At 59.1% G+C, this 57671-nt stretch carries 56 protein-coding genes, 5 tRNA genes and 1 riboswitch (1 of these 62 cut by a window edge); of the genes, 55 read left to right on the top strand and 6 right to left on the bottom strand.

What is annotated here, in order from left to right:
* The 34 genes from QZ383_RS00885 to QZ383_RS00720 all read left to right on the top strand — a co-directional run.
* Positions 1-246, top strand: partial view of a DUF177 domain-containing protein gene (locus tag QZ383_RS00885; RefSeq protein WP_291442259.1) — the final stretch only. 324 nt of this gene lie to the left of the window's left edge; only the last 246 of its 570 coding nucleotides appear in the window; the start codon falls outside the window, past its left edge; its stop codon occupies positions 244-246.
* A gap of 107 nt (positions 247-353) precedes the next feature.
* Positions 354-536 carry a 50S ribosomal protein L32 gene (gene rpmF, locus QZ383_RS00880; RefSeq protein WP_022658456.1) on the top strand — a complete coding sequence of 61 codons (183 nt, stop codon included), beginning with the start codon at positions 354-356 and terminating at the stop codon, positions 534-536.
* Entirely contained in the window at positions 536-1570 is a 1035-nt protein-coding gene (plsX, locus tag QZ383_RS00875; protein WP_022658455.1) for a phosphate acyltransferase PlsX, read from the top strand. Before rpmF ends, plsX begins: the two co-directional genes overlap by 1 nt.
* Before the next feature lie 15 nt (positions 1571-1585).
* Positions 1586-2572 carry a beta-ketoacyl-ACP synthase III gene (locus QZ383_RS00870; protein ID WP_291442257.1) on the top strand — a complete coding sequence of 329 codons (987 nt, stop codon included), beginning with the start codon at positions 1586-1588 and terminating at the stop codon, positions 2570-2572.
* A 165-nt stretch (positions 2573-2737) separates the two neighbouring features.
* On the top strand, positions 2738-3502 hold the full coding sequence (gene fabG, locus QZ383_RS00865; RefSeq protein WP_291442255.1) for a 3-oxoacyl-[acyl-carrier-protein] reductase: 765 nt from the start codon (positions 2738-2740) through the stop codon (positions 3500-3502).
* Between the two features lie 69 nt (positions 3503-3571).
* Positions 3572-3805 carry an acyl carrier protein gene (acpP, locus tag QZ383_RS00860; RefSeq protein WP_022658452.1) on the top strand — a complete coding sequence of 78 codons (234 nt, stop codon included), beginning with the start codon at positions 3572-3574 and terminating at the stop codon, positions 3803-3805.
* Between the two features lie 61 nt (positions 3806-3866).
* Entirely contained in the window at positions 3867-5114 is a 1248-nt protein-coding gene (gene fabF / locus QZ383_RS00855; RefSeq protein ID WP_291442252.1) for a beta-ketoacyl-ACP synthase II, read from the top strand.
* 92 nt (positions 5115-5206) lie between these two features.
* Positions 5207-6445: a serine hydroxymethyltransferase gene (gene glyA / locus QZ383_RS00850; RefSeq protein ID WP_291442250.1), complete on the top strand. Its 1239-nt coding sequence runs from the start codon at positions 5207-5209 to the stop codon at positions 6443-6445.
* Positions 6446-6770: 325 nt separating this feature from the next.
* Positions 6771-7262, top strand: a complete 492-nt coding sequence (locus QZ383_RS00845; protein WP_291442248.1) for a cytidine/deoxycytidylate deaminase family protein — start codon at positions 6771-6773, stop codon at positions 7260-7262.
* On the top strand, positions 7255-8397 hold the full coding sequence (gene ribD / locus QZ383_RS00840) for a bifunctional diaminohydroxyphosphoribosylaminopyrimidine deaminase/5-amino-6-(5-phosphoribosylamino)uracil reductase RibD (RefSeq protein ID WP_291442246.1): 1143 nt from the start codon (positions 7255-7257) through the stop codon (positions 8395-8397). Before QZ383_RS00845 ends, ribD begins: the two co-directional genes overlap by 8 nt.
* Before the next feature lie 9 nt (positions 8398-8406).
* Positions 8407-9087 (top strand): riboflavin synthase, encoded by a 681-nt coding sequence (locus QZ383_RS00835; RefSeq protein WP_291442244.1) that lies wholly within the window; start codon positions 8407-8409, stop codon positions 9085-9087.
* Positions 9088-9161: 74 nt separating this feature from the next.
* Positions 9162-9632 (top strand): 6,7-dimethyl-8-ribityllumazine synthase, encoded by a 471-nt coding sequence (ribE, locus tag QZ383_RS00830; RefSeq protein ID WP_022658445.1) that lies wholly within the window; start codon positions 9162-9164, stop codon positions 9630-9632.
* A gap of 3 nt (positions 9633-9635) precedes the next feature.
* The gene (gene nusB, locus QZ383_RS00825) at positions 9636-10133 is read left to right on the top strand and encodes a transcription antitermination factor NusB (protein ID WP_291442242.1); all 498 of its coding nucleotides are present in this window, start codon (positions 9636-9638) and stop codon (positions 10131-10133) included.
* Positions 10134-10147: 14 nt separating this feature from the next.
* Positions 10148-12670 (top strand): leucine--tRNA ligase, encoded by a 2523-nt coding sequence (gene leuS, locus QZ383_RS00820; RefSeq protein WP_291442241.1) that lies wholly within the window; start codon positions 10148-10150, stop codon positions 12668-12670.
* A gap of 234 nt (positions 12671-12904) precedes the next feature.
* Positions 12905-13948: a DNA polymerase III subunit delta gene (locus QZ383_RS00815; RefSeq protein ID WP_291442239.1), complete on the top strand. Its 1044-nt coding sequence runs from the start codon at positions 12905-12907 to the stop codon at positions 13946-13948.
* Positions 13949-14134: 186 nt separating this feature from the next.
* Complete coding sequence (gene radC / locus QZ383_RS00810; RefSeq protein ID WP_291442238.1) at positions 14135-14827, top strand: DNA repair protein RadC; 693 nt, start codon at positions 14135-14137, stop codon at positions 14825-14827.
* A gap of 119 nt (positions 14828-14946) precedes the next feature.
* Positions 14947-17454, top strand: a complete 2508-nt coding sequence (lon, locus tag QZ383_RS00805; protein ID WP_291442916.1) for an endopeptidase La — start codon at positions 14947-14949, stop codon at positions 17452-17454.
* Positions 17455-17459: 5 nt separating this feature from the next.
* Entirely contained in the window at positions 17460-18326 is an 867-nt protein-coding gene (prmC, locus tag QZ383_RS00800) for a peptide chain release factor N(5)-glutamine methyltransferase (protein ID WP_291442236.1), read from the top strand.
* Positions 18327-18461: 135 nt separating this feature from the next.
* Positions 18462-18537: transfer RNA gene (locus QZ383_RS00795), tRNA-Thr, on the top strand.
* 108 nt (positions 18538-18645) lie between these two features.
* Positions 18646-18731: transfer RNA gene (locus QZ383_RS00790), tRNA-Tyr, on the top strand.
* Between the two features lie 64 nt (positions 18732-18795).
* Positions 18796-18871 (top strand) — tRNA-Gly (locus tag QZ383_RS00785).
* A gap of 158 nt (positions 18872-19029) precedes the next feature.
* Positions 19030-20223, top strand: coding sequence for an elongation factor Tu (tuf, locus tag QZ383_RS00780; protein WP_291442235.1), 1194 nt, complete (start codon positions 19030-19032; stop codon positions 20221-20223).
* A 3-nt stretch (positions 20224-20226) separates the two neighbouring features.
* Entirely contained in the window at positions 20227-20376 is a 150-nt protein-coding gene (gene rpmG / locus QZ383_RS00775; RefSeq protein ID WP_008684737.1) for a 50S ribosomal protein L33, read from the top strand.
* 44 nt (positions 20377-20420) lie between these two features.
* Positions 20421-20497: transfer RNA gene (locus tag QZ383_RS00770), tRNA-Trp, on the top strand.
* Between the two features lie 22 nt (positions 20498-20519).
* Positions 20520-20759: a preprotein translocase subunit SecE gene (gene secE / locus QZ383_RS00765; RefSeq protein ID WP_022658436.1), complete on the top strand. Its 240-nt coding sequence runs from the start codon at positions 20520-20522 to the stop codon at positions 20757-20759.
* 8 nt (positions 20760-20767) lie between these two features.
* The gene (gene nusG / locus QZ383_RS00760; protein ID WP_022658435.1) at positions 20768-21340 is read left to right on the top strand and encodes a transcription termination/antitermination protein NusG; all 573 of its coding nucleotides are present in this window, start codon (positions 20768-20770) and stop codon (positions 21338-21340) included.
* A 65-nt stretch (positions 21341-21405) separates the two neighbouring features.
* Complete coding sequence (gene rplK / locus QZ383_RS00755) at positions 21406-21828, top strand: 50S ribosomal protein L11 (protein WP_022658434.1); 423 nt, start codon at positions 21406-21408, stop codon at positions 21826-21828.
* Positions 21829-21998: 170 nt separating this feature from the next.
* Positions 21999-22706 (top strand): 50S ribosomal protein L1, encoded by a 708-nt coding sequence (gene rplA, locus QZ383_RS00750; RefSeq protein WP_291442232.1) that lies wholly within the window; start codon positions 21999-22001, stop codon positions 22704-22706.
* A 168-nt stretch (positions 22707-22874) separates the two neighbouring features.
* A complete protein-coding gene (gene rplJ / locus QZ383_RS00745) occupies positions 22875-23399 on the top strand; it encodes a 50S ribosomal protein L10 (RefSeq protein WP_291442230.1) in 525 nt (174 codons plus the stop codon).
* Positions 23400-23450: 51 nt separating this feature from the next.
* Entirely contained in the window at positions 23451-23831 is a 381-nt protein-coding gene (gene rplL / locus QZ383_RS00740) for a 50S ribosomal protein L7/L12 (protein WP_192111373.1), read from the top strand.
* A 441-nt stretch (positions 23832-24272) separates the two neighbouring features.
* Complete coding sequence (locus QZ383_RS00735; protein WP_291442226.1) at positions 24273-24680, top strand: hypothetical protein; 408 nt, start codon at positions 24273-24275, stop codon at positions 24678-24680.
* A 384-nt stretch (positions 24681-25064) separates the two neighbouring features.
* A complete protein-coding gene (locus tag QZ383_RS00730; protein ID WP_291442224.1) occupies positions 25065-25928 on the top strand; it encodes a c-type cytochrome in 864 nt (287 codons plus the stop codon).
* A 3-nt stretch (positions 25929-25931) separates the two neighbouring features.
* Positions 25932-27284: a cytochrome ubiquinol oxidase subunit I gene (locus tag QZ383_RS00725; RefSeq protein WP_291442222.1), complete on the top strand. Its 1353-nt coding sequence runs from the start codon at positions 25932-25934 to the stop codon at positions 27282-27284.
* A gap of 2 nt (positions 27285-27286) precedes the next feature.
* Complete coding sequence (locus tag QZ383_RS00720; protein WP_291442220.1) at positions 27287-28846, top strand: cytochrome c; 1560 nt, start codon at positions 27287-27289, stop codon at positions 28844-28846.
* A gap of 333 nt (positions 28847-29179) precedes the next feature.
* Here the strand turns inward: QZ383_RS00720 and QZ383_RS00715 are convergent, their stop codons facing one another.
* Positions 29180-30466: a glycoside hydrolase family 3 protein gene (locus tag QZ383_RS00715; protein WP_291442217.1), complete on the bottom strand. Its 1287-nt coding sequence runs from the start codon at positions 30464-30466 to the stop codon at positions 29180-29182.
* Positions 30467-30477: 11 nt separating this feature from the next.
* Positions 30478-31059 (bottom strand): formylmethanofuran dehydrogenase subunit E family protein, encoded by a 582-nt coding sequence (locus tag QZ383_RS00710; RefSeq protein ID WP_365860626.1) that lies wholly within the window; start codon positions 31057-31059, stop codon positions 30478-30480.
* 244 nt (positions 31060-31303) lie between these two features.
* On the opposite strand from QZ383_RS00710, the gene QZ383_RS00705 reads away from it, so the two are divergent.
* From QZ383_RS00705 to QZ383_RS00685, 5 genes are all read left to right on the top strand, one after another.
* A complete protein-coding gene (locus QZ383_RS00705; RefSeq protein WP_291442215.1) occupies positions 31304-31861 on the top strand; it encodes a cysteine hydrolase family protein in 558 nt (185 codons plus the stop codon).
* Between the two features lie 98 nt (positions 31862-31959).
* Positions 31960-33591 carry a bifunctional metallophosphatase/5'-nucleotidase gene (locus QZ383_RS00700; RefSeq protein WP_291442213.1) on the top strand — a complete coding sequence of 544 codons (1632 nt, stop codon included), beginning with the start codon at positions 31960-31962 and terminating at the stop codon, positions 33589-33591.
* Between the two features lie 131 nt (positions 33592-33722).
* Positions 33723-34664: a symporter gene (locus QZ383_RS00695; protein WP_291442212.1), complete on the top strand. Its 942-nt coding sequence runs from the start codon at positions 33723-33725 to the stop codon at positions 34662-34664.
* Between the two features lie 65 nt (positions 34665-34729).
* Positions 34730-34788, top strand: a riboswitch (Fluoride riboswitch).
* Positions 34789-34940: 152 nt separating this feature from the next.
* On the top strand, positions 34941-35330 hold the full coding sequence (crcB, locus tag QZ383_RS00690; RefSeq protein WP_291442211.1) for a fluoride efflux transporter CrcB: 390 nt from the start codon (positions 34941-34943) through the stop codon (positions 35328-35330).
* Between the two features lie 9 nt (positions 35331-35339).
* Positions 35340-35672 carry a DUF190 domain-containing protein gene (locus QZ383_RS00685; RefSeq protein WP_022658420.1) on the top strand — a complete coding sequence of 111 codons (333 nt, stop codon included), beginning with the start codon at positions 35340-35342 and terminating at the stop codon, positions 35670-35672.
* A 97-nt stretch (positions 35673-35769) separates the two neighbouring features.
* Here QZ383_RS00685 and QZ383_RS00680 read toward each other — a convergent pair whose 3' ends face one another.
* Positions 35770-37041, bottom strand: a complete 1272-nt coding sequence (locus QZ383_RS00680; RefSeq protein WP_291442209.1) for a competence/damage-inducible protein A — start codon at positions 37039-37041, stop codon at positions 35770-35772.
* Between the two features lie 233 nt (positions 37042-37274).
* On the opposite strand from QZ383_RS00680, the gene QZ383_RS00675 reads away from it, so the two are divergent.
* Both QZ383_RS00675 and QZ383_RS00670 read left to right on the top strand, forming a co-directional pair.
* Positions 37275-38558 (top strand): O-acetylhomoserine aminocarboxypropyltransferase/cysteine synthase family protein, encoded by a 1284-nt coding sequence (locus QZ383_RS00675; RefSeq protein WP_291442207.1) that lies wholly within the window; start codon positions 37275-37277, stop codon positions 38556-38558.
* 238 nt (positions 38559-38796) lie between these two features.
* A complete protein-coding gene (locus tag QZ383_RS00670) occupies positions 38797-39252 on the top strand; it encodes a hypothetical protein (RefSeq protein ID WP_291442204.1) in 456 nt (151 codons plus the stop codon).
* A gap of 99 nt (positions 39253-39351) precedes the next feature.
* On the opposite strand, the gene QZ383_RS00665 is transcribed toward QZ383_RS00670, so the two are convergent.
* On the bottom strand, positions 39352-40329 hold the full coding sequence (locus tag QZ383_RS00665; protein ID WP_291442202.1) for a glycosyltransferase: 978 nt from the start codon (positions 40327-40329) through the stop codon (positions 39352-39354).
* Between the two features lie 49 nt (positions 40330-40378).
* Positions 40379-41077 carry a glutamine amidotransferase gene (locus QZ383_RS00660; protein ID WP_291442200.1) on the bottom strand — a complete coding sequence of 233 codons (699 nt, stop codon included), beginning with the start codon at positions 41075-41077 and terminating at the stop codon, positions 40379-40381.
* A 471-nt stretch (positions 41078-41548) separates the two neighbouring features.
* Here QZ383_RS00660 and QZ383_RS00655 point away from each other — a divergent pair, with 471 nt between their 5' ends.
* The 8 genes from QZ383_RS00655 (at position 41549) to der (ending at position 49754) form a co-directional block, all read left to right on the top strand.
* On the top strand, positions 41549-42319 hold the full coding sequence (locus QZ383_RS00655) for a DUF4198 domain-containing protein (protein WP_291442197.1): 771 nt from the start codon (positions 41549-41551) through the stop codon (positions 42317-42319).
* A gap of 127 nt (positions 42320-42446) precedes the next feature.
* Positions 42447-43058 (top strand): cobalt transporter CbiM, encoded by a 612-nt coding sequence (cbiM, locus tag QZ383_RS00650; protein ID WP_291442195.1) that lies wholly within the window; start codon positions 42447-42449, stop codon positions 43056-43058.
* 17 nt (positions 43059-43075) lie between these two features.
* Positions 43076-43780, top strand: coding sequence for a cobalamin biosynthesis protein CbiL (locus QZ383_RS00645; RefSeq protein WP_291442194.1), 705 nt, complete (start codon positions 43076-43078; stop codon positions 43778-43780).
* Between the two features lie 9 nt (positions 43781-43789).
* Positions 43790-44551 (top strand): cobalt ECF transporter T component CbiQ, encoded by a 762-nt coding sequence (cbiQ, locus tag QZ383_RS00640; RefSeq protein ID WP_291442192.1) that lies wholly within the window; start codon positions 43790-43792, stop codon positions 44549-44551.
* The gene (locus QZ383_RS00635) at positions 44544-45287 is read left to right on the top strand and encodes an ABC transporter ATP-binding protein (RefSeq protein ID WP_291442190.1); all 744 of its coding nucleotides are present in this window, start codon (positions 44544-44546) and stop codon (positions 45285-45287) included. The genes cbiQ and QZ383_RS00635 overlap by 8 nt, the downstream gene beginning before the upstream one ends.
* 298 nt (positions 45288-45585) lie before the next feature.
* On the top strand, positions 45586-46950 hold the full coding sequence (locus tag QZ383_RS00630) for a diguanylate cyclase (RefSeq protein WP_291442188.1): 1365 nt from the start codon (positions 45586-45588) through the stop codon (positions 46948-46950).
* Between the two features lie 74 nt (positions 46951-47024).
* Complete coding sequence (locus QZ383_RS00625; protein ID WP_291442186.1) at positions 47025-48200, top strand: RluA family pseudouridine synthase; 1176 nt, start codon at positions 47025-47027, stop codon at positions 48198-48200.
* Between the two features lie 186 nt (positions 48201-48386).
* Positions 48387-49754, top strand: a complete 1368-nt coding sequence (gene der / locus QZ383_RS00620) for a ribosome biogenesis GTPase Der (protein ID WP_291442184.1) — start codon at positions 48387-48389, stop codon at positions 49752-49754.
* Between the two features lie 126 nt (positions 49755-49880).
* Here der and QZ383_RS00615 read toward each other — a convergent pair.
* Positions 49881-49974, bottom strand: a tRNA-Sec gene (locus tag QZ383_RS00615).
* 371 nt (positions 49975-50345) lie between these two features.
* Between QZ383_RS00615 and ftsH the strand changes: the two genes are divergently transcribed.
* From ftsH to glmM, 6 genes are all read left to right on the top strand, one after another.
* The gene (ftsH, locus tag QZ383_RS00610) at positions 50346-52334 is read left to right on the top strand and encodes an ATP-dependent zinc metalloprotease FtsH (RefSeq protein ID WP_291442915.1); all 1989 of its coding nucleotides are present in this window, start codon (positions 50346-50348) and stop codon (positions 52332-52334) included.
* Complete coding sequence (folP, locus tag QZ383_RS00605; RefSeq protein ID WP_291442182.1) at positions 52324-53202, top strand: dihydropteroate synthase; 879 nt, start codon at positions 52324-52326, stop codon at positions 53200-53202. Before ftsH ends, folP begins: the two co-directional genes overlap by 11 nt.
* A gap of 35 nt (positions 53203-53237) precedes the next feature.
* Positions 53238-54581: a diguanylate cyclase gene (locus QZ383_RS00600; protein ID WP_291442180.1), complete on the top strand. Its 1344-nt coding sequence runs from the start codon at positions 53238-53240 to the stop codon at positions 54579-54581.
* 44 nt (positions 54582-54625) lie between these two features.
* Entirely contained in the window at positions 54626-55360 is a 735-nt protein-coding gene (gene cdaA / locus QZ383_RS00595; RefSeq protein WP_291442178.1) for a diadenylate cyclase CdaA, read from the top strand.
* Positions 55347-56279 (top strand): CdaR family protein, encoded by a 933-nt coding sequence (locus QZ383_RS00590; RefSeq protein WP_291442176.1) that lies wholly within the window; start codon positions 55347-55349, stop codon positions 56277-56279. Before cdaA ends, QZ383_RS00590 begins: the two co-directional genes overlap by 14 nt.
* Before the next feature lie 155 nt (positions 56280-56434).
* Positions 56435-57671, top strand: a 1237-nt coding sequence (gene glmM, locus QZ383_RS00585; protein ID WP_291442174.1) for a phosphoglucosamine mutase, incomplete at its 3' end; no start/stop codon positions are given.

Here is a 57671-nt window from a genome sequence, read left to right as displayed (position 1 = left end):
GATATGGATGGCGTGACCGAAGGCCGCATCGTGTTTGAACGCAACGCCCCCATGTTGGATCTTGCCGCCATCTGCTGGGAAGAATTCATGCTGGCATTGCCCTCGACACCCCTTTGCCGCAATAACTGCAAAGGCCTGTGCGCCGGATGCGGGGTTAATCTTAATGAAGGCATGTGCGCCTGCACGGAAGAAGAAGGCGACCCCCGCATGGCGGCATTGCGCGGCCTCACTCTGCACAAAAACTAGACAATCACAATTTTTTTTACTAATCTGCTGTGTCTTGCGGGCGGGCATGTGCGCCAAGCCGCCCAAACCCGCACAAACATTCCGCAAGACAGGAAAAGGAGACTACCATGGCCGTTCAGCAAAACAAGAAATCCCGTTCCCGCAAGGGCATGCGCCGCTCCCATGATCGTGTGGCCGTGCCTGCCGTTATCTACTGCTCCTGCGGCGAACCCACCGTTCCGCACAGCGTGTGCCCCAACTGCGGTACCTACAAAGGCCGCCAGGTGATCGCCAAAAGCGAAAACGAATAATGAACGAGCGCCCCATCATTGCCGTGGACGCCATGGGCGGGGACTTTGGCCCCTCTGTGGTTGTGCCGGGAGCTATAGAAGCTGCGAGGCTTTATGATCTGCATGTCCAGCTTGTGGGCGACACCCCCAAGCTGGAGGCCGAGCTCGAAAAGCTCGATCTTGCCAACGTGCATTTCGACATAGTTCAGGCCGATGATGTGGTGCATATGAACGAAAAGCCTTCGGACATTCTGCGCCGCAAGAAAAACGCGTCCATCCAGGTGGCCTGCCGTCAGGTCAAGGATGGCGCGGCGGATGCTGTTGTCAGCGCCGGGCATTCCGGCGCTACGGTGGCTTGCGGCATGTTCATCATGGGGCGTTTGCCCGGGGTGGAGCGTCCTGCTCTTGCCACCTTGCTGCCCACGGAAAAAAATCCCGTGGTCGTGCTGGATGTGGGAGCAAATGTGGATTGCCGCCCCTACCATCTGTTCCAGTTTGGCCTCATGGGCGACGCGTTTGCCCGTGACCTGCTGGGCTATGCCTCCCCGCGTGTGAGCATTCTCAGCATTGGCGAAGAAGAGGGTAAGGGCAACAGTCAGGTCAAGGAAGCCTACGACCTGCTTAAAATGGCCCAGAACCTCAACTTTGCGGGCAATGCCGAAGGGCGCGACATTTTTATTGGCAATATCGACGTGGTTGTCTGCGATGGTTTTGTCGGTAACGTTGTCGTTAAAATGAGCGAAGGGCTGGCTACCTCTCTGGTGCGTATGCTCAAGAAGGTGTTTACGTCCGGCGTTTTGCCCGCCATTGGCGGCATGCTGGCCAAGGGTGCTTTCAAGCGCTTTGCCCGCACCATTGACTATGCAGAATACGGCGGCGCCCCCTTGCTGGGTCTTCAGGGCCTGGCCATTGTCTGCCACGGGCGTTCCAGCGCCAAGGCCATGACAAACGCCATCAAAATGAGCGGAACCTTTGTGCGCAAGGGAACCAACAGTCGCCTCGGTGAAACCATTCTTGCCAACGAGGAACTCACACGTTTCTCCCGCGCTATATAACCATACGGTATTTCTATGAATCCACTTTGTCATCTGCTCGCCTTGAGCGCCTATGTGCCGGATACGGTGCTGACCAATAGCGATCTCGCCAAGGTGGTGGACACCAATGACGAATGGATTATTTCCCGCACCGGCATCAAACAGCGCCACAGGCTGGACGATGCGGAAAACGCCTCGGATCTCGGCCTCAAGGCCGCCCGCAAGGCCCTTGCCGAAGCCGGAATGGACGCAGGAGAGCTCACCCACATCGTTGGCGCAACCTGCACCCCTGACGTGCTCTCGCCCTCTGTGGCCTGCATCATTGCCGGGCAGCTCGGCGCGGGCAAGGTCATGGCTTTTGATATCAGCGCGGCCTGCTCGGGCTTTCTCTACGGCCTTTCCATCTGCCGTGCCCTGCTGGCGCAGGATCCTGACGCCAAAATTCTTTTTGTCTGCACAGAGGCGCTTACCCGCCGAGTAAACTGGGCAGACCGTTCCACATGCGTGCTCTTTGGCGATGCGGCCACGGCTTGCATTGTAAGCAGCGCTTCCAACAACGCCATGTCTTGCGTTGAAGACGTGGTTTGCCACAGCGATGGCGTGCAGCGCGACCTTATTGTGGTCGGCGGTGGCACCCGTTGCCAGTACGGCCTTGGCGAACCTGTTGGTGAAGACTTTTTCATCACCATGCAGGGCCGCGAAACATACAAGCATGCCGTGCGCAACATGGTGCACGTGTGCGAGGAAGTGCTCGCGCGCAACGGCCTTTCAGGCGCAGATGTGGACCTGCTGGTGCCGCATCAGGCAAACATGCGCATCATTGAAGCTGTGGGCAGCCGCCTTGAATTGACGGGCGATCGCGTGTTCACCAATGTGGAAAAATACGGCAACACATCTTCTGCCTCCATTCCCCTGGCACTGAGCGAAGCTCGTGCCCAAGGCCGCATCCGCCCTGGCAGCCGCGTTCTTATGACGGCTTTTGGCGCTGGCCTTACCTGGGGCGCCGCATTGTTACGCTTTTAAGGCAATGCGTCTGCGGGATTGCCCCGCAGCACAGCGCCATGTATACTGAATTTCAGTCAGGCCAGGCCGTAAGCCGGGCAGCGCCGCTGCCAAAATAACGCAAAAAGGCGATCCCCGGAATACGGTCTCCTTTTTTTACAGGACTCAGACAAAGGCGATATAAGCATGAGCACAGCGCAATCCTCCCCTGCAGCCGGACTGCCGACAGCCCTGGTTACCGGCGGTTCGCGCGGCATTGGTCGGGCCATTGCCCAAACCCTTGCCCGTGACGGCTTTCAGGTATTTCTCACCTACGTCAGCAAACCCGAAGAAGCGGAAAAAGTCGCAGCCGACATCTGCGCAGCTGGCGGCAAGGCCAAGGCCTTTGCCCTTGATGTCAGCAACAGCGAATCCGTGGCCGACTTTTTCGCTACCCAGATCAAAGACAAGGTTGATCTTGCGGTGCTGGTCAATAATGCCGGCATCACCAAGGACTGCGTGCTTATACGCATGAAGGACGAAGACTTCGACCGAGTTATCGCCGTCAACCTTCGCGGCGCGTTCGTCTGCACGCGCGAAGCCGCAAAAATCATGAGCAAGTCCCGCAAGGGGCGTATCGTTAATATTTCTTCCGTGGTGGGGCAGATGGGCAACGCTGGGCAGGCCAACTACGCTTCGGCCAAAGCCGCCCTGCTGGGGCTTACCAAGTCCTGCGCCAAAGAACTGGCCGCCCGCCAGATTACGGTCAACGCCGTAACGCCGGGCTTTATCGAAACGGACATGACCGCGACACTCAACGCCGACGTGCGGGCGAGCTACACAGACAGCATCCCGCTCAGACGCATGGGCAGCGCCGAGGATGTGGCAGAGGCCGTGGCTTTTCTTGCTTCGGACAAAGCGGCCTACATCACCGGGCAGGTGCTGGGAGTGAACGGTGGCATGTACTGCTAGGCATTTACTACGGAAGACTCCCGGCCAGGGCCGGGGTTAAGCAGACCACTAATTTATCTGGAGGATACCATGTCTGACGTTACTGAAAAAGTTACAAAAATCATCATTGACCAGCTCGGCGTGACCGCTGAAGAAGTGAAGCCCGCTGCTTCCTTTGTGGAAGACCTCGGTGCCGACTCCCTTGACCTGACCGAACTGATCATGGCCATGGAAGAAGAATTCGACATCGAAATCGCCGACGACGACGCCCAGAAGATCCTGAAAGTTCAGGATGCCATCAGCTACATCGAAAACAAGCAGTAACAGCGCTTGTTATAGTATATGCAGCGCGGGGGGGTCTGCCCCCCGCCTCAAAGGAGCATGCATGACCCGTCCCCGCGTAGTAATCACCGGCATAGGCGGCGTTACGCCCCTCGCCAATGATATTGAGAGCACCTGGAAAAAACTGCTCGCAGGCGAGTCGGGCATCGCGCCCATCACGCTTTTTGACGCCTCCGCCTACGATTCCCGCATTGCCGGTGAAGTAAAAAACTTTGTCGCCGAAGACTATATGCCCATGAAGCAGGCTCGGCGCATGGATCGCTTCACCCAGTTTGCAGTGGCCTCTGCCAAGATGCTGCTTGAAGACTCCAAGTACGAAATCACCGATGCCAACGCCTACGATACGGGCGTGATCCTCGGTATCGGCCTGGGCGGTCTGCACACCATCGAAACATACCACGCCAAGCTGCTGGAATCCGGCCCCCACAAAATTTCGCCCTTCATGATCCCCATGCTGATTTCCAACATGGGGCCGGGACAGATTTCCATCTTCACCGGCGCCAAGGGCTCGAACATCGTCACCACCACGGCCTGCGCCTCTGCCATTCACGCTCTTGGCACCGCCTACAGCGAAATGGTTCTGGGCCGCGCGACCGCAGTTATCTCTGGCGGTGTTGAAGCTACGGTTACGCCTCTTGGCGTGGCCGGGTTTACGGCTCTCAAGGCCCTTTCCACGCAGTTCAACGATGAGCCTTCCCGCGCATCCCGCCCCTTTGACGCCAATCGCGATGGTTTTGTCATCGGCGAAGGCGCAGGACTGCTGCTGCTGGAAACGCTGGAATCAGCGCAGGCGCGCGGCGCCAAAATTTATGCGGAAATGGTGGGCTACGGCGCGTCTGGCGATGCCTACCACATGACCGCCCCCCGCGACGACGGCGAAGGCATGGCCCGCGCCATGCAAAATGCCCTGCGCGAAGCTGGCATTGACGCTTCGGCCATTGGTCACATCAATGCCCACGCCACGTCCACCATGCTGAACGACAGCACGGAAACCAAGGCCATCAAGACCGTTTTTGGCGCGCATGCCAAGAAGGTCAAGATTTCGGCCACCAAATCCATGACCGGGCACCTGCTCGGCGCGGCTGGCGGCATTGAATCCGTCTTCACGGCCCTCGCCCTGCATGACGAAATGCTGCCCGGCACCATTAACCTTGATAACCCCGATCCCGCATGTGATCTCGATTACATGGCCGACGGCTCCAAGCACATCGCCTGCGAATACGCCATGTGCAACTCCTTCGGCTTTGGCGGCACCAACGCCAGCGTGATCTTCAAGAAGTGGCAACAGTAGCCGACAGTTTTTACTCGGCCTCTGCCCTCCCCGTTTGATAATCATCTGCCCGCCGTTGTGGCGGGCAGAACATTTCAAAAGGATGCGACGTCATGGACGAAATCCTGCTGCAAGACCCGGAACTGGCGCGAGCCATCACGCTTGAATCCGACCGTCAGATGAGCAAACTTGAGCTCATCGCTTCTGAAAACTTTGTTTCCCGCGCCGTGCGCGAAGCGCAAGGCAGCGTACTTACCCACAAGTACGCCGAAGGCTATCCCGGCAAGCGCTACTACGGCGGCTGCGAATATGTGGATATAGCCGAAACCCTGGCTCAGGACCGCGCCAAGCAACTTTTCAACTGCGAATACGTGAACGTGCAGCCGCACTCCGGTTCGCAGGCCAACATGGCCGCTTACCTCGCCTTTCTGAAGCCTGGCGATACCATTCTGGGCATGAATCTTTCGCACGGCGGCCATCTTACCCATGGCAGCCCGGTGAACTTTTCTGGCCGCCTGTTCAACATTGTTTCTTACGGCGTGCAACGCGAGACGGGCCGCATAGACTATGATGAAGTCGCCGCCTTGGCCCGCGAGCACAAGCCCAACGCCATTGTTGCCGGCGCAAGCGCCTACCCCCGCGCCATCGACTTTGCCCGCTTCCGCGAAATCGCTGACGAAGTCGGCGCCAAGCTGGTGGTGGATATGGCGCATATTGCTGGCCTTGTGGCCGCCGGTCTGCACCAGAGCCCGCTTTCGTACGCCCACATCACTACCACGACCACGCACAAAACCCTGCGCGGCCCCCGCGGCGGCATGATTCTTTCTACCGAAGACATGGGAAAAACCCTGAACAGCCAGATTTTCCCCGGCATTCAGGGCGGCCCTCTCATGCACGTCATTGCGGCCAAGGCCGTGGCCTTTGGCGAAGCCCTGCGCCCCGCCTTCAAAACGTACCAGCAACGCGTAGTGACCAATGCCGCCGTGCTTGCCAAGTTTCTTATGGACGCCGGGTACGACCTTGTCTCCGGCGGTACGGACAACCACCTGATGCTGGTTGACCTGACCAACAAGGATGTCACGGGCAAGGATGCGGAACACGCTCTTGATCAGGCGGGCATCACCGTCAACAAGAACACCGTGCCCTTTGAAACCCGTTCGCCCTTTGTGACCTCGGGCGTGCGCCTTGGCACTGCTGCCCTGACCACGCGCGGCATGAAGGAAGACGACATGCGCACCGTGGGCGCGTTCATCGTAGAGGCTATTGAAAAACGCGAGGACGCCGCCGCTCTTGAAAAGATCAGCAAGAACGTTGAAGAATTTGCGCGACAGTTCCCGCTATTCGCCTGGTAACGGGCTGATTTTCGGACGGTTTTTCTGACGCCTCGGCCCCGCAGGCAACATCGGGGGCTGGTGCCGGAAAAACCGCCAGATAGAATCATAGAGGGGCTGCGCCCCCTTTGACAAAGCCCCGGTTTTGAGAAAAACAGGGGCTTTGCCTTGCGCAGACATGCAGATAACATTGCTGTTTCACAGCAAGACTGCACCGCCGATGCAGCGGGGCGACCGGAACTGCAAGCGCTGCCTGACGCAGCATCACGGCAAAATAGCCCGACAGGCAACTTGGCATTTTCACCAGCCGCCTGTACACTACCACCAATCAACATACGGGTGTGTTATGCAGCGAATGCCGTGGCCGGAATATTTTATGAACATCACGTACCTGGTGAGCGGGCGTTCTACGTGTACGCGGCGCAAGGTGGGTGCTGTGGCGGTTAAGGACAAGCGCATTTTAGCCACGGGGTACAACGGGGCCCCGGCGGGGGTTCCGCACTGTCTTGAGGTGGGGTGTCTGCGCACGCAACTGGGCATTCCTTCGGGGCAGAGGCACGAGATATGCCGGGGGCTGCATGCGGAGCAGAATGTCATTATTCAGGCTGCTGTGCATGGCATCAATATCAGTGGCGCAGAGATTTATTGCACGACGCACCCTTGCGTGCTGTGCAGCAAGATGTTGATAAATTGCGGCATACGTCACATTTATTATGCGGAATATTACCCTGACGAGCTTGCGGAGCAGATGCTCAAGGAAGCCGGGGTCATTATGGAAAAGCTGGATTTTGCACCGCCTGTAATCAGCGCCCAAGCCGGAGTAGACTACCATGTCTGAACTGGATTTTGTTCCCTTTATGCGTGAAGCCATTGACCTTGCAGAAAAAGGTCGGTGGCATGCCTGCCCCAACCCTACGGTGGGGGCTGTGCTGGTGCGCGATGGGCAGATTGTGGCTCGGGGCTGGCACCACGCAGCCGGAGAGGATCATGCAGAAGTGGACTGCATCAAGGATGCTGCCTCGCGCGGCATAAATCCAGCGGAGTGCACCCTGGTTGTCACGCTTGAACCGTGCTGCCATCAGGGCAAAACGCCACCCTGCACCGAAGCCATCAAGGCTGCGGGCATCAAAAAGGTGGTCGTGGGTCTTGCGGACATCAATCCAGTTGCCTGCGGCGGTGCCTGCCAACTGCGCGAAAGCGGCGTTGAAGTTATTGAAGGCGTCTGCGAGCAGGAATGCCGCGACCTTGTGGCCGATTTTCTGATCTGGCAGCAGCACAAGCGCCCCTACGTCATGCTGAAAATGGCCGCTACCCTTGACGGCCGCATCGCCACCCGCAAGGGCCAGTCCAAATGGATAAGCTGCGATAAATCCAGAGAAGAAGTGCAGGAACTGCGCGCGGGCATCGGCCTGTGCGGCGGCGCTATTCTCGTGGGCGGCGGCACCTTTCGCACCGACAACCCCCAGCTTACAGTGCGGGGAGAAAATGCCGGGCCGCAGCCTCTGGCCTGTGTGCTTACCTCACGCCTGCCCCAGCCCGATGCAGATTTTCACCTGCTGAAAGACCGCCCGGAACAGACAGTTTTTATGGTTTCGCCCGCAGCGGCGGCCTCCACCACGGCCAAGGCCCTGCGCGACATCGGCGTGCGGGTTCTGGCGCTTGGCCCAGGCATGCACGGCGGGCCGGACTTTCCCAATCTGCTGCGCGCAGTGTGGGAAGAACTGCACTGCCCCTACATGCTTTGCGAAGGCGGCGGGCATCTAGCCCTGAGCCTGCTGGAAGCGGGCCTTGTGGACGACTTCCGCCTGCACCTCGCGCCCATGATTTTGGGTGACGAAGACGCCCTGCCGCTCTTTTCCGGCCGCGCGCCCCTGAGCCTGGAAGACGCCCTGCGCATGCGCGTGAGCAATACGCACCTGTGCGGCGAAGACATACACATTCATCTGCGGCCTCTTGATGCCGCCAAGGCGTAGGCGGGCGGCATGTTCACCGGCATTATCCAGGGTCAGGGCGAGGTTCTCGCCCTGCGCGACTCCGGCACGGAACGCAGGTTCACCCTGCGCCCCCTGTTCAGTCTGCCCTCCATAGTCGATGGCGAATCCATTGCCGTCAACGGCGCATGCCTTTCGGTGGAAACCCACGGCGAAGGCGTGTTCACAGCCTACGCCTCCACAGAGACCCTCTCTCGTACCACGCTGGGCAGACTCAAGACCGGCGACAGCGTGAACATGGAGCGGGCGCTGGCCCTGGGCGACCGGCTTGGCGGGCACCTGGTGAGCGGGCATGTGGACTGCCTTGCCACGGTGCGCAGCGTAACGGGCGCGGGCCAGTCCCTGTGCTGTCGGCTTGCCTTTCCCAAGGAATATGGGGTGGAGGTCATTGCCAAGGGTTCCGTGGCCCTTGACGGCATCAGTCTTACCATCAATGATTGCGGGCCTGATTTTCTTGAGGTCAACATCATTCCTGATACGCAAAAGCGCACCACCATGCGCAACTGGCGGCCGGGAACGCTGGTGAATATGGAAACCGACCTCATCGGCAAATATGTGCGCAGCCTTTTGGGGGCCTGGGCTCCCGGCGGCAAGAGCGCGGTAGAGCAAACTGCCGCCGCGCAGACCAGCGGGTTGAGCCGCGAGATGCTCTTGCGCAACGGCTTTATCTGAACATTTCGCTTACAGAAATATTACAAAAAACGCGTTAGCGCGCGGGCCTTGCGCCAACGCGCCAAGGAGTTGCCATGAGCACTGTTACCACCATCGCCGGACAGTTGGACGCCAAGGGCCTCAAGATCGCCATTGTGGCCACCCGTTTCAACGATTTTATCGTAGACCGCCTTGTGGGCGGCGCGCAGGATTATCTGGAACGTCACGGCCTTGATACCGCCAACATCACCATCGTGCGCATTCCCGGCGCATTTGAAATGCCGCTGGTCTGCCAGAAACTGGTCAATTCCGGCAAGTATGACGGCGTGTTGGCGCTTGGCGCGGTTATTCGCGGCGGCACCCCCCACTTTGACTACGTGTGCGCCGAGGCCAGCAAGGGCATTGCCCAGGCCATGATGCACTCCGGCGTCCCCATCGGCTTTGGCCTGCTGACCTGCGACACCATTGAACAGGCCATCGAACGAGCCGGTTCCAAGGGCGGCAACAAGGGCGTGGAAGCAGCGGCAGCCATGCTGGAAACCATCCGCGTTATGGAGCAGTTGTAACCCATGGCAAAAGCCAAATCAGCCACACGCCGCGGCGAACGCGAACTGGCCTTTCAGGTTCTGTACGGCCTTTCCTTCACCCCGGCCCGTGATATTGACGATCTGCGGCGCATCTTTCGCATTTCTCCCGACTACATTGCCCGCTGGGAAGGTCAGGATCCGCCCAGCCATCCCTCTGGCTTTGCCTGGGAACTGGTGGCAGGCGTGTGGAGCAAGAGCGACGAGCTGGACGCAGCCATCACCAATTTTTCCCGCAACTGGCGCGTTGACCGCATGGGTCGTGTGGAATTGACCCTGCTGCGCCTTGCCGTTTTTGAAATCATGTACCGCAGTGATGTGCCGCCCAAGGTTGCCATCAACGAGGCGCTGGAACTCAGCCGCCAGTTTGGCGAAGGCAACGCCAAGAGCTTTATCAACGGCATTCTTGATGCCGTGGCAAAGGCTCTGGAAACCGGCGGAATCTCCCGGCCCGCTGCCGATCCTTCAACCATATCCGAGTAATCCGGTAAAGCCCCATGACGCACGAACGCTATAATCCGCAAGCTATCGAAGAAAAGTGGCAGTCTCGCTGGCAGGACGAAAACGCTTTTGCCTGCACCCACCAGAGCAACAAGCCCAAGTATTATGTGCTTGAAATGTTCCCCTATCCTTCGGGCAATATCCACATGGGGCACGTGCGCAACTACGCCATTGGCGATGTGGTGGCGCGCAGCAAGCGCATGCTGGGCTTCAACGTATTGCACCCCATGGGCTGGGACGCCTTTGGTCTGCCTGCGGAAAACGCGGCCATCAAAAACAATACCCACCCCGCCAAGTGGACCTACGCCAACATCGACAACATGCGCGCCCAGCTGAAGCGCCTTGGCTATTCCTATGACTGGGATCGCGAAATCGCCACCTGCCGCCCCGAGTACTACCGCTGGGAGCAGATGTTTTTTTTACGCCTGCTGGAAAAAGGCCTCGTGTACCGCAAAAAGGCAGCGCAGAACTGGTGCCCCTCGTGCCACACGGTTCTCGCCAACGAGCAGGTTGTCGATGGCCTTTGCTGGCGCTGCGACAGCCGCGTGGAGCAAAAGGATCTGACGCAGTGGTTCCTCAAGATCACGGCCTACGGCGATGAACTGCTGCAAGACCTGCAAAGCCTTGAAGGCGACTGGCCCGACCGCGTTATCGCCATGCAGCGCAACTGGATTGGCAAATCCACAGGCGCGGCCATCACTTTTGGTCTGGAAAACGCGGGCCTCAAGGCAGAAGGCGTCACGGGCATAGACGTGTTCACCACGCGGCCCGACACGCTCTTTGGCGTGACCTTCATGACGCTGGCCCCCGAGCATCCGCTGGTGGAAAAGCTCATTGAAGGCTACGAAAAAGCCGATGAAGTGCGCGCCTTTGTGGATCGCATCCGCAATATGGACCGCATCGACCGCCAGTCCGATTCGCTGGAAAAAGAAGGCATCTTCACCGGTGCCTACGCCGTGCATCCCTTTACCGGGCAGCGCGTGCCGCTGTGGCTGGGCAACTTTGTTCTGGCTGATTACGGCACCGGCGCGGTTATGGGCGTTCCCGCACACGACCAGCGCGATTTTGAATTTGCCCGCAAATACGGCCTGCCCCTGCGCGTGGTCATCAGCCCCAAGGATGAGAAGATTGATCCTGAAACCTTGACCGAAGCTTATACAGCTGAAGGTTTCATGGTTAATTCCGGCCCCTTTGACGGCACCGCCAACGAAGACGGCAAAAAGGCCGTGGCTCAGGCGCTGGAAAAGGACGGCAAGGGCAAGGCCACCACGCAGTTCCGCCTGCGCGACTGGAACATTTCGCGCCAGCGCTACTGGGGTGCGCCCATCCCCGTTATTTACTGCGACAAATGCGGTGTGGTGCCTGAAAAGGAAGAAAACCTGCCCGTGCTGCTGCCCATGGACGTGAAAATCCGTGAAGACGGGCGCTCTCCCCTGCCGGAAACGCCGGAATTCGCCTCGTGCACCTGCCCCAAGTGCGGCGGAACCGCCCGGCGCGAGACCGATACCATGGATACCTTTGTGGAATCCTCGTGGTATTTCGCGCGCTATACCAGCGCCCGCAAGGAAGATGGCCCCTTTGATGCGGAAGCCCTCAAGTACTGGCTGCCCGTTGACCAGTACATCGGCGGCGTGGAACACGCCATCCTGCATCTGCTCTACTCGCGCTTTTTCACCAAGGTGTTGCGCGATCTGGGCTTTTTCCCTGCCGAACTCAACGAGCCTTTCGCCAACCTGCTCACTCAGGGCATGGTGCTGAAAGACGGCAGCAAGATGTCCAAATCCAAGGGCAACGTGGTTGCGCCTTCCGACATGATCGCCAAATACGGCGCGGATACGGTGCGCTTGTTCTGCCTCTTTGCCGCGCCCGCCGAGCGCGACTTTGACTGGTCGGATTCTGGCATCGAAGGCGCGTCGCGCTTTATTGGCCGCGTGTGGCGTCTTTTTGATGAAGAAAAAGACCGCCTGCTGCCCCTCAAAGCCTGCCAGTCCACGGCTGAGGACGCTCAGAGCGAGGAAGCCCGCGACCTGCGTCGCCGCGAGCACCTTACGGTCAAGAAATGCAGCGAAGACATGGGCGACCGCTTCCAGTTCAACACGGCCATTGCCGCCGTTATGGAGCTGGTCAACGCCATGTACCTTTCGCGCGAAAAGCTCGGCGCCACGGAAGGCGACCGCCGCGTATTCTCTTCGGCCATGGCTTCCGTGCTTACGTTGCTTTCGCCCATCACGCCCCATGTTTGCGAAGAACTGTGGCAGCACCTGGGGCACGGCACCCAGCTTGCCAGCGAGCTTCTGCCCAAGTGGGACGATGCGGCTACCGTGCAGGACATGCTCACCGTGGCCCTTCAGGTCAACGGCAAGCTGCGCGGCACGGTGCAGATCCCCGCAGCGGCGGACAAAGCCGCCATGGAACAGGCCGCACTGGCTGATTCCTCCGTGCAGCGCCACATTGACGGCCTGACCGTGCGCAAGGTGGTGGTGGTTCCCGGCAAACTGGTCAACATCGTTGCCAACTAACTGATTATCATGGTGGAAGGGGCTGTTTTTCGCAGATGAAAAACGCCCCTTCCGCCTGTATACCCCTTCCCCGTTCCCTCTTTTGTACCTATACTGACTGTGTTGGCAGTTCTACCAGACGATAAACCTGGATTTACGGAGTTTATTCCAAGGCGGGATTTATTCCGGGCGGGTTTTATTCCGAGGCTGCTACGGCAGTCTTTTTTTTATCAATTTTCAGAACCATGGAACATCATGAGCGCGGCACATCCCGGATTCAGTTTTCTTGTATGCCCTGACGGGCAGTTGCTGCGCGCGCGCATGGAGCAGCTGCTTTCTTCCTTTCCGCCCGCCAGCGGGCAGTGGGAACGGCACGTCTACTGGGGCGACGAGGAACCCTCGCCGCGCTTCTGGGAGCAGCTTACGCTGCAAGGCCTGTTCGGCGCACCGCGTGTGCTCGTGGTGCGACAGGCCAACCTGTGGCCCGCAGCGGTATGGAAAAAGGTTTCGCATGCGCTGGCCCGGCCATCGGAACAATGCTGGCCCTTTTTTTGTATGGAAGTGGCCTGGGACAAAGGCCAGCCCAAAATCCCCGCGCACATTGCTAAGCTGCGCTGCATGGCCTTTGCCGATCAGCAGGGCTGGATATGGCGGCAGGACGGCCTGAACGAACGGGCGGTTAAAAAGCACGTGCTGCAACGCTCGCACGAGATGGGGCTGCGCTTTGAGCAGGACGCCCTGGAGCAGTTCTGCGCCTCTGTGCCTCCCGATGCCCTGGCCATTGAAAATGAACTGATCAAGCTGCAACTGCTGCGCAATACCGCGCAGGATACTGCCCGGGAAAAATCACAGGCAGAGTCTCACGGGGCGGATCAGGTTCCCGACCAGGGCACCATTACTCTTGCCATGACCGCCACGGCTTCGTGGAATCCAGAGTGCAACGTCTTTGACTGTATCCGACACATGGAGGCGGGCAACCTCACCGCCGTGTGGAAAGAACTTTCGCGCAGTCAGGACGTCGACAGCCTGCTGTTTTCTTTGCTGGCCCTGCTGGCGCGCGAGTTGCGCCTGCTCTGGCAACTGTGGGCAGGGGAAAAGGTGCGCGTTCATCCCAACGAGGCCGCCTTCAAAAAACAGCTGGCAACCCGGCTCGGCCCCTCGGTGCTTGCGGAGTGCATGTCCACTGTTATGGATGCGGAGTTGCAGGTAAAGAGCGGACGCAGATCGCCAAGCCAGAGCCTGGACTATCTCGCGGCCCGCATGACAGACCTGTTTGCCGCAGGCCGTACCCGCGCCTGACGCAAACCGCCGGGCAGAACATCGCCGCGCCAGCCTTGCGCGGTGCAAATGCGGTTATTGCGACCCAGATTCCGCTGCGATCCGCATTTATCATTTTCGCTCACGTAAAAAACGGCAAAGGATTTGCGGGATGCATGCGCCTTTATCCGCCCGCCCCCTTGCGCAACCTCCAAGACTGCTTATTTTATGACAGCAAAGCCAACATCCACCCCGCCCACAAGCCTCGGGCATCGTGAGCGGCTGCGGCAAAGACTGGAACTGGAACCCACAGCAGTGGCGGATTATGAAGTGCTGGAGCTGCTGCTAGGCTACGGGTTGACCCGCAAGGACACAAAGCCCCTCGCCAAGGAACTGATACAGAAGTTTGGCAGCATTCGCGGGGCGCTGGACGCAAGGCCAGAAGAACTCTTGCAGGTGCCCGGTTTTGGGCCGGGATTGCTGGCCTTATGGCGGGTTTTGGGCGAAACGCGGGCGCGCTACGCAGCGGCAGAGCTGCGGCAAAAAGAAGTTCTGGCAACACCCGAGGCCGTAGCCCGCATGGCGCAGGCCCGGCTTGGCACAAGCCCCCACGAAGAATGCTGGCTGGCGCTGGTAGACAGGCGCAACCGTCTCATGGCCTGGGAGCGCCTGCGCAGGGGCGGCATTGCAGAAATTTCAATCTACCCAAGGGACGTTCTTGAAGCGGCCCTGCTTCGCAAGGCAAGCGGCATAATCTTGGTGCACAACCACCCCGGCGGCAATCCGGGGCCTTCGCAGGAAGACCGCCTGCTGACAGAAGAACTGCAAAGACTTGCGCCCCGCATGGGGCTGCGCTTTCTGGATCACGTCATCGTTACTGATGGAGACTGCTACAGCATAACGCAATCACAACGCATTTGAATCGAAAGCAGTCGGGGAGAATATATATGGCTGACATCAATGAAAAAGACATTTTGCTGAATCAGGAAGAACCCATTGAGGCAGAACCTGCCATCGACAGCGAAACGGACAAGGCGGAAATGAACGCGCCCGAGACGCTGGATCACGAGGGCAGTCTCAATACGGCGGCGCAGAGCATTCCCGACACGCTGCCCGTGTTGCCGGTCAGAGACGTGGTTATCTTCAACTATATGATCCTGCCGCTCTTTATCGGGCGCGACAAATCAGTGCAGGCCGTGGACGCAGCCCTGAAGAACGGACGGCACCTGCTTGTGTGCGCGCAAAAAGAAGAAACCACCGAAGACCCCAAGCCGGAAGACCTCTACGAGGTCGGCACGGTGGTGCAGGTCATGCGCATGCTCAAGATGCCCGATTCGCGGGTGAAAATCCTTGTACAGGGCGTGAGCCGCGCACGGGTTACGGGCTACCGTCAGGTGGAACCCTTCCTTGAAGCGCGCATTGAAACCCTGCCCGAGCAGATCCCTGTGGTGGACGCCACGGTGGAGGCCCTGTTGCGCTCCGTGCGCGAGCAGAGCGAAAAGGTGCTGACCCTGCGCGGTCTTTCCTCGCCAGATGTGCTTGCAGTCTTGCAGGGCGTGGACGATCCGGGCCGCCTGGCCGACCTCATCGCCGCCAACATGCGCATGAAAACCGCCGATGCACAGCGCATTCTCGAGGCGGAGAATCCCATTGACCGCCTCATGCTGGTCAACACCCAGTTGCAGCGCGAGGTTGAAGTCGCCACCGTGCAGGCGCGCATCCAGAGCTCGGCCCGCGAGGGCATGGACAAGGCGCAGAAGGATTACTTTCTGCGGGAGCAGCTCAAGGCTATCCGCACCGAACTTGGCGACAAGGACGAAGACGGCGAGGAAGACCTTGAAAACCTCAAGCAGGCCCTTGAAAAAGCAGGCCTGCCCAAGGACGTGCGCAAGGAAGCCGACAAGCAGTTGCGCCGCCTTTCGGGCATGCACGCCGATTCTTCCGAGGCCAACGTGGTGCGCACCTACCTTGACTGGCTGGTGGAACTGCCGTGGAAAAAGCTTTCGCGCGACAGGCTGGATATTGTCCATGCCAAAGAAATTCTTGATGAAGATCACTGCGGCCTCGACAAAATCAAGGACCGCATCCTTGAATTCCTGAGCGTGCGCAAGCTCAATCCGCAGTCCAAGGGGCCGATCCTCTGCTTCGCGGGCCCTCCCGGCGTGGGCAAAACCTCGCTCGGGCGCTCCATTGCACGGGCGCTGGGCCGCAAATTCCAGCGGCTTTCGCTGGGCGGCATGCACGATGAGGCGGAAATCCGCGGGCATCGGCGCACCTACATCGGCGCCATGCCGGGGCGCATCATTCAGGCCCTCAAGCAGGCCGGAACGCGCAACCCCGTTATTGTGCTGGACGAAGTGGACAAGCTTGGCGCGGATTTCAGGGGCGATCCTTCGTCCGCCCTGCTGGAAGTGCTTGATCCGGAACAGAACTACACCTTCAGCGACCACTATCTGAACGTGCCCTTTGATCTTTCAAAGGTTATGTTCCTCTGCACGGCCAACCATCTGGAAACCATCCCGGCTGCCCTGCGGGACCGTATGGAAGTCATTTCTCTGCCCGGTTACACCTTGCAGGAAAAAGCCCAGATCGCCCGCAAGCATCTGCTGCCCAAGAAGGTGGAAGACAACGGCCTTGCCCCCAAGGACGTGGAACTGACGGAAGAAGCCCTGGAAAAGATCATCCGCGAATACACACGCGAGGCCGGGCTGCGCAACCTTGAACGCGAGCTTTCCTCCATTTGCCGCAAACTGGCCCGCCGTAAGGCCGAGGGCAAAAAACCGCCCTTTATGGTCGACGTGGCCGATGTGGAAAAGCTGCTGGGCGCGCCCCGCTTTATTGAAGACGAAAAGGAAAAGAAGCTCATGCCCGGCATGGCTCTGGGCCTGGCCTGGACGCCCGCTGGCGGCGAAGTGCTGACTGTTGAAGCCACCGTCATGAAGGGCAAGGGCGGCCTCACCCTCACCGGACAGCTTGGCGATGTGATGAAGGAAAGCGCCCAGGCGGCCTTGAGCTACATCCGCAGCCGTGCGGAAGAGCTTGGCGTTGACCCCGGTTTTGTGTCGCAATACGACCTGCACGTGCACGTGCCTGCGGGCGCAACGCCCAAGGATGGCCCCTCGGCAGGCGTTACGCTGACCACGGCCCTCATCTCCGCCCTGAGCGGACGGCGTGTGCGTGCAGACCTTTGCATGACCGGCGAGATCACCCTGCAAGGCCGGGTGCTGCCTGTGGGCGGCATCAAGGAGAAAATCCTGGCGGGCGTGACGCGCGGCCTCAAACATGTGGTCATCCCGCACCAGAACGTCAAAGACCTCGAGGATGTGCCCAAGGAGCTGCTCAAGCGCATCATCGTGCACCCTGTGCACCATTATGACGAACTGCTGCCCATCGTGTTTGAAACCAAGGGCGGACGCGGCAGCTCCACAACGGGCAAGGGCGGCAAAAGCAAGATGGAAGAATCCACGGGCGTTGCTGCCAAAGGCACGAAAGCAGGTAAAACCGCTGGAGCCAGAAAGCCCAAGCGCCCCGCAGAAGCCGGAGCCTGACATTCGTGCGCCTCAAGCAATATATAGATGAAGCGACAGAACAATTGACAAAGGCGGGGGTGGACAGCCCCCGCCTTTGTGCAGAAGTGCTGGCGCGCGAAACGCTCAAGGGAGATCCATCCGGCTCGGCCCGCCTGTTTTGCATTCTGGAGGCAGGGCGGGAGCTGACGGCCAGAGAAGAGAATGATTTTCTAGCGCTGGTCGCCCGCCGTGCCACAGGGCAACCTCTGGCCCAGATCATCGGGCGCAAGGAATTTTATGGCCGCGACTTTGCGGTTACGCAGCACACCCTCATTCCCAGACCAGAAACGGAACTCATAGTGGATAATGCTCTGGAGCTGCTGCCGGAAGAGCGCCTCAGCTTTGCAGATCTGGGCACCGGCACAGGCTGCATCGGCATCACCCTGGCGGCGGAGCGCCCTGGCTGGAAGGGTATTCTGCTGGATATCTGCCCCAATGCCATTGCCGTTGCCGCGCAAAATGCGGAGCGGCATGGTGTGGGCAACAGGATTACGGCGCTGCGGGCTGACATGTGCACCCCGCCGCTCAAGCCGGAATCCTTGCGCCTGCTTGTGGGCAACCCTCCATATATAGCTGAGGCCGAGCGGCACATGGTTATGGATGAAGTGCTGGGCAACGAGCCGCACAGCGCCCTGTTCTCTGAAAACAACGGCCTGCTCCACCTTAAAGCTGCTGTGGATGCCGCCTCGCTTGCACTGCAAAATGGCGGTTGGGTTTTGCTGGAACACGGCGCAAACCAGGCGGATGCCGTGCACGAAATGCTGGCTGCCACGGGAATTTTCAAAAAAATTGAAAATAAACGGGATATTGCCCAATTAAACCGTTGCACATTGGCGAGGAAAGGGCTATAAGGCCAAATCGTTTCCGCGCAAAGGCGCGAAAAACGATAAAAAGCAGCACGGCTCACTATGATTTGAAAAAATTTGAGCCAAAGCGAAAATTTTGCTTGCAAAGCAATTTGAAAATCGCTAATAAGCTGTGTTGCCGCTGGCGTAGCTCAACTGGCAGAGCAGCTGATTTGTAATCAGCAGGTTGCGGGTTCGAGTCCCATCACCAGCTCCAGCAAAAGCCGTAAGGCTTCCGGTTCGCCGGTTGGAGCACAAGCGGAAGCGATTCCGCGCGCATCGACAAAAACAGATTGCAATGGCCCTGTTTTTGTCTTCCTAAAGTGGAGGGGTTCCCGAGTGGCCAAAGGGAACAGACTGTAAATCTGTCGTCGTGAGACTTCGGAGGTTCAAATCCTCCCCCCTCCACCAGATGAAAAAAGCTGACACGGCTGTAGGAGACAGGTAAAAACTGTCAGGGGACTACGGCATACAGGCGGGAATAGCTCAATGGCTAGAGCATCAGCCTTCCAAGCTGAGGGTTGCGAGTTCGAGTCTCGTTTCCCGCTCCACACCTGCCTCTTCCTCACCTCCCCCATTTCGCCGTGCCTAACGTATCGGGATGCCAGAGCGCTGCCAGATTGATGGCTAGTGATGGATGGTCTTGTGACGCCACAGGCTCTGTCCCATAAAAATCCGTTATCTTCTGCAACCAAGAAGGGAGACCGTCATGGGTAAGGAAAAATTTACGCGTACCAAGCCTCATATGAACATTGGTACTGTCGGTCACATCGACCACGGCAAGACCACTCTGACTGCCGCCATCACCAAAGTCGCTGCTATGAAGCAGGGCGGTAAGTTCATCGCGTACGACGAAATCGACAAGGCTCCGGAAGAAAAGGAACGTGGTATCACCATTTCCACCGCCCACGTCGAATACGAAACCGACAACCGTCACTACGCTCACGTGGACTGCCCCGGCCACGCCGACTACATCAAGAACATGATCACCGGTGCCGCTCAGATGGACGGCGCGATCATCGTGGTTGCCGCCACCGACGGTCCCATGCCCCAGACCCGTGAGCACATCCTGCTCGCCCGTCAGGTCGGCGTGCCTCACCTCGTCGTGTTCATGAACAAGTGCGACCTCGTCGACGACCCCGAACTGCTCGAACTCGTCGAAATGGAAGTCCGCGAACTGCTGAGCTCCTACGGCTACCCCGGCGATGAAATCCCGGTTGTCCGCGGTTCCGCTCTGAAGGCTCTGGAATCCGATAGCGCTGATTCCCCTGACGCCCAGTGCGTGCTCGAACTGCTCGCCGCTTGCGACAGCTACTTCCCGGATCCGGTCCGCGAAACCGACAAGCCCTTCCTGATGCCCATCGAAGACGTGTTCTCCATCTCCGGCCGCGGTACCGTGGTCACCGGTCGTGTGGAACGTGGCATCATCAAGGTCGGCGAAGAAGTCGAAATCGTGGGTATCCGTCCCACCGTGAAGACGACCTGCACCGGCGTCGAAATGTTCCGCAAGCTGCTCGATCAGGGCCAGGCGGGCGACAACATCGGCGCTCTGCTCCGCGGCACGAAGCGTGACGAAGTGGAACGCGGCCAGGTTCTCGCCGCTCCCAAGAGCATCACGCCCCACAAGAAGTTCAAGGCTGAAGTGTACGTTCTCTCCAAGGAAGAAGGCGGCCGTCATACCCCGTTCTTCTCTGGCTACCGTCCTCAGTTCTACTTCCGTACCACTGACATCACCGGCATCATCAACCTGCCCGAAGGCGTGGAAATGGTTATGCCTGGCGATAACTCCCAGTTCATCGTTGAACTCATCGCCCCCATCGCCATGGAAGCTGGCCTGCGTTTCGCCATTCGCGAAGGTGGCCGCACCGTTGGTTCCGGTGTGGTGACAGAAATCATCGAGTAGCATATGCGAGTTAATATCATACTGGCCTGCACTGAGTGCAAGCGCCGCAACTACAGCACCCGGAAGAACAAGAAAAATACTACCGGTCGGCTGGAAATGAAAAAGTATTGTCCCTGGGATAAGAAGCACACTGTGCATCGCGAAACCAGGTAAAATAAACTTCCGCCGGGGGGCGATAAGCCCCCCGGACGGTGTGCAGGGCAGTAGCTCTAACGGCTAGAGCGGCGGTCTCCAAAACCGCATGTTGGGGGTTCGAATCCCTCCTGCCCTGCCATTTTTTATCTCCGGATTACACCATGGCAAAAAAACAAGCTCAAGCTGCCGACCTTAAGGCGGACAAAGGCCCGAACCCTGTCGTACGGTTTACTCGCTACGTTGAGGACGCCAAGGCCGAATTGCGCAAGGTCACCTGGCCTACGTTGCAGGAAACGCGCAAAGCCACCTTGGCCGTTTTGGGCTTTGTAGCCGTGATGGCTGTCATCCTGGGGCTGGTGGACTTTGGTCTGTCTTCCCTGATCAAGACCCTATTGTCCTGAAGGCCGATATGAAAGACCCTGTTATCGACGAAACTTCCGAGCTCTGCAAAAAGGCTCGCTGGTACATCGTGCACACCTACTCGGGTTTCGAGCAGCGTGTGCAGAAGACCATTAACGAGTTGCGCCGCACCGGGCAGGATGAAGGGCTTATTGAGGAAGTTGTTGTTCCCACTGAAAAGGTTATTGAACCTACCAAGGGTGGACAGCAGCGCACCTCTACGCGCAAGTTCTATCCCGGGTATGTCATGGTGCGTATGACCATGACGGATCTTTCCTGGCATCTGGTACAGTCCATCCCCAAGGTCACCGGCTTTGTGGGCGGCAAAAACCGTCCTACCCCAATGCGTGAGAGTGAAGCACAGCGCATTCTCTCCCTGATGGAGTCTCGCCAGGAAACGCCACGGCCCAAGTTCAACTTTGACCGCGGCGACGAAGTACGCGTTATTGAAGGGCCGTTTGGCGGCTTCAATGGCGTTGTGGAAGACGTCAACTACGACAAGGGGAAACTGCGCGTTTCCGTTTCCATTTTTGGTCGTCAGACCCCTGTGGAACTGGATTTCGTGCAGGTATCCAAAGGTTAATGACTTGCCCCCGCGCGACAGGGCTTTGCCTTGAACTGCGCGAGCAGCGATGAAGGATAACTCAAATGGCCAAGAAAGAAGTTGCCAAAATCAAACTGCAGATCCCCGCTGGCGCGGCTAACCCCTCGCCGCCGGTTGGTCCTGCCCTCGGTCAGCACGGCCTGAACATCATGGGTTTCTGCAAGGAATTCAATGCCCGCACCATGGAACAGAAGGGCACGATCATTCCTGTGGTCATCACCGTGTACGCCGACCGCTCTTTCACCTTCATCACCAAGACCCCTCCGGCCTCGGTGCTGATCATGAAAGCCGCCAAGATCGAAAAGGGTTCCGGCGAACCCAACCGTAACAAGGTTGGTAGCCTGAGCATGGCGCAGATTGAAGAAATCGCCAAGCTGAAGCTGCCCGATCTGAATGCTGCAAGCATTGAGTCTGCGGTGAAGTCCATTGCTGGTACCGCTCGCAGCATGGGCATTGACGTTAAGTAAGGCCCATTTAAAGCCGTGAGCGCCCTTGGGCGCTCGTTGCATATACGGCACACTGGTCTTACGGCTGCAACAGCTTTTAAACGCTTGGCAGCCATCGTTGAAATCAATTGTACTGCCGCCTTTGCGCAAGACAAAGTTCGGCAGGAGATGCAAAACGAAAGGATTATCTCATGCCCAGACATGGCAAGAATTTCCGCAAGGCGCTTGAAGGTAGCAACCTTCAGGAACGCTTCAGCATTGAAGACGCCGTCAGCAAATCACTTGGCGCTTCCTTTGCCAAATTTGACGAAACAGTTGACGTGGCCGTGCGCCTCGGCGTTGACCCCAAATATTCTGACCAGATGGTTCGCGGCGCTGTGACCCTGCCCCACGGGCTTGGCAAGACCGTTCGCGTGGCCGTGTTCTGTAAGGGCGAAAAGCAGGCGGAAGCCCGCGAAGCCGGTGCAGATGTTGTGGGTGCCGAAGACCTGGTCGCCAAGGTTAAAGAAGGCTGCCTCGATTTTGACGCCGCCGTGGCTACCCCCGACGTTATGGCTCTTGTGGGTCAGATCGGTCGCGTGCTTGGCCCCCGTGGCCTTATGCCCAACGCCAAGACCGGCTCCGTCACTTTTGATGTGACCAAGGCCGTTACCGAACTTAAGGCCGGTCGCGTGGACTTCAAGGTTGACAAGGCTGGCGTGCTGCACGCTCCCCTTGGCAAGGTCTCCTTTGGCCCCGAAAAGATTCTGGGCAACCTCAAGGCCCTGCTTGACGCCGTGAACCGCCTGAAGCCTTCCGCCGCCAAGGGCAGTTACATGCTCTCCATGGCTGTGTCCACCACCATGGGTCCCGGCTTCAAGGTCGACATGGCTCAGGTTAAAAAATTTCTTGAGGGCTAAGCTCTCAAGGCTGTGGGCGCGCTGTATGTCAGTGCGCCCACAATCTGTCTAAGGATACGGAATTCGAGTCGAAGACGACAGGTGGGCGCAAGCTCTTAATACCCTGTCCAGACACTTCTTCTTTGGCTCGGCATTCCACCTGGCAACCCCGAACGTGAGAGGTATCACGTGAACAGGTCTGGAAAAGCCGTAATTATTGAAGCCGTCAAGGCCCGCGCCGAAAAGGCTTCTTTTGCGGTTATCACGGACTTCAAGGGCATGACGGTGGAAGAGCTGACGAACCTGCGCGTTTCCCTGCGTAATGCAGGCGGCGAATATCTCGTCGTTAAAAACACGCTTGCCCGTATTGCTCTGACCGACGGTACGCACAACGCTATCAAGGATAATTTCCATGATAACTGCGGCGTAGCCTTTGGGTTCGATGACCCCGTGGCGGTGGCCAAGGCGCTCAGCGATTTTGCCAAGCAAAGCAAGCTCTTTGAGCTTCGCTGCGCCAGCCTGGACGGCAAGGCTATGACCGCCGCCCAGATTGACGCACTGGCCAAGCTGCCCGGAAGGGAACAGCTCCTCGGTCAGTTGCTCGGCACCATGAACGCCGTGCCCACCAACTTTGTTTCGCTGTTCGCCAACGTGGTGCGTGGTCTGCTTTATGCCCTCAAGGGCATCGAAGATCAGAAATCCAACGCCGCATAGCAAGCAACCATCGAATTATTTGCACTAAAGCCAAAGATCAGGAGACTTATCATGGCCGTTACCAAAGAAGAAGTTGTTGAATTTATCTCCAATATGACCGTTCTCGAACTTTCTGAGTTCATCAAGGAACTCGAAGAAAAGTTCGGCGTTTCCGCCGCTGCGCCTGCCGCCGCCATGATGATGGCTGCCCCCGCTGCCGCTGCTGAAGCCGCTGAAGAAAAGACCGAGTTCGACGTTATCCTGAAGGAAGCTGGCGCCAACAAGATCGGCGTCATCAAGGTTGTGCGCGCTCTGACCAGCCTGGGCCTCAAGGAAGCCAAGGAAAAGGTTGACGGCGCCCCCGCTACCCTGAAGGAAGGCGTGTCCAAGGAAGAAGCTGAAGAAGCCAAGAAGCAGCTGACCGAAGCCGGCGCCACCGTCGAAGTGAAGTAAGTTCGGTTTATACCGTGCTTTTGAGGCGGAACCTTAGGGTTCCGCCTTTTTTATTGCTTTCTACAGGGCGCTGAAGCTATTTCACAGAGGGTCTACTATCTGCCAAGCTCTGTCACTTTCAGCCCCACCTCCCAAACATCTTGCCTCGGTCTGCATGACCATCCACAGCAAGTCAGGCTCAGCACCAAAGCCAAATGCACCCCTGCGAAGCCAATTTCCCTCACGCTTTCTGAATAGTTCTCTCGCATTTTCCCCAGACGAAAGCCCAATCCAATCTCACCTGCAGAATACCTGTCGATAGCATAAAGGGCGTCGCAGACATTTTGCCATTCCGCCGCTGCGCGAACGCCGCGAAGACATCCCCCTGCTGGCAAAGCATTTTACGCAGCAGATGGCGCGACAGATGAAGAAAAACATCACTAATATTCCTTCCGCCGCCCTGTGCTGCTCTGCGACCAGCTCTGGCCCGGCAACGTGCGCGAGCTTGCCAACGTTATCGAGCGCGCGGTCATTCTTTCCAGCGGCCCCAGCCTGAACATCTGCCCACTGGAGGTTCCCGCCCCGGTTGCGGCCATTTCTCAGCGCAAGCAGGAGGCCAGCGCGCCGCCCGCGCCCGCGCAGCCCAACCGGCCCGTGTATACGGATGCCCACCATCAACCCGGTGAAACCCTCAGCGAGCGCGACCGCATCGTGGCCGCCATTCTGGCCTGTAACGGAGTTATGGCGGGTTCGCGCGGGGTGGCCGCCATGCTGGGCCTCAAGCGCACAACCCTGCTCTCGCGCATTCAGCGCATGGGCATAGACATCAAGGATGTGCTGGAAACGCGCGGTCAATCCCTGCCAGCCTAGACTCTGCCAGCATCCCCCTTCCGGGTTGCTCCACCAGCCGGCCACCCCCTCCTCCAATCCGCCGCCCCCCGCCAACTTGGCCCCTGATTTCAGACGGATATGAAAAAAACGCTTGTCCCGCCTTGTTGACATAGCGGGAAGTTCTGTTACCCATTACAATATATCTTGAAAATTCGCGGCCTCAGCCTGTGGCCAGTCTGTCCTGTTTTTGGCTTCAAGCTGGCCTGTTTCTCACGGTCACCGCTGGAGCAGATCAACATTGAACATGTTTATCTGTTCTGCATGGATTTTTGCAAAAGTCCGCGCTGCGAGGTGCCTGCATGACGAAGACAATCTATCGTCACACAAGCATTTCAACGCAAAAATGCTCTAACCGGAGCCGCCATGAACAACCGCACTCTGCTTTACGCCCTGACGCTCACCTGTATTCTGCTGATCTTCGGCGCGTGGACGCTGGCCTTTTTCCATTACGGGGCAGCCGTGCGGCAAACCCCGGCACCGCAGGCGCTGGCAACCTTGCAGGCAGGCCCGGCAGCAGAACCGCAGTTCAATCCGCCCAAACCGCAGGACGCACCGGAAAATATCCGCGAAGCCGTCATGCTCGGCTACAATATTATCAACGATACGGCACAGTACGCCCCCGAGCATGTAGGCAACGAACTCGCCTGCGCCACCTGTCATCTCGAAGGCGGCACCAGCAAGGCGAGCATCACCCTTGTGGGCGTTGCGGCAACCTATCCGCGTTTTCTGGCCAGCCACGGCTACAGCGCAGATCTTGCCCAGAAAGTGCAGGATTGCTTTGCGCGCAACCTCAATGCTGCGCCCCCGGCCCTCGACAGCCGCACCATGCAGGCTGTGCTTGCCTATCTGCACTGGATTTCAAAAGATATCCCCGTCTATGCCAAGCTGCCGTGGGCCATGCCCGCAAAGCTCGACAGCAACCACAAGCCCGATGCCGCCAGCGGGGCCAGCGTATATGCAGACAACTGCGCCTCCTGTCACGGCGACGCGGGCGACGGTTCCCCTCCGCTCTGGGGCAATGGCGCGTACACTGACGGCTCCACCATGCACGACATAAACACCTTTGCCGTGTTTACCCATCGCTTCATGCCGCCGGAGGCAGCCAACCTCACGCCAGAGCAGGCCCTTGACGTGGCGGCCTATGTGGACGGCCAGCCCCGCCCCCATTACGCGCCCGCAAAGCCCGCAACGACAACGGACGCACCCAAAGCGCCGCAGGGGAAGTAGGCCATGAACTTTCCCATCCTGCATATTCCTGTGGTGGGCGACGGCATGACCATTGCCCTCAATGCGGTGCTGCACGTTTATATCAGCCACGGTCTGGCCATCGGCCTCATGACCATGCTGGTGATCTTTCAAACCCTCGCATGGAAGGGCAAGGGCGCATTCTGGGCCGATATTGCCCGCCGGTTGCTGGGGCCTCTGGTGGTTGTTACCACTTCTGTGGGGGCGGTCACGGGCGTGGGCATATGGATTCTGACCGGGAGCCTCGCGCCGGAAGGCATCGGCGCGCTCATCCACCTGTTTTTCTGGCCATGGTTTATTGAATGGTTCGCCTTCACCGCCGAAGTGATTCTGCTGCTCTGCTACTACTACTTGTGGGATCGGCTGATAACGCACAAACCCGGCACACTGGCCGCCATTGGCTGGGGCTATGTGTGTGCGTCCTTTATTTCTGCGGTTCTTATCACAGGCATTCTGGGCTTCATGCTCACCCCGCAGGGCTGGCCGTGGGCCAGAAGCTTTGCCGAGGCCTATTTTAACCCCACCTTTGTGCCACAGTGCTTTTTGCGTGTCGGCGGCGGCCTTGGCCTAGGCATACTGCTGCTCATGGCCTGGATCGCCTGGCACTTCAAGGGCACGGCAGAAGAACGCGGCAGGGCCTTGCGCCTCTGCGGCACGGCGTTGCTGCTCTCTCTGGCTGTGACGGCAGCGGCCACCTATGTGTATTTTTCGCGGGTGCCGCAAACCTACCTCACGCACTGGAAGTTCTCGGTCGCCACATCCTACCTCTCGCAAATGCCGGACTTCCTGCCTGCGGCCAACGCGGTTGCCGCGCTTGTACTCCTGCTGACGGCACTGGCGGCGCTTGGGCGCTCACGGCTGGCATGCCGCTTGCTGTGCATTCCGGCCCTGATCATGAGCCTGTGTTTTGTCATGGAATTTGAGCGGGTGCGCGAATTTATTCGTGGCCCGTACCTGATGCCGGGCTATATGCACGCCAGCCAGATAACCCTTGTGGAAAGCGAGGCGCTGGCAGCCCAGAACGCCCCCCTGTTGCCCCGGCTCCGCTGGGTCAACACCAGCAGCAATCTGCCCCCGGCTACCCAGGCCGCCAGAACGCTGTTTGCGGCCAATTGCGGCGTTTGCCATGCGGAAAGCGGCATCAACGGCATTGATCAGCGCCTTGCGGGGCGCTCGGCAGACGGCATCAACGCCATGCTGGGCATTACGCAGAGGCTGGCCCCCTACATGACGCCCTTTGTGGGTTCGGAGCAGGAACGCGCCATGCTCACGGAGTATCTGTTCCAGCTTTCCTCCAACTATTCCCGCCGCGCCCAACAAGCCGCCAGGGAGAAGTAGCCATGCAGCAATGGACAGACCTGTTTCTCAACAAACCCTTGCCCGAAGGCTGGATGCAGGGGCTGCTCTTCATAACTTTCGGCCTGCATCTGCTCTTTGTGCTGCTCATGCTTGGCACGGCCATACTGAGCCTACTGTTCTTTCTGCGTGACCTGCTGCGGCAGCCTACGCCCGATCAACACTGGAACGAACACGTGGCCCATTCGCACATGGGCCTCAAAAGTCTGGCCGTAGTGTTGGGCGTTGGCCCGCTGCTGCTCATGCAGATAAGCCATCCACACGCCTTTTTTACGGTTACGGGGCTTTTTTCATATGTGTGGCTGGCGATTATTCCGCTGCTGATCGCGGCCTTTCTGCTGTTTGACGGTTTTGCGCACAAGCTTGCCACCAGCGCGTGGCTGGCCCTCATCTGCGGACTGGTGGGCGTTGCGGCCCTCATGACTGTGCCCGCCATCTTTACCGGGGCGCTGACCCTCATGGAACGCCCTGCGGAGTGGGCCGACTTTGCCGCCCACGGCTTCCGCTTTGGCGCGCAGTGGATGCCCCACTGGGTGCTGCGCTACCTGCATGTGCTGGGCGCGGCAGTGGCCTTTGGCGCGGCTTTTCACCTATTTTTCTCTGCCAGAAATGAAAAGCAGAAGGCCCCGCTGCTGCGCAAGTGGCTGCTTGGCGCTCTGGCAGCTCAGGCGGTCATCGGGCTGGCCCTGCTGGCAACCATACTACCGCAACTGTCCGTCCCGGTGCTGTCGCTCATAAGCCTTGGAGCACTGGCCCTTGGCGCGGCGGTCTGGATTCTGAGACCGGAATCGTCAACTTCCGACTATCGTTTGCTGGCCCTGCTGCCCCTTATCTTCGTCTCCATGCTGCTGGCCCGCCAGCTCATGCAGAACGAGGCGCTGGCCCCGGGGCAGGCAGAAGCAACGGCCCTGCGCGAACAGCGCGTTCAGGAACTGGCTCCCTTCAGCCAGAAGGCTCTGGAGGCCTTTGCCGTCAAGCTGCGCACCGTGTACGACAATGGCGACACCATTTATGACGGCGCATGCGAGCCGTGCCACGGCCTCACCGGGCACGGTGACGGGGCGGAAGCCTCACGCCTGCGCATCCCCGCCACAGACCTGACCACCATGCGCACTGACCGGGATTATGTGTATGAAATGGTGCGCGACGGCATCCCCGGCACAGGCATGCCCTATTTTCGCATGTTCGACCGAGAAAAGCTGGAGAACCTGCTGGACGTCATAGGCAAGCGCTTTGGCATGTATGCAGCCACGCCGCCGCCCCCACGCGATATCAGCCCTCTTTCGCTTGAAGTATGGATAGGCACCTGCGCCAAATGCCACGCGGCCAACGGCAGCGTCAGCCCCTCGGGACGCGCCATGCAGCCCCCGCCGCCCGATTTTACGCGCAGCAGCCTGACCCACGGGCAGGCCCTGAAAATCATTACCGAGGGCTATCCCGGCACAGGCATGCCCGGCTACCGGAACCAGCCCCAGACCGTGCGCGAAGACCTCGCCATTATCTGCAACAGCTTCCGCGCCGCGCATACCAAGAACGGGAAATAGCCGTGCGCGGGCTGGCCCCCCGGCCTCGGTGCCGTCACAACGGATTTTCCGATCAATTTCTGAGAATCCCATAACAAAGCCCCCGTTCCATGATGGAGCGGGGGCTTTGATTTCATTCAGTTACTTGCACTGTTTACGGGCGGCTTTTCTGGCCTTGTTGCGCAAACGCCGTTCTTCGTCATCAAGCAGGGCACGCTGCTTGTCAAAGGGTATTCAACCGCAGTTCAGGCGGTCTGTGGGCAGCCAGCCTTTTTTGAGGGCAAGCAGGTATATGGCGGCAATACCGCCAAACACCAGCAGGAGAATCAAAGTATCCATAAAACCTCCGCCGCTTTATCTGGTCCAGGGATAGAGCGCCGATGATCCATCGGCGGCGGCCCTGGCGGCAGTGGCGCGGCTTGCATACAGGTTAGTGATGCGCAGCCATGATTCCATGATCCGCTGGCGCGAAATGCGCCCGCTTTCCACTAGCCCGCGCAAGGTCTCAAAAGCCTTGCTGGGCAGGGTTTCGTCCCAATACAAGTTATTGCCGAACAGCAGAATGTCCACCCCGGCGTTGACGGCCAGCAGCATTGCCTGTTCCATGCCGTAATGGTCGGTGATGGCCTTCATCTGCATGTCGTCGCTGATGATCACGCCCTGCCAGCCCATGCGCCCGCGCAACAAATCGGCAACAACCGCGCGGGAAAGCGTGGCAGGATATTGCGGGTCAAGCCCCTTGTGGTACAGGTGCCCAAGCATCACCATGCCGGGCCAGCCCTGGGCAAAGGCCTGCGCGTAGGGCGCAAGGTCGGCCTTGGCATTCCAGCTGCGGGTGATGTCCGTCAGGCCCAGATGCGAATCCTTTTGCGCGCCGCCCTGACCGGGGAAATGCTTGAGCGCGGGGATGATGCCGCTCTGCGCCAGCCCCTGCCCAAAAGCCAGAGCGTGCGCGGCCACAAGCGCCGGATTGGGGCTGAAGCTGCGCTCCAACGCGCCAATGGCCGGATTGGCGGGGTTGCTGTTCACATCCGCCACAGGGGCCAGATCAACAGAAATTCCCAGCGAGGCCAGTTCCACGCCCAGTTGCCGGGCGATGGCCCGGGTTTTCTCCGGGCTGGCCGTGCCCATGCTCTGGGCAGAAGGCAGATCGGCAAAGCCACGTTGCGGCTTGAGCCGCCGCACCCGTCCGCCCTCCTGGTCAACAGCTATGAGCATGGGGCAGGGGGACGCCGCCCGCAGCGTGGCTGTGAGCCGCCGCACCTGCTGGGGCGAAATGATATTGCGTTCGCCGCCTGTGGTAACATCCCGGTCAAACAGGATAATATGTCCAACATGCCCAGCGCGCACCTGTGCAAGAAAGGCATCGCCCTGGGGCAAATCCGCCCCGCGAAAGCCAAGCATGAGCATGGAGCCGATCATGACGTCCAGCGATGGCGCGGCACTGCCCGCGCCTGTTTTAGCAGGCATGGCAGGCGCAGCCGGGGCCACGGCGCTCAGCAGGGGCGAAAAACAGAGGACCAGCGTAAACGCAAGCCGACAAAGTGCAGCCCCGCCCTTGCACGCGGCAGCAAAAAAAATCTGCATGGCGGAACAGCGCCACACATCGGGGGATTTGCCCCTGTTTACAGCATCAGACACGACTTTTTGCCTCAATTTTCAGGGTCAAGCGTTGTGTAAGGGGCCTGCCCTTGGCAGCCAAGGCACTGCGGGCCATGATCCAGAGGATAGGCCTCGCCGCAGCGGGGGCAAATGCCGATGGTGCCCATGTGGCCATGTCCCAGAAAAACCTTGTCCACCTGCACGCGCTGCACCTTGCAGATGCTGTACCCGGCTTCTTCAATTTGCCGTTCAAGCTCCACAATATCCTGAGCATGCTTGGGCTTTTCTTTCATGAACCAGCTACGGATTTCCGGATAGGCGAATAGTTTTGCCGGGTCTATGCTCACGCGCACGCCTACGCCTGTTTTCTTGTCGTACAGCGAAACTGCGTAAAGCCCCAGATCGCGCACATGCAAACGCTTGTTGCCCGTGCTGCACAGGCTGAGCAGCTGCACCGCGTCCGGCAGGCATTTGCTGGTTTCCGCCACTGCTTCAAAAAGGGTTCCTTCGGGCAGCATACCCTTGGCAAGCTCGACCATATAGCCGCCGATAAGCAGGCCTGGAGCCGCGCAGCCGTGAAATTCCTCTGCAATCCCGTGGAATTGCGAAAACGTATACGCGCCGATATTCATGGGTATTCCGTCGTGCTGCCCGCCGTGTGCGGAAGATAAGGTGGGGTGCGCAGGCAGGATGGCTGCACCGAGAGGCAAAATGCCTTCTGTCACTTGGCATCATTTGCCAGCCAGCGTCAAGTACGCGCGGCAGCAGTGCTTGACCCGGCAGAGCGCGGACTGCTATCGGTTGCACACGGTCAGATTCATGCACCAGCATTCCGCGCTAACCTTTCGGGCGGCATATCCGCATGAGGCACCTCACATGCAGGCTCTTATAATCATAGATATTCAGAACGATTACTTCCCCGGCGGCAAGATGGAGCTTTGCGGCAGCGAGGCCGCAGCCGGCAATGTCGCCCTGCTGCTCAAGGCCTTTCGCAAGGCTGGAAAACCCGTTTTTCATGTACAGCATATTTCTCTTGCGCCCACGGCCACGTTTTTTCTGCCTGGCACAACAGGGGCGCTCATTCATGGCAGCGTTACGCCGCTGGCGGGCGAAACTGTGGTGGAAAAGCACTTTCCCAATTCCTTCCGTGACACTACCCTGCTCGGCCTGCTCCAGGCGCAGAACATCACGAACATCGCCATAGCGGGCATGATGACCCACATGTGCGTGGACACCACCACCCGCGCCGCCTTTGACCTAGGCTTCACCTGCCATCTTGCCCACGACGCCTGCGCCACCCGCGACCTTGCGCACGACGGCAAAACCGTAAGTGCCGCCCAGGTGCAGACCGCCTACATGGCTGCCCTTGGGCAGGTGTTTGCTCAGGTGCGCTGCACACAGGAATTGTGCGCGGCCATCTGCCAGAGCAGTTAACTCATTTCATTCGCAAGCGGCTCTAAACCCCGCAGCACCACCTTTGCACGACAAATCAACGCCTTTGCGCGCTGCACACTCCATCAGGGGGCAATATCATGGCGGCATTCCTGTTGCGATTCCGTTTTTCCGCACTGGCTCTGTTTTTGTGGGCCAGCCTGCTCACGGGCTTTTCGCTGGTTTCCCTGCCCTGCCATGCGCAGGAAAAGGCGGGCCTCGAGCTGCTCCTGCTGCACACCAACGACTTGCACTCCTATCTTGCAGGCAGGGATGCCCACGGCAACGCCTGCCTGAAATCCGAGGGCTGCACGGGCGGTTTTGCCCGCCTTGCCACGGCCATGAAACGCGCCCGGGCGGAGCACGACAACGTGCTGGCCGTGGACGCGGGCGACCAGTTTCAGGGTACCCTGTTTTTTACCGCCAACAAGTGGCCCATGCTGGCCGACATCAACAGCCTGATGCCCTATGACGCCATGACGCTGGGCAATCACGAATTTGACGATGGCTGCGAGGCCACAGCCGGATTTGTGCGGGCGCAGCCCTACCCGGTGCTGGCCGCCAATCTGGATGCCCGCCCCGGCTGCCCCCTGCGCGGAACGCCCTTCCGCCCATGGATCATCAAGGAGGTGCGCGGGGTCAAGGTGGGCATTGTGGGGCTTGCCAATCCCAGCGTGCGCACGCTTTCTGCGGCCTGCCCCGAAACGTGGTTCTACAAGAGCGAAACCACGCTGAAAAAGGCCGTGGCGGAGCTGGAAAAGCAGGGAGTGCGGCACATCATAGCCGTGACACATCTTGGCCTGCCAAAGGATCTGGAACTGGCCCGCAAGGTGGACGGCGTGGACATCATTGTGGGCGGGCACACCCACGACTACCTTGGCCCCAAATCGTCCAAGGGGCCGTACCCCATTGTGGAGCATTCCCCCTCGGGCAAGCCTGTTCTGGTGGTCACTGCCGGAGCGCTTGCCAAGTATCTGGGCCAGCTCGACGTAACCTTTGACGCGCAGGGCGTCCCGGTGCGCTGGCAGGGCGAGGCCCTGCCGCTGGATGCCTCCATTCCGCCCGACCCTGCCGTGGAAGCCAAGATCGCCCAGTATGCCCAAAAACTGGAAGCCTTCACCTCCGTTACCGTGGGGCAGAACAACCTGACTGCGCCTGACGGCCTGCACCAGTGCCGCATAGGTGAATGCCTTTCCGGCCTCATCGCCACCGATTCCATGCTGGATTATGGCCGCGCCTATGGAGCGCAGGTCGCCATTATCAACGGCGGGGGGCTGCGCGCACCCCTGCGCCAGGGTGCGCTGAACCTTGGCGACATGCTGGCCGTGCTGCCCTTTGGCAACAAGGTCATCATCCGCGACTTCACAGGTGAGCAACTGCTGGCGGCGCTGGAACACGGCGTGGCCGACTACAAGGGCGTTGGCTCTCCCGTGTTGCATACGGCGGGCCTTCGCTACGTGTATAATCCCGCCCTGCCCTCCGGCAAACGCATTGTGCGCGCAGAGCTGCTGGACGCGGACGGAACCACGCGCCCCCTTGATTCTGCCGCCCGCTACCGGGTGGTTCTTGTGGATTACCTCGAACGCCGGGGCGATGGCTACGCCATGCTTGCCAAGGGATCGCCCGTGGAAGCCCCTGACCCGGTTGATGTGGACGTGCTGGCGGCGTACATTAAAAAATTCAGCCCGCTGACGACCTTGCCGCCTGACCGGCTGATCCGCCAGACAAACTGATTGCAGCATGGGCGCTGGCTGCCCCCGCGCGGGCCATGCCTGAGAGAGTCTGAACATGCCGTAACATGCCCGCCCTTGGGACTTGCCAAGGGCGGGCATGTTGGGCAGTGTGGCGAAAAAGTTGAGGCCTTATGAATTCCCGCGACCTTATCATGGTCCTTTCTTCGCTGCTTTCCATGGCGGCGGGCGTTTTTCTGCCCCAGGCGGCAGAACCGCTTGCCGCAATGCCGCGCCTTATTCTCATTTTCATGCTTTATATGAGTTTTCTGGCTGTGGGCATGGAAGCCCTGATGCGCGAAATACGCCACATGAAGGGCACACTCTGTTTTCTGGTAGCCTTGCGGCTTGCGGTGCTGCCGCTGTTGTGTCTTGCGGTCTTCCGCCTGCTCATGCCCCAGTTTGCGCTGGGGGCCTTTCTGCTTGGCGCAGCGCCCGTGGGGGTCATGGCCGCTGTTTTTTCGCTCATGGTGGGGGCCAATACGGCGCTTATTCTTGTGGCCAACATCGCCACGTCCCTGCTGCTGCCCGCAAGCCTGCCCGCCGTGCTTTCCGCTACCGATGCCGCGCTACGCCTGCTGGGCCTTGAGCCGCTCAACATGCCTGCGCACCTGGAACTGGGGCACATGAGCCTGTCGCTCTGCGTGACCATTCTTGTGCCCTTTGCCGCCGCGCATATTACGCGCATTCACCTTGACGGGCTCCGCAACCTGCTTTTACGCTGGCAGTTCCCGCTCATAACCGTGTCCATCGTGATTTCCAACATTGCCATTTTCAGCCACTACGGCGATCTGCTGCGGCAATCGCCCGACCTGCTGCTCAAATCGCTGGGCGCAGCCTCCCTGCTCTGCCTCATCATGACGCTTGCCGCCATCCCCCTGGCCCGCCGCATGAGCAGGCAGGTGGGCATGGCCTTTCAGATTTCGTTCGGCGTTATCAACAATGTGCTGGTGATGATTGTCTGCATGGAATTTTTCAGCGCCACAGAGGCGATCATGGCCGCCGCCTATCTGGCCCCCCTGTACGTGCTGCTGTTTTATTACCGCCTGTGCAGCCGGGATAAAAAGCAGGGCTGACATGGCAGGGAATGCTCTACTCCGGCGGCAAAAACGGGTTTACTTGCGGCCCCGGCAGATGTAGAAATTACCCAGGGGATGGAGTTCCCCTTGAACCGCATTTGCTGATAACTCCTACCAGGGCCAGGGCGTTGGTAGACTATTTTGCGACCGCGCCCAAGCGCGGTTGCTTTTTTTATTCAACGCCGGGGCACTACCGCTGCCATCGGCAAGCATGAAAACGCGGGCAGCATGGGCCGGTAACAGCCATACCTGCACCGCATAACGGATTGACGCATGGTCAAAAACGTTCTTGTCATCACATTGGGGGCCGGGGCTGGGGCCTGCCTTCGCTGGGTGCTTTCAATGCTGCTCAATTCCATCTTTCCGGCTATTCCGCTTGGCACGGTGGCGGCAAATTTCCTCGGCGGGTTCGGCATCGGGCTTTCGCTGGGCGTGTTCAACTCGCTGCCCGGTCTGGCCCCCGAATGGCGGCTGCTTATCATCACCGGTTTTCTTGGCGGTCTCACCACCTTTTCCACCTTCACGGCAGAGATTGGCACCCTGCTGCAGGAACAACGCATAGGCATGGCCGCCGGGGCCATAACCCTGCACGTCTGCGGCTCGCTGGTCTGTTTTTTCATGGGCCTTGGCGCAGTTTCGCTTCTCAAATCCCTCTTTCGTTAGGAGCAGGCCATGAACGGCTACAAACTGACATTTTATACGCAGCAGGGGCGCTCGCACGGGCACATGAGCATTGCGGAATGGCTGCTCAAGGAAGCAAAGGCCATTGGCGTTGAGGGCGCAACCTTTGCCGCGGCGCAAGGCGGTTACGGGCGCGACGGCAAATACCACAGCGCACGCTTTTTTGATGTGGGCGAGCAGCCCATGGAAGTAACCATGGCCGTGAGCCCGGAACACAGCGAGCAGCTTTTTGCCCGCATTGAGCAGGAAAATCTGCAAATCTTCTACATGAAAATCCCTGTGGAATTTGGCATCACCTGCTCGGGAAAAAATCAGCCCGCCTGACCGCAGGCGGAACCGCCCCTCCCAATAAAGAACCCCCGGCGGAAACGGCCTCTCAGACCACATCCGCCGGGGGGTCACAGCATCGACAGACAAAAAACTAGGCCTGATCCAGACTCCACTGATCTTCAACTGGCAGATCGGCAAGACGGCGGCGCAGCATGTCCAGCGCATGGCTTGAGGCAAGGCGGCGCGTCCAGTCGCGGCCCAGATAACGCCCTTGCGGGCGCATGACGCGCAGCCAGACATGCTCCGCATCGCTCAGGGCAATATACACAAGCCCCACAGGCTTTTGCGGCGTGCCGCCGCCGGGGCCGGCCACGCCCGTGATGCCAATGCCGTAATCAGCGCCGCTGCACTCGCGCACGCCCTGGGCCATGGCCCGCGCCACCTCCGGGCTGACAGCCCCGTGCGCGCACAGCATATCGTGCGGTACGCCGAGCAGCCGCTCCTTGGCTTCGTTGGCGTAGGTTACCATGCCGTAACCAAAAACATCCGATGCGCCGGGCTGGTCAGTGATGCGCTTGGCAAGCAGACCGCCGGTGCAGGATTCCGCAGTGGCAAGGGTTTTGCCCTGACGCGCCAGCTCCTGCACCACCACAGTCTCCAGCCCCGCAACATTCACGCCGTACACAAAGTGCCCCAGCAGTTCGCGCACCTCCGCAACCATGGGGGCAGCCAGAGCCTCGGCAGCGGTGGCATCCTGCGCCTTGGCCGTTACCCGCACAAACATTTCCGCATCGCCCGCATAGGTTGCCGCCGTGGGATTGGCCCCGCCAGTCAGCCCCGCAATGCGCAAGGCCGCCACGCCCTCGCCTATGCCAAAGGTCTTTACCATAAACGACGAAATGACCGACCCGCTCATGCTCCGCAAAAAGGGCACGGCGCTGTCGTGCAGCATGGGCAGCAGTTCGGAAGGAGGCCCAGGCAGCATGAGCACCCAGCGCCCCTCGCCCGCAGGCGTGGCGCAGCCGGGGGCGGTACCCGCCAGATTGGGGAAAGCCACGGATCCGCGCGGCAACATGGCCTGTTTGGCCTGATTGGCCGACATGGGGCGCGTGCCGAAATACTCCCGCAACCGCGCCATGCTGTCCGCATGTTCCTCAAGCGGCGCTTCGGCCACCAGGGCTACTGTTTCCTTGGTCAGATCGTCTTCCGTAGGGCCAAGGCCGCCGGTGGTGATAACCACTTCCGCGCGTTGCAGAGCCTCGCGCAGGGCTTTCTCCAGCCGTTGTGGGTTGTCGCCCACGGTGTTCACCTGTAAAAGATCCATCCCCAGGGCAGAAAGCTCCCGCGCCACATGGGTTGCATCCGTATTGACCGTATGCCCCAGCAGGAGTTCTGTGCCGACCGATATTATTTCCGCCTTCATGCGGCCTCCATTTTGCTTGATGCGCGCCCGCCCGCAAAGGCGTGGAACGTGCCGTTGAGCATCCTAGTCTCCCAGACTGCACGGCGCAAGACTGACGCGGTGCGCACGCGAGATTTTCCGCCAGGGCTTGCTTGACAAGCCAGAATATCTGGGCCAATCATTTCTTACCAATTTACTAAGAAATTATTTGTCGACTAGGATCATACAAACTGCAAAAGAAACAGGGGACAGAAATGAGCGAAAAAAAGAAACCACGTTTTGAAACCCTGCAAGTTCATGCAGGACAGGAACAGCCGGATCCGGCGACCGGGGCGCGCGCAGTACCGATCTATCAGACAACATCCTTTGTTTTTGACGACTGTGCGCACGCTGAGGCCCGCTTTAACCTCAGCAATGCCGGCAACATATACAGCCGCCTGACCAATCCCACGCAGGACGCCTTTGAACAGCGAGTGGCAGCCCTTGAGGGCGGAGTTGCGGCCCTGGCCACGGCCAGCGGCGCGGCAGCGGTCACCTATGCCCTGCAAAATCTGGCCGAAGCGGGCGACCACATTGTGGCCGAAAAAACCCTCTACGGCGGCACCTACAACCTGCTGGCGCACACGCTCAAGGCCTGGGGCATAGACACCACCTTTGTGGACCCTGATAAACCCGGCGCTTTTGAGCGCGCCATCACACCCCGCACCAAGGCCATTTTTATTGAAACCCTGGGCAACCCACACAGCAATATTGTGGATATTGAAGCGCTGGCGGATCTGGCCCACAAAAACGGCATCCCCCTGGTGGTGGACAATACCTTTGCCACCCCCTGGCTGCTGCGCCCCATCGAGCACGGGGCAGACGTTGTTGTGCATTCGGCAACCAAGTTTATTGGCGGCCATGGCACAACCCTTGGCGGCGTGATTGTGGACGGCGGCAAGTTTGACTGGGAGGCCTCGGGCAAGTTTCCCCGGCTGTGCGAGCCGGAACCGAGCTACCACGGCCTGAGCTTTACCAAGGCAGTGGGCGCGGCTGCTTATGCTGTACGGGCGCGGGCCATCCTGCTGCGCGATCTTGGCGCAACGCTTTCGCCCTTCAACGCATTTATTCTGCTGCAGGGGCTGGAAACCCTTTCGCTACGGGTGGAGCGCCACGTCAGCAATGCGCTGGCAGTGGTGGAGTATCTGGCAAAACATCCCAAGGTTGAGCGGGTCAACCACCCGTGCCTCGCCAGCAGCCCCAGCCATGCCTTGTATCAGCGCTATTTTCCCAAGGGGGGCGGCTCCATCTTTACCTTTGAGGTCAAGGGCGGTGCGGCCGAAGCCAGGGCATTCATTGACAGGCTGCAGGTCTTTTCCCTGCTGGCCAATGTGGCGGATGCAAAATCGCTGGTCATCCACCCCGCATCCACAACGCATTCGCAGCTCACTGCCACAGAGCTTGCCGAAACGGGCATCCGGCCAAATACGGTCAGGCTTTCCATCGGCATTGAGCATGTGGACGACATTATTGAAGACATTGCACAGGCTCTGGGCTAACCCCGCCCGCGGCACGGCGCACACAGCGCACCCGGAACCGCAGCACTGTTTCAAAGGCCCTACCGCTACACGCGGCGGGGCCTTTTTAACTTGCTGCCTCAAGTAAAAGGCATTGTCTTTTCAGGGGCCATTGCATACAACTGGCTGATCCATTGTAATGCTCTGCAAACGGGACAGCCTGCCCCCTCTGGGCGAGCCGCCCGATGTTAACTGTGCGCTCTCAAGCAGGAGAATTTTCATGTTCAGAAAATTTGCGGTTCTTCTTTTTGTCATGCTCCTGGCCACGCCCGTGCTGGCAGATGAGGTGAGTACAAAGTATATTTCCGTCGACCTTCCTGACAACTGGAAGGCCGTTATGGCTCCCACAGAAAATCAGGGAACCACCACCGTTATCTTTTCAAATGCTTCGGGCAATTCCACGGTGGGTTTTGTGACCGGGCCCAATGGCGGCGCGGACACCAAAACTGTTGCCGAAATGTTCGCCAACCAGTTCAAGGCGCTCAAGCCCCCGGTGGAAAAAAACGGACAATACACCTTTGCCTTCACCCAGCAGCAGACCCCTTGCCAGTCCTGGGTGGCGTCGTCTGGCGATATTTTTATGGTCACGACAATCACCGGCGACCGCAAACTTGGCCTGGCTTTTATCAAAAAGTATGTAAAAAGTGCGGAATACGCCAGTTTGCTGCCTAAATAGGCAAATTCTCCCGGTCAATTTTAAACGTTGATATAACATCAGGGGCTGTCTGCATTGCTGACAGCCCCTGATGTTATTTACTGACGCCACAACGTACATTCACAAGGGGGTGCATTCCTGCCCGCAGCCTTCCCAGATTCTTTTAAGACGATTCACCACGGCATCTGAATACATGTCGTTATTGCGGCCTGCCGCAACCAGATTGTCCAGCAGATTCTTGCTGCGGCTCAGGGCCTGCTGGATGAGCGCATAGGCGGGATCTTCCTCAAGCACCACATTGTAGCCATCCATATCCCTGATGCGGTAACGCAGCGGCACCTTCCAGTTGCGGACACACATGTTGTACAGAAAGTAATTCAATACAAACAATCCAATACCGCCGGACTCATCCTTGAAAAGCCGGGCATGTTCCTTGCCCTTATTCAAATCTGTATCTTCGTATTCCGAATTGTCGTACTTGCCACCGTTTACAAAAAAATCGTTGGCGTCATAGTAATATTGCGGCAATCCGGCACAGTTCATGCGGGCGCCATAATCCCCATCATCTGCGCCGTACAGGCCGTAATCCTCACTCCAGTAGCCCAGTATGTCCGAAACACTTTTGGGGATGACAATGGCGCTCCCCATTAAATTGGAAGTGCAAATGCCAAGTATGCCGTCCTCACTGGTGATCGTGCCTGGATTTTTCACCATGTCTTGTGCTGTGAACGTTGGCCCCAGAGTAGAAACAGGGGCGCCGTGCGCCCACAGTCTGAAAAGATTTTCCAGCCAGTGGGGCGTTATGACCGCCATATCGTTGTCGAGCTTCATGTAATAGGGGGCGTCCACTGCGCGCCAGCCGATGTTGCAGGCGCAGGATATGCCCATATTACGCGGCAGCAGAAAGAGATTGTCGATGATCCCGTCTTTGTGCAGCTCCACCAGCCGGTCGCGCAGGGATTGCTCGCTGCCGTTATCCACCACCGTAACGGCATATGCGATGCATGGTGCGGTTTTGCGCAGAGCCAGCAGCGTCTTCTGCGTAAGATGGTACCTGTTAAAAACAGGTATGGTGATGTTTACAATAGGATTGGCCATCTGAGCGCTCCTGTACCGACCAGTGATTCAGATGATGTGCGGACTTACTCTAGCGAACCTCTTCCATTAGCCAGCGGCGCATGAAGGCCTGCCCTGCGCCCCGCGCTTGGGCGCCGAGCCTCTGGGCGTCATCGCGTATGGCGCGGGGGTCAAAACCGTTAACGCCAAGTTCGCTGCAATGGCCCACAAGCCATGTTTCCATCAAGGCCGCGTCCATTTCCGCATGGAACTGCAAACCGAGCTGCCCCGGCCCGGGCCGGAAGGCCTGATGCGGCGTGATGGCCGTTGAGGCAAGCAGGTCACTGCCCCGGGGCAGATCAAACGTGTCGCCATGCCAGTGCAGCACGGGCGCGCCCACAAGCTCCGCCAGAGGGCCGCTCAAGCCCGCCGGGGTGAGTTCAACCTGGCCCCAGCCAATCTCCTTGGCGGTTCCGGGGTACACGTCGGCATCAAGGGCGCTGGCCATAAGCTGCGCGCCAAGGCAGACGCCTAGCAGCGGACGGCCCGAAGCAAGACGGCTCGCCACCAGCGCCTTTTCATCCGTGAGAAAGGGATACAGGTCTTCCTGATACACCCCAATGGGGCCGCCCAGCACCACGGCAAGGTCGGCATCCTTCCACAGCTCCGGCTCCAGGGGCACAACCCCGGCCTGCACATAGCTGATCGCAAACCCCGCTTCTTCAAGCGGCTGCACAAACACACCCAAATTTTCAAAAGCCACATGCTGAATAGCAACGCAACGCTTCATGCTTTCTCCCGATGCTGAAATGCCTTTTACACTGAATGCCATATGGACAAATACGGCACGCAGCGCTTGCGCCCGCCACTCTGCGGGCATTCTGAACGCCATGGGGGGAAGTTGTACGCGCCCAGGAAACCAAATTCGAGCAATGCAGCTGAACATGCACAGGCTCAACATTCTGCACAGCAGACCCAGGGCGCACACGCAAGCATACTGAGCCTGCGCTTTTTTGCTGCGTCTACCCGCACAATCTTCAGGGCAATTGCCCAAAAAACCTGCCCTGAATAAACCAGGCCAACAGTCTGCACCAGCAGTTTTCCATCTCGTATAGTACGCAGCTTGCGAATGAAGCGCAAGAATGCCGCTGCCTGTCCGGCAAAAACATCTTGCTACAAATTTATTTTTTTTGTTACTAAACATTCAGCCACGTCATGACACAGCGGCAACCCCCTCCACCTCAACCAACAGGAACTTTCTATGTGGAAAATTTGCTGCGCCAGCCTTGCTCTGCTGCTCATGTGGGGAACCCAGGCCCAGGCCCATTTTGGCATGGTCATTCCCTCCACCCCCACGGTTGCCGACAAGAAGGACGCCAACGTGCAGTTGGAAATCTCCTTTGTGCACCCCATGGAAATGCAGGGCATGGATATGGCCGCGCCTGCAGCGGCTACCGTCACCCATGACGGAAAAACAGAAGATATCAAGGCAACCCTCAAGCCCGCCACAGTGCTGGGCCACAAGGCATGGCAAACCACCTATGGCATCAAAAAGCCCGGCGTGTACCAGTTTGCCATTGAGCCCGCCCCCTATTTTGAACCTGCGGAAGACAAGTTCATCATCCATTACACCAAGACCGTGGTGGCCGCCTTTGGCGAAGAGGAAGGCTGGGATGCCCCCCTTGGCCTGAAAACGGAAATCGTGCCCCTTACCCGCCCCTTTGCCAACTACACAGGCAATGTATTCCGTGGCCGCGTTCTGCTTGACGGCAAACCTGTTGCCGGAGCGGACGTGGAAGTGGAATGCTACAACAAGGGCAAGGCCCACACCGCCCCCAACGATTTTTATGTCACCCAGGTCGTAAAGACCGATGAAAACGGCGTCTTCACCTATGGCATTCCCTGGGCAGGCTGGTGGGGCTTTGCGGCCCTGAACACCTCCGCCGAAAAAATGGAATACAAGGGGGAAGCCAAGGAAGTGGAACTGGGCGCTGTGATGTGGGTGAATTTTGCCGCACCCAAGACCAAGTAATACTGCGCTAAGTATGGCTGCGGCAGGCCGGGCCGGAAATTGCCCCTTCCGGTTCGGCCTCTGCGCCAGCGGCTTCGCAAGGTGAAGCCAGGCAAAGGCCAAGCAAAGGCCCATCAAAGGATTGATCATGCATATTGCCGAAGGCGTTCTTTCCCCTGCCGTGCTTGCCACGGGTTACGCCCTGACCGCCGCCGGAACGGCCCTGGGCCTGAAAAAACTCGATTATGACAGGCTCATGACCGTGGCCATCCTTGCCGCGACTTTTTTTGTGGGCTCGCTCATCCATGTGCCCATCGGCATTACCAGCGCGCACCTTATTCTCAATGGCCTTCTGGGCGTGATACTCGGGTGGGCGGCCTTTCCGGCCATTCTGGCGGCTCTGGCACTGCAGGCGCTACTGTTCCAGTTTGGCGGCCTTGTGGTGTTGGGGGTCAACACCTTCACCATGGGATTTTCAGCCGTTGTGGCGGGCTACGTGTTTCGCGGCCTGTGCCGTGCGTGGCCCTCACCAACAGGGCAAAAAATTGCCGCTTTCTGCGGCGGCGCGCTGGGCGTCATGGGCGCGGGCCTGCTGACGGCGGTGGCTCTCGCCTCCAGCGATGAAGGCTTTGCCACAGCCGCGCGGCTGCTGTTTTTGGCGCATCTGCCCATCATGCTGGCCGAAGGGCTTATTACCATGCTGACCGTGGGCTTTATCGCCAGGGTGCGCCCTGAAATGCTGCGCCTGAGCGCGGCCTGAGGCCATAAGGAGTCTCCATGCATTCCATTTGCTCGCGCAAGGCATTCTCACCCATATTGCCCGCACTGTTGTCCACGCTGTTTTTGCTCTTCACGCTGGCATTGCCCCATGCGGCTCAGGCCCACCGGGTCAATATTTTTGCATGGACAGAAGGGGATCAGGTTGTTGCGGAATGCGGCTTTAACGGCGGCAACAAGGTCAAGCAGGGACAGGTGGTGGTGTACGATGCTGCCACTGGCGCAAAACTGCAGGAAGGCCGCACAGATGACCAGGGCGTGTACCGTTTTCCTGTTCCCGCTGAGGGTAAGGCCCACGGCCTGCGCATTGTCGTCAAGGCGGGCGAAGGACATCAGAATGAATGGATGATGGACGCCGCCGAACTGGCAGCGGTTCAGACGCCAGCCATTCCCGCCAGCGCCTCCGAAGCAAAGGACGCGGCGGCCTCTGCTGCCGAAAAAACATCTCCGGTTACACACGCAGTATCCACGGCAACCCCCGGAGCAAAAGGCGCGGCTGCACCCATCCCAAGCGCTGCCGGCGTCAGCTCCGGGGAGCTGCAAACCATTGTCAACACGGCGCTGGATGTGAAACTTGGCCCCATCCGCCGGGAACTTGCGGAAATGCGCGTGTCGCGCCCCGGATTTTCTGAAATCTTCGGCGGCATCGGCTGGCTGGTAGGTCTGGCGGGCATTGCCCTTTACTTCAAGGGGCGTCGGGGGTAATGGCTGGGAGTGTTTGACCAGCCCTTTGTTCGCCCATCGCTCATACAGCGTATTGACCCCCGCGTTCGCATGGCCTTCGCGGGGGGGCTTGCGGTATGCATATCGCTGCTGCACAGCCTGACCGCCTGCGGCATGGCCCTTGCTCTGGGTCTGGCGCTGCTGGCGGCGGCCAATCCGCCAGCCCGCGCGCTGCTGCAACGCCTCGGCGCCATCAATATCTTCATTGTTTTTCTGTGGTGCGTAACACCCCTGACCACGCCGGGAACCCCACTGGCGCATTGGGGAATACTCACAGTCAGCGCCGAAGGCGTGCGCCTTGCGCTGCTGGTGAGCATCAAGTCCAATGCCATTGCCTGCGTTTTTCTGGCGCTTGTCGCCACCATGGACGCCCCAACCGCCGGCCATGCGCTGGAGCGGCTGCACTGTCCGCCCAAGCTCGTTTTCCTCTTTCTTTTCACAGCCAGATACGTTCACGTCATCGCCCAGGAATGGCACACCCTGCTGGTGGCGGCACGGTTGCGCGGTTTTCGCCCGCGCACCAGCATGCATACCTACCGCACCATGGCATCCCTGCTGGGCCTGTTGCTGGTGCGCAGTTACGAGCGCTCGCTGCGGGTGCGCGAGGCTATGGTATTGCGGGGGTTTTCCGGCCATTTCAGATCGGTGACGGTATTCCACGCTCAGAAGGGCGACTGTATTTTCGCACTGGGCCTGCTGTTGTGCATGGCGGGGATAATCGCGGTTGAATGCCTGGGAGGCCTCAATGTCTGACCACCATCACGATGCAGCCATTTTCAGCCTTGAGGGCATCTGCTTTGCTTACGGGCAGGGTAACTCGCCGCGCACTGTGCTGTGCGATGTGGATTTTTCGCTGCATCCCGGTCAGCGTATCGGTCTCTATGGACCCAATGGGAGCGGCAAGACAACGCTTTTTCGCTGTATCACGGGCCTCGCGCGGCCTCAGGCGGGTCAGGTGCTGTTTCACGGCACTCCCCTCAAGGACGAAAAGGATTTCTACGATCTGCGCTGCAAGGTGGGCTTTGTGCTGCAACACGCAGAAGACCAGCTCTTTTTCCCCACCGTGCTGGAGGACGTGGCCTTTGGCCCGCTGAATCTTGGCTTTTCAGCCGACGAGGCCAGAGACTGCGCCCTGGACACCCTGCGCGATCTCGGCTTGGCCGGATTTGAAAACCGCCTTACCCATCGGCTTTCCGGCGGCGAAAAAAAACTCGTATCCCTGGCTTCTGTGATGGCCATGAAGCCCGAGGCGCTGCTGCTTGACGAACCCACCAACGGCCTTGATAACGATGCCCGCCAGCGCATCATCGACATCTTGGGCAGTCTGGACACGGCGCGCATAACCATCTCCCATGACTGGGATTTTCTGGCGCAAACATCCACCCAGTACCTCACCATCGCCAACAATCGGCTGAGCGCCTGCGCCCCCTCCTCTGCCCACGCCCATATGCACGCCCACCCGCTGGGCAACGAACCTCACGAGCATTAGCCCCACACAAGTTTGCTGACGGCAATCTCCAACAATGCAAGGGCAATACGCCCTCAGCTATCTGCTATGAAATATTTTTTTGCCTGCGCCTTCCCAGTCCATCTGTAAAGCAGCGCAGGCGTAGCCCGCTGGCTCGCCTTCAGCCGCACCCCGCATAATTCCCGCCTTTGATATCTATTTGCATATATAAAATGATAGTAGCATTATTTCCTGAACAGTAGTAGTGTCGCGCAGCAATTTATGCTCTGCGTCAGATTCCTGTCTTTTGGCACCATATCTTGGCCTCCCAAGGATTGCCATGCGCGAACCCCATCCCAGCCTCCCCCTGCCGCTTATCCAGACGGACACAACCGATGCCGTGCTGGAATGGCGCGTTGCCTCAGACCTCCTCCGCTTCAGCCTTGGGGCCAAGCGGCTGCTTGGCGTTGAAGCAAATACTCATTGCAGCATGGCGGCATTTCTTGGCGCATGTCATGAGGATAAAAGGGATATACTCGGCCAATCGTTGCAAACATTTCTTGAAGGCCACATCGGGGCGCATATGGAAATATGCTTTCCCATCAACGGTCTTGTGGCGCGAACCCAGCTTATAACCCTTGCGCGCGACGGCGCTGGACAGGCAGAGCACGTGGTTGGCTGCATCAGCGCCGTGGAGCGACAGGCGCAGCAGATTTTGCCATCCGCTCGATTTTCCATGCAGCACCTCGCCACGCCGCACTCCACACAGGATGCTGCCCGCCTGATGCTGGCGCTCAATGCTTCCGGCGATGGACTGTGGGATTGGGACGCCAACACCAATACCGTCTACTACAGCCCCCGCTACATCGAAATGCTGGGCTACTCGGACGAAACGTTCCCCGCAACGCTACGCAGCTGGGAAGAAAAAATTCATCCCGAAGATTACGCCCATGTGGTGCCCATACAGAAAGACATCATTGCTTCGCCCGCCCACGGCGATACCTTTGAATGCACCTACCGCATGCGCAAGGCAGACAACACATGGGCCTGGATTCTTGGCCGTGGCAACGTGACGCAGCGCGATGCCAGCGGCAAGGCCACGCGCGTGGTGGGCCTGCACACCGACATCAGCGCAAGCCAGGCCGACAGGGCCCATCTTGAAGACATGGTGCGCAACGACCCGCTCACCGGTTTGCGCAGCCGAACCTTTTTTACCATGGCTGTGGACGAACTGGAGCAAAACGCTGTTCGACCCGTGGGGGTGATCGTTGCCGATGTCAACGGACTAAAAATGATTAACGATTACCTCGGGCATGAAGAAGGTAATACCGTGCTTTGTCAGGCGGCCCTGCTGCTGCGCGGCGGGCTGGATTCCGCAGCCTGCGTCGCGCGCATGAGCGGCGACGAATACACCGTGCTGCTGCCCGGATGCGACAGTCTGAGAGTTGCCGAAATTTTGCATGAGCTCGTGCAGCGCTTTAACAGGCACAACAATCAGCTAAACCGCCCCCCAGTCTTACTGGCCATGGGTTCCGCCTGCGCGGAAGACATGCAGACCAGCATTGCCAACGCCATTGTGGAGGCGGACCGAGCCATGCTGCGGAACAAACTGACCACAAGGGCCGAGACCCGCCAGCGCGTTCGGGACTGGATTGAAAACCACACCTTTGCCAAGGTTTCCATGAACGACTGCCGCTATCTGTAACGCACAGCAGGCAGGCCACCGCACGCCGCGCCGCCGCTCTTGACGCAAGGCTGGCTTTGCGCCAGAGTATCTCCATGTCGGAAGAGAACCCTCCCCCTACGCAGGCCCAGGACTCTGGCATTGGCATCAGCAGGCAATCGCCGCTGGAACAGCCGATAGTTCAGGAGACCGAAAGCGGCCAAAAGTTGTTACAGTTCCTGCAAAGGCGGCTGAACTTGCCCCCCACCCTGCTCCACCGCTGGGTGCGCACCGGACAGGTGCGCATCAACGGCGGCAGATGCAAGCCCTTTGCCCGCGTGCAGACAGGCGACATTGTTCGTCTTCCTCCTTTTGCCTTCAAGATGGCGGAAGAAAGCGCGCCAGAAACGGCCCTCCAGCCGTTGATGGATACAGCTCTCGACACGCAGCCGGTTGATTCGCCTCCGCTGCCGCCCATGATCGGCACAGACGGCTACCTGTGGGCTTTTAACAAACCCGCAGGCCTGCCAACGCATCCCGGCACCGGGCATGACGACAGCCTCAGTTCTCGGCTGGCCGCCTACTTCGCAAGCGCGCCTTTCAAGCCCACGCCCGTGCACAGGCTGGACAAGGAAACCTCGGGCGTACTGCTGGTGGCTGCCTCATACGAAGCCCTTGCCAATGCTCAGGAAGCCATACGCGAGGGAACGCTGGCCAAGGAATATGTGGTCTGGGTGCAAGGCCGCTGGCCCTTTGCCGAAACCCAGATGCTGCGCCACTTTCTGCGCAAGGATGCTGCCCAGGGCTACGAAAAGGTGCGTACGGCTGCACCCGGTGAGGCCGACAGCCGCGAGGCCCTGTGCATGGTGCGCCCCCTGCGGGTGGAGCAAGCGCAAAGCCTGCTGCTTGTGCGCCTGCTGACAGGCCGCACGCATCAGATCCGCGTACAGCTTGCCACCGTGGGGCATCCTGTGATTGGCGATACCAAGTACGGGCAGGCTGCGCCCACGCGCCGTCATGTGCCGCGCGGGGCCTACGCCCTCCCGGCCCCGGCCCGCATGAGTTCAACTGAGAATTCCGCGCCGGAGCCGGAAAGCCTGATGCTGCATGCCCTGCGCGTAACAATGCCCTGCGGGCACGTGTTTTCATGCCTGCCGCCGTGGTCTGGCGCGCATGCCCTTGAGCAGATGCCAGAGCCTGTCGCAGCCATGACAGCCCCGGAACACGGGGACGGATGCGGGGTCTTCCCTTTGACGGAACAAAGTGCTAAAAATAAATTTTTACGCCAGTAAAGCAGTCTCAAAACCCAACTGTCCTGGCTGCCGCGCGGCCTGCGCGGCATTACACGCCAGACGCCTCAGAGAGCATATGCTCCGGGCGCTTTCTTTTCATCGGAGCGCATGACCGCATGGCGGCGCACTCCGCTTCACGCTTGCAATCTCGCCTGGCAAATCCCAGGCGTACACTAAGGTATTCTCATGGCAGATACATTGCCCCGCGTCATTCTGGTGGGTCGCCCCAATGTGGGCAAATCCACCCTGTTCAACAGGCTTATCCGCAGCAATCGGGCCATCACCCATGACCGCCCCGGCGTGACCCGCGACCGCATGGACGGCGTGGTGCGCCGCAAGGACACCCCCGTTTTCGGCATCGTTGACACGGGCGGCATCACCCTTGACGCCCACTCCGCCGTGGTGGAAGGCCCCGAAGGCATTCGCGGCTTTGAGCGCGATATTCTTGCGCAAACCGAGGCGGCGCTGGTTGATGCCTCTGCCGTGGCCTTTGTGGTGGATTCGCGTGACGGCCTGCTGCCTCTGGACGAGCATCTTGCGGCCCATGTGCGCCGCAAGGGCCTGCCCACCATCTGCGTTGTCAACAAGGTTGACGGCGTGGAGCGCGAAGATGAACTCATGGCCGAATTTCATGTTCTGGGCTTCCCGCTGCTGGCGGTTTCCGCCGAGCACGGGCACAACATCACCGCTCTGGTGGAAGAACTGGTAGCCCTGCTGCCGGAAGAAACCTCCACCGAGCCCCCCGCGCCCCCGACCCTCAAGCTGGCCATGCTTGGCCGCCCCAATGCGGGCAAGTCGTCGCTTATCAACGCCATTTCCCGCAGTGACCGCATGATTGTTTCCGATGTGGCGGGCACCACGCGCGACAGCGTTGATGTGCGCTTTGCGAGCGGTGGGCGCGACTACGTGTTTGTGGACACTGCGGGTGTACGCCGCCGCACCAAGATCAGCGACAGTCTGGAAAAGTACTCCGTCAACTCGGCCATCAAATCGAGCACCAAGGCCGACGTGACACTGCTGACCCTGGACGCCGCCGAAGGCGTGAGCCAGCAGGACAAGCGCCTCATGGACATGCTGAACACACGCAAAACCCCCTTTATGGTGCTTATCAACAAGTGCGATCTGGCCCCCCGCGACTCGCTGGACAGGCTCAAAAAGAACGTGGCCGAAATGCTGGCCTTCTGCCCGCATGTGCCGATTCTGAATGTTTCCGCCCTCAAGGGAACCGGCCTGAAAAAAATCCTGCCCCTGGCAACCCAGATTCACGAAGAATGCAGCGTGCGCATTTCTACCGGCAAGCTCAACCGCGCCATGGAAGAAGTGCTCGACAAGCATCAGCCGCCAGTGGTCAAACGCGTACGTGCCAAGTTCTTCTACCTGACCCAGGCGGAAACCGCGCCGCCAACCTTTGTGTGCTTTGTGAGCGACGCCACCCGTGTTCCTGAAAGCTATACCCGCTATCTTGAACGCGCGTTGCGCAAAATATTTGGCATCACGCATGCCCCCATGCGCCTGCACCTGCGCTCAAGCCACAAGAAAAAAACTGAAAAATAGCCGCGGGCCTGGCTGATAACAGGCTGCCCGCCGAGCAAAAAAAAATCCCCCGGGTCAAACCGGGGGACTAAAATATCAGTCTGCAAAAGACGTCAAGCCAAACGAGCCTGGCGAAAAGAGCTTGAATGGCGGAGACGTATAGGGGTCGAACCTACCACAGACCGCAAGGCCTGCCACCGGTTTTGAAGACCGGGCGCCACACCGGTGACGAAACGTCTCCGCATGGGCGCACCATAGGGCAAAAGCCCCTTGCCCGCAAGAGGGCAAACCCATTCGCCCTTTGCTGCACCGCTCAGGCAGCGAGGCCCGCAGCACAGTTTGACCATGCGCAACTGGCACCCCCCGGCATGCTGTTTTGACTCCTGAACGTCAAACCTCCATTGCCAAGTGTATTTTGCGCATTATTATGAACATGAAAAGCGCAGCCGAAACCCCTGTCGCCTGAGCTGCAAATGCCCACAAACATTTGACACCAGACACATACAGGTAGTAATTTCTTAACTGTGCTGGCCATATATCCGGCCTGGCCGTGCGCCACCGCGCGCGGAAAACGTAACGGAGGCAGTGTTGAATCAGATAAGTCGCAACCTGATGCTGTGGGCGATAATCGTCCTGGCGATGGTCATGCTTTTCAATATGTTCCAGCAACCGCAGGGGATCACCCAGCGGGTGCCCTACTCAGATTTTCTCAGTCAGGTGGACAACGGCCAGCTCATGTCCGTGACCATTCAGGGGCACACCCTCATCGGGCGCACCTCTGACGGAAAGACCGTGCAGTCCTATGCTCCGCAGGACATCGGCCTCGTAAACCGCCTTATTGAAAAAAAGGTTGAAATCAAGGCCGAACCGCCGGAAGAACAGCCCTGGTACATGACCCTGCTGGTTTCCTGGTTCCCCATGCTTTTGCTTGTGGGCGTGTGGATTTTCTTTATGCGCCAGATGCAGAGCGGTGGCGGCAAGGCCATGAGCTTTGGCCGGTCGCGCGCTCGCCTGCTGAATCAGGACAGCACACGCGTTACCTTTGCTGATGTGGCTGGCGTTGACGAAGCCAAGGACGAACTTTCGGAGGTCGTGGAATTTCTCTCCAACCCCAAAAAGTTTACCCGCCTTGGCGGTCGCATCCCCAAGGGCGTACTTCTTGTGGGCCCTCCCGGCACGGGTAAAACACTTCTGGCACGCGCCGTTGCTGGCGAGGCCGGGGTACCGTTCTTTTCCATTTCCGGCTCCGACTTTGTTGAAATGTTTGTGGGCGTGGGCGCTTCGCGCGTTCGCGACCTTTTTGTTCAGGGCAAAAAAAACGCGCCCTGTCTGATATTTATTGACGAAATTGACGCCGTTGGCCGCCAGCGTGGCGCTGGCCTTGGCGGCGGGCATGATGAACGCGAGCAGACCCTGAACCAGCTGCTCGTGGAAATGGACGGCTTTGAAAGCAATGAGGGCGTTATCCTCATTGCCGCCACCAACCGCCCCGATGTGCTTGATCCCGCCCTGCTGCGTCCCGGCCGCTTTGACCGTCAGGTGATGGTGCCCACGCCCGATCTGCGTGGCCGCCGCCGCATCCTTGAAGTGCACACCAAACGCACGCCTCTTGCGGGCGATGTTGATCTGGAAGTGCTGGCTCGCGGTACACCGGGCTTTTCTGGCGCTGACCTTGAAAACCTGGTCAACGAAGCTGCCCTTCAGGCCGCCAAGCTCAATCAGGACCGCCTGGACATGCATGATTTCGAGTATGCCAAGGACAAGGTCCTCATGGGCCGCGAACGCCGTAGTCTTATCCTCTCCGAGGAAGAAAAGCGCATCACCGCCTATCACGAAGGCGGCCACGCGCTGGCTGCCCGCCTGCTGCCCGGTTCCGACCCGGTGCACAAGGTTACGATCATTCCGCGCGGCCGCGCCCTGGGCGTGACCATGCAGCTGCCGGAAGAAGACCGCCACGGCTATTCGCGCTCCTTCCTGCGTAATAATCTGGTGGTGCTGCTGGGTGGCCGCGTGGCGGAAGAAATTATTTTTGACGACATCACCACCGGCGCCTCCAACGACATTGAACGCGTCACCCGCATGGCCCGCAAGATGGTCTGCGAGTGGGGCATGAGCGAAGCTGTGGGTACGCTGGCTATCGGCGAAACCGGCGAAGAAGTTTTTATTGGCCGCGAATGGGTGCAGAACAAGAACTTCAGCGAAGACACGGCACGGCTTGTGGATTCGGAAGTGAAGCGCATTGTGGAAGACGCGCACAGCCGCTGCCGCAAGCTGCTTGAAGAAAATCTGGATGCCCTGCACCGCATTGCCCAGGCCCTTCTTGATCGCGAAACCATCACTGGCGATGATCTTGACCTGCTCATGGACAACAAGGAACTGCCCCCGCTCGACAGCAACGGCAAACCCGTACCCGCCGGCACTGCCGCCAAGGGTGGCAAGGCTGCCAAATCTGGTGCTGAATTTGTGATTGAACCGGATACGGATGCTCAGGCCCCAGATCAGAAGACGGAACAGAAGCCGGAGCAGCAATCGGAACAGGCGGAATCCAAGCAATCCGAAGCAGAGAACACCCGGAACAACAGTAAAGAAAATGACCGATAGCATTTGCCCGGCCGCCCTTTCCAGGGGCGCAGACTGGCATATTCTTGGGGGGCGGGCGTTAAAGACGCCCTCCCCCTTTGGCGTCATGGGCATTGTGAATCTGACCCCGGATTCCTTTTATGACGGGGGCCGCCACAACGCCCCGGCACCGGGCCTCAACCACGCGCTGAACTTGCGCAACCAGGGTGCAGACATTCTTGACCTTGGCGCGGAATCCTCACGCCCCGGAGCCGCAGAGCTGCCCCCCCAGCAGGAAACCGAGCGCCTGATGCCGGTTCTGATAGGACTGCGCCAATCTGCTCCCGGAGCCGTAATATCCGTGGATACCTACCATGCCACCACGGCTGCTGCTGTGCTGGACATGGGGGCTGCCATCATCAACGATATCTCGGCCTGCGCCTTTGACCCCGCCCTGCTGGATGTGCTCGTGCAGTACAAGCCCGGCTATGTGCTGATGCACAGTCAAGGCCGCCCGCAGACCATGCAGCACGACCCGCGCTACACTGATGTGCGCCGCGAGGTGCTGGAATTTTTTGAACGTGAGATGTCGCGTCTGGTGCGGGCGGGCCTGCCGGAAGATCGCATTGTGCTTGACCCCGGCATCGGCTTTGGCAAGACGCTTGAGCACAACCTTGCCCTTTTGGCCCACCCGGAAGACTGGCTTGCGCTCGGGCGGCCCGTGCTCATGGCGCTGTCCATGAAATCCGTTTTTGGCGGGCTTCTGGGCCTGCCGCCGCAGGAACGCGGCCTGGCAACAGCCACGGCCACGGCGGTGCTGCGCGGCAAGGGTGTGTTCTGGCACAGGGTGCATGATGTTGTCGCGGCCCGTCAGGCCATGACTGTTGCTCTGGCTCTTGAGGCCAACTAGGGATTCAAACCGTCAACGATTGCGAGTCTGCCGGTATGGTGCGAACTTTTTCAACGCGCCCATTCACTGGAATGCTGCTCATCACGTTGGCCTTCAACTTACTTTTGACATGGGTTTTGGTTGACCGCAAGCAGCAGATTGAACGTGTCAAACTTGAGAGCATCGCCCGCTCACAGCGTGATAACCTCCAAAATGATCTGTTGCGCCTAGTATTCAAAACGGAAACCCTGAACGCGCTTGTCATCGACAAAAGCGGGAGCATTCAGGAATTCGAGCGCGTTGCCGCTGCCCTGCGCGATGAAGATACCATTCAGGCCTTTGTGCTCGCTCCCGGCGGCACCATAGACAAGGTGTACCCATATACGCCTGCCAACAGCCTGCTGGTGGGCCGGGATATGCTTGACGGCAATCTGGGCTGCCACGAGGCAATCACGGCCCGACACGGCGCACCGCTGACCCTGGCCGGGCCGGTACTGCTGCCCAATGGGGATGCGGCTTTGGTGGGGCGACTTTCCATATTCCTCCCTGATGCTTCCGGCCGTCCTCAATATTGGGGTATCGCAGCAATACTGCTGCGTTTTCCTGATGTGTTGAATGCCTCGGATCTTTACCTGCTGGACAGCATGGATATTGATTTTGGCCTTTGGCGCGCATCCCCCCATAAAGGTGGTGCGTTGCTTATTGCTGGCAGCGCGGATTCAGAAAAAGACGCTGGCAGCATAGACATGCCTGTGACAATTCTTAACGCTCACTGGTTGATCCGCATGTCGGCAGGCGTTGCGTGGTACAGATCGCTGGAATCATGGCTCTATGTGGGCATGAGCGTTTTTCTCAGCCTCTTCCTCGCAACTCTTGTTCAAAGAAATCATGATCTTACAGAAATTCGTACTTATCTTGAGGCCATCGCGTACAGGGACGCCCTCACGGGTGCGCTTAACAGGCGTGGGCTCTTTGAAGAACTTCAAAGGCGCATAGCCTCACCAACGACAAAAAATTTCACCATATATTACGTCGATTTAAATAATTTTAAAGGCATTAACGACACCTATGGACATGAGGCGGGCGACCGAGTATTGCAACTCTTCGCAGAGGTTGTTCGCACGCATGCCCCGGTGACGCATATTTTGGGGCGCATGGGCGGCGATGAATTTGTGTTGCTGCTCAACGGACCACCAGCTCAGGAGAGGGACAAAGCCGCCTTTGACCAAATGTGCGCCGACCTTGCTAATGGTCTGCCCGAGCTGAACATACCGGGGCCGATCACGTTCAGCATGGGCAGTGCAGTGTACCCTGATGCGGCCCTCACAGTGGATGCGCTGCTCTCCTGCGCGGACACTGCCATGTACCAAGACAAGGAACGCGCCAAAGCCCATGGCTGACAGCGCTGCGGTTGCCCGATACACTTTGCTGCAAGGAACACACCGTGTTTGACCATATTGCCATAGACTGGCGCGATATAATGGACATAGCCGTGGTCAGCATTCTGCTGTACCAGGTTATCCAGATGCTGCGGGGCTCGCGGGCGCTGACAGTCCTTACCGGGCTGGGCCTGCTTACGCTGCTGTATTTCTTTTCAAATGCTCTCGGCCTGTACACGCTTACCTGGCTGTTGCAGCACATCTTCAGTTCCCTGTTCATCCTCATAGTCGTTATTTTTCAGTCCGACATCCGTCAGGCCCTGGGGGAGATGGGCGCACGGCCTATTTTTCGTCGATCCAGCATAAAGAATATCGGCGTGGAAGAAGTGGTGACGGCCTGTGTAGAAATGGCCCGGCTGCGTGTGGGCGCACTGATCGTTATTGAGCGCAGCATGCGCCTTGGCGACATGATAAAGCGCGAAGGCGTGCGCATTGACGCGCAGCTTTCACGCCAGCTGCTCATGAATATTTTCTACCCCAAGGCCCCCCTTCACGATGGTGCCGTGGTCATCAGCCGAGGCAGAATCACCGCCGCGGCCTGCATTCTGCCGCTGGCCGAAGCCAAGGGGCAGAACTTTGGCACGCGACACCGCGCGGCGTTGGGCATTGCCCGCGAAAGTGATGCTCTGGTCATTGTTGTTTCTGAAGAAAGAGGCGAAATTTCCGTGGCCCTCAAGGATGAGCTGATGCGCGCCCTTGACGCTACCCGCCTCAGGCAGGTGCTTAATGAAATCCTCTGATCCCTCGCGCCGCCCCCCGCATCTGCTTTCCATGCTGCTGGCGATCTTTATCGCCGTGAGCATGTGGTACATGGTCAGCGTTCGCGACAGGCTGGAAGCGCAGATTGAAGTAAACCTCGATTACTTTGGCATCCCCGCCAATCTTGTGGTGACTGACGGCCTCATCAACAAGGCTGTTGTGCGTCTGCGCGGGCCGGAAACCCTGCTGCGTTCTGTTACCCAACGCAAGATCATCCAGGCAGTGGATCTTTCTTCCATCAAAAAAGGCACAACCGTGGTTCCGCTCTCGGCGGAGCATCTTGGCGCGCGTTTCCGCGCTTTTGAACTCATTGATGTGCAGCCCCCGCGAATCGTGGTCAAGGCCGACACCGTGCAGGAGCGCAGCGTCCCTGTTAAGGCGGTTGTGGATTCGCCCCTGCGCAGCGGCGCCCTGACGGTGGAAAACGTCAGCGTGACCCCGGCCACGGTGGTTTTGCGCGGCCCGGAATCTGTTATCTCCGCCATTGCCAGCGTGCCGCTGACCATCATGCTTGATCCCAAGGCGGCGGGCACAACAACCCAGCAGACCATCACCCTGGACACTCCGGGCATGGTCACGGCCACGCCGCCTTCCGTCAAGGTGCAGTACACCATCACCAGCGGGCGCACCGTCATCTCGCGCCGCTGCAAGGTGGAAATTGCCAAGGAAAGCCGCCTGGCCTATACGGTTAACCCCGATGAAATTGCCGTGCTGGTGGAGGTGCCCGAAGCTCTGGCAAAGAACAGCCGTTACCTTGGCGAGATGGAAGTTTCTTTCGTCACGCCGGAGATCCAGCCGGGAGAGAGCGTTAAAACGCCCCTGCACTTCAAACTGCCGGAAGGAATGACTCTCTTGAACCCGGTTACGGAAGAAGTTACGGTAACAAGAAAAAAGAAATAAGCACCGCCCTTCAACAGCCGCATCAGGCGGCCTGAGCGGAGCGCACCCGCGTCTTGCCCTTGCGGTCGGCACGGCAGATACGACAAAACCCAGCAACAGCGCCCATGCTGCAACGCATCCGCGCGCTGCAAAAGAATTAGAGGTAAGGAGTTTTCATGGCTGAGCGTCTTTTCGGCACAGACGGACTGCGCGGCACGGTCAACAATTATCCCATGACCGTGGATGTAGCCCTGCGACTTGGTCTGGCGGCGGGTGTGCGCTTTCGGCGCGGCGACCACCAGCACAAGGTGGTCATCGGCAAGGATACGCGCCTTTCAGGCTACATGTTTGAATCTGCGCTCACTTCCGGCCTGTGCGCCGCCGGCATGCATGTGATCATGACCGGCCCGCTGCCCACTCCGGCCATATCCTTTCTCACCCGCAGCATGCGGGCCGACCTTGGGGTGGTTATTTCCGCCTCGCACAACCCCTTTCACGACAACGGCATCAAATTTTTTGATGCCGATGGTTACAAGCTCCCCGACCTGACCGAAGACGAAATATCGGCCATGGTGCTGGATTCGGACTATAAATGGCCCTATCCGGAAGCGCGCGGCGTTGGCCGCGCCACCAAGATTGAAGACGCCGGGGGGCGCTATATTGTTTACACCAAAAGTTGTTTCCCTCCCCAACTGACGCTTTCGGGCCTGCGCATTGTGGTTGACTGCGCCAACGGCGCCAGCTACAAAGTTGCCCCTCTGGCTCTTGAAGAACTGGGAGCCGAAGTTTTCCGCATCGGCACAAGCCCTGACGGCACCAACATCAACGAGCACTGTGGCTCGCTCTATCCCGAAGTGGTGGCCGCCAAGGTGCGCGAAGTTCGGGCCGATGTGGGCCTTGCGCTGGACGGCGACGCCGACCGCCTCATTGTTGTGGACGAACACGGCGACATCATTGACGGCGACCAGCTCATGGCCATGTGCGCCCAAGCCATGATGGCCAGGGGCGAACTGCCGGGCAATCTGCTTGTGGCAACCGCCATGAGCAACATGGCCCTGGAAATTTTTATGAAGGATCACGGAGGTTCACTGCTGCGCACCAAGGTGGGCGACCGCTACGTTATGGAAGCCATGCGGCGCGAAGGCGCCATGCTGGGCGGCGAGCAGTCGGGCCACCTTATTTTCCACAAGTACAGCACCACTGGCGATGGCCTGCTGGCGGCCCTGCAAATTCTGCGCATCATGCGCGAGAAGGACAAGCCTCTCTCCGAACTGGCAGGCAGGCTCAAGCCATTCCCGCAGAAGCTTATCAACGTGCGGGTGGAAAAACGCCTGCCCTTTGAGGAGCGCCCTGCCATTGGCGAGGCAGTTGCCAAGGTCGAGGCGGAACTGGCCGGGCGCGGACGTGTGCCCT

Origin of the sequence: Desulfovibrio sp. (assembly GCF_019422935.1) — a bacterium.
In the GTDB taxonomy this organism is placed as follows: Bacteria; Desulfobacterota; Desulfovibrionia; order Desulfovibrionales; family Desulfovibrionaceae; genus Desulfovibrio.
Note: the sequence above shows the minus strand (reverse complement) of the source record. Positions and strands in the feature narration are given on the sequence as shown.

Bases quoted from the DNA above. Each gene is read 5' to 3' on its own strand.
- rpmF (WP_022658456.1), top strand. From the start codon at position 354: ATGGCCGTTCAGCAAAACAAGAAATCCCGTTCCCGCAAGGGCATGCGC.
- plsX (WP_022658455.1), top strand. From the start codon at position 536: ATGAACGAGCGCCCCATCATTGCCGTGGACGCCATGGGCGGGGACTTT.
- QZ383_RS00870 (WP_291442257.1), top strand. From the start codon at position 1,586: ATGAATCCACTTTGTCATCTGCTCGCCTTGAGCGCCTATGTGCCGGAT.
- fabG (WP_291442255.1), top strand. From the start codon at position 2,738: ATGAGCACAGCGCAATCCTCCCCTGCAGCCGGACTGCCGACAGCCCTG.
- acpP (WP_022658452.1), top strand. From the start codon at position 3,572: ATGTCTGACGTTACTGAAAAAGTTACAAAAATCATCATTGACCAGCTC.
- fabF (WP_291442252.1), top strand. From the start codon at position 3,867: ATGACCCGTCCCCGCGTAGTAATCACCGGCATAGGCGGCGTTACGCCC.
- glyA (WP_291442250.1), top strand. From the start codon at position 5,207: ATGGACGAAATCCTGCTGCAAGACCCGGAACTGGCGCGAGCCATCACG.
- QZ383_RS00845 (WP_291442248.1), top strand. From the start codon at position 6,771: ATGCAGCGAATGCCGTGGCCGGAATATTTTATGAACATCACGTACCTG.
- ribD (WP_291442246.1), top strand. From the start codon at position 7,255: ATGTCTGAACTGGATTTTGTTCCCTTTATGCGTGAAGCCATTGACCTT.
- QZ383_RS00835 (WP_291442244.1), top strand. From the start codon at position 8,407: ATGTTCACCGGCATTATCCAGGGTCAGGGCGAGGTTCTCGCCCTGCGC.
- ribE (WP_022658445.1), top strand. From the start codon at position 9,162: ATGAGCACTGTTACCACCATCGCCGGACAGTTGGACGCCAAGGGCCTC.
- nusB (WP_291442242.1), top strand. From the start codon at position 9,636: ATGGCAAAAGCCAAATCAGCCACACGCCGCGGCGAACGCGAACTGGCC.
- leuS (WP_291442241.1), top strand. From the start codon at position 10,148: ATGACGCACGAACGCTATAATCCGCAAGCTATCGAAGAAAAGTGGCAG.
- QZ383_RS00815 (WP_291442239.1), top strand. From the start codon at position 12,905: ATGAGCGCGGCACATCCCGGATTCAGTTTTCTTGTATGCCCTGACGGG.
- radC (WP_291442238.1), top strand. From the start codon at position 14,135: ATGACAGCAAAGCCAACATCCACCCCGCCCACAAGCCTCGGGCATCGT.
- lon (WP_291442916.1), top strand. From the start codon at position 14,947: ATGAACGCGCCCGAGACGCTGGATCACGAGGGCAGTCTCAATACGGCG.
- tuf (WP_291442235.1), top strand. From the start codon at position 19,030: ATGGGTAAGGAAAAATTTACGCGTACCAAGCCTCATATGAACATTGGT.
- rpmG (WP_008684737.1), top strand. From the start codon at position 20,227: ATGCGAGTTAATATCATACTGGCCTGCACTGAGTGCAAGCGCCGCAAC.
- secE (WP_022658436.1), top strand. From the start codon at position 20,520: ATGGCAAAAAAACAAGCTCAAGCTGCCGACCTTAAGGCGGACAAAGGC.
- nusG (WP_022658435.1), top strand. From the start codon at position 20,768: ATGAAAGACCCTGTTATCGACGAAACTTCCGAGCTCTGCAAAAAGGCT.
- rplK (WP_022658434.1), top strand. From the start codon at position 21,406: ATGGCCAAGAAAGAAGTTGCCAAAATCAAACTGCAGATCCCCGCTGGC.
- rplA (WP_291442232.1), top strand. From the start codon at position 21,999: ATGCCCAGACATGGCAAGAATTTCCGCAAGGCGCTTGAAGGTAGCAAC.
- rplL (WP_192111373.1), top strand. From the start codon at position 23,451: ATGGCCGTTACCAAAGAAGAAGTTGTTGAATTTATCTCCAATATGACC.
- QZ383_RS00730 (WP_291442224.1), top strand. From the start codon at position 25,065: ATGAACAACCGCACTCTGCTTTACGCCCTGACGCTCACCTGTATTCTG.
- QZ383_RS00725 (WP_291442222.1), top strand. From the start codon at position 25,932: ATGAACTTTCCCATCCTGCATATTCCTGTGGTGGGCGACGGCATGACC.
- QZ383_RS00720 (WP_291442220.1), top strand. From the start codon at position 27,287: ATGCAGCAATGGACAGACCTGTTTCTCAACAAACCCTTGCCCGAAGGC.
- QZ383_RS00710 (WP_365860626.1), bottom strand. From the start codon at position 31,059: ATGAATATCGGCGCGTATACGTTTTCGCAATTCCACGGGATTGCAGAG.
- QZ383_RS00705 (WP_291442215.1), top strand. From the start codon at position 31,304: ATGCAGGCTCTTATAATCATAGATATTCAGAACGATTACTTCCCCGGC.
- QZ383_RS00700 (WP_291442213.1), top strand. From the start codon at position 31,960: ATGGCGGCATTCCTGTTGCGATTCCGTTTTTCCGCACTGGCTCTGTTT.
- QZ383_RS00695 (WP_291442212.1), top strand. From the start codon at position 33,723: ATGAATTCCCGCGACCTTATCATGGTCCTTTCTTCGCTGCTTTCCATG.
- crcB (WP_291442211.1), top strand. From the start codon at position 34,941: ATGGTCAAAAACGTTCTTGTCATCACATTGGGGGCCGGGGCTGGGGCC.
- QZ383_RS00685 (WP_022658420.1), top strand. From the start codon at position 35,340: ATGAACGGCTACAAACTGACATTTTATACGCAGCAGGGGCGCTCGCAC.
- QZ383_RS00680 (WP_291442209.1), bottom strand. From the start codon at position 37,041: ATGAAGGCGGAAATAATATCGGTCGGCACAGAACTCCTGCTGGGGCAT.
- QZ383_RS00675 (WP_291442207.1), top strand. From the start codon at position 37,275: ATGAGCGAAAAAAAGAAACCACGTTTTGAAACCCTGCAAGTTCATGCA.
- QZ383_RS00670 (WP_291442204.1), top strand. From the start codon at position 38,797: ATGTTCAGAAAATTTGCGGTTCTTCTTTTTGTCATGCTCCTGGCCACG.
- QZ383_RS00665 (WP_291442202.1), bottom strand. From the start codon at position 40,329: ATGGCCAATCCTATTGTAAACATCACCATACCTGTTTTTAACAGGTAC.
- QZ383_RS00660 (WP_291442200.1), bottom strand. From the start codon at position 41,077: ATGAAGCGTTGCGTTGCTATTCAGCATGTGGCTTTTGAAAATTTGGGT.
- QZ383_RS00655 (WP_291442197.1), top strand. From the start codon at position 41,549: ATGTGGAAAATTTGCTGCGCCAGCCTTGCTCTGCTGCTCATGTGGGGA.
- cbiM (WP_291442195.1), top strand. From the start codon at position 42,447: ATGCATATTGCCGAAGGCGTTCTTTCCCCTGCCGTGCTTGCCACGGGT.
- QZ383_RS00645 (WP_291442194.1), top strand. From the start codon at position 43,076: ATGCATTCCATTTGCTCGCGCAAGGCATTCTCACCCATATTGCCCGCA.
- QZ383_RS00635 (WP_291442190.1), top strand. From the start codon at position 44,544: ATGTCTGACCACCATCACGATGCAGCCATTTTCAGCCTTGAGGGCATC.
- QZ383_RS00630 (WP_291442188.1), top strand. From the start codon at position 45,586: ATGCGCGAACCCCATCCCAGCCTCCCCCTGCCGCTTATCCAGACGGAC.
- QZ383_RS00625 (WP_291442186.1), top strand. From the start codon at position 47,025: ATGTCGGAAGAGAACCCTCCCCCTACGCAGGCCCAGGACTCTGGCATT.
- der (WP_291442184.1), top strand. From the start codon at position 48,387: ATGGCAGATACATTGCCCCGCGTCATTCTGGTGGGTCGCCCCAATGTG.
- ftsH (WP_291442915.1), top strand. From the start codon at position 50,346: ATGCTGTGGGCGATAATCGTCCTGGCGATGGTCATGCTTTTCAATATG.
- folP (WP_291442182.1), top strand. From the start codon at position 52,324: ATGACCGATAGCATTTGCCCGGCCGCCCTTTCCAGGGGCGCAGACTGG.
- QZ383_RS00600 (WP_291442180.1), top strand. From the start codon at position 53,238: ATGGTGCGAACTTTTTCAACGCGCCCATTCACTGGAATGCTGCTCATC.
- QZ383_RS00590 (WP_291442176.1), top strand. From the start codon at position 55,347: ATGAAATCCTCTGATCCCTCGCGCCGCCCCCCGCATCTGCTTTCCATG.